Here is a 57,671-nt window from a genome sequence, read left to right as displayed (position 1 = left end):
GGCTCTCGGCGCCGAACCGGTTGAACGCCTCGGTCACGGCCGAGACCGTGACGCGGCCTCCGGCGGGGTCGGCGAACCGATCGGCGAGCGCCTGGACCAGCCGCCCGTCGGGCGAGGCGGCCCGTTCGGCGCTCAGCCGCCGCTGCTCGCGCGCCATCTCGTCGTGGACGCGGGCGCGCAGCGCCGGATCCTCCATCAGCGAGAGCAGCGACAGGGCTGTCTGGTTGAGCCGCGGCTCGACGCCGGGGGCGCGGCGGCTCGGGTCGGGACGCACCGCGCCTCGCTGCGTCAACCGCCAGGCGAGCAGCGCGTTGCGCAGGTCGAGCGCCTCGGCCTGCAGCTCCGGCGGCGACTGGATCGGAATGTCGGCGCGCAGCGGCCGCTGTCCCGTCTCCTCGGTCAGGAAGCGGCTCTCCAGCGCCCGGTCCGCGAAGCTGTGGCGCATGCCCACCAGCTTGGGCCCGTAGACGCGGAAGGCGCGTGGATTGAGCTCCTTGTGCCGGTTGCTCATGGTGCGCAGCACCGGCAGGCCGGCGGCGTTGCCGTTGTTGAGGATCTTGCTGAGCGGCGCGGTGGCGTCCGAGAAGCGGAAGTCGGCCTCGTCGAGCACCAGGGTGCCGCCGAAGGCGTCGAGCACATGGAAGATCGGCGACACCGTCGAGGCGCCCGAGGCGAAGAACGGCTTGTAGCAGAGCGCGCCGATGACGGTCAGCGCGCGCGTCTTGCCGGTGCCGTAGTCGCCGCGCAGCCGCAGGTACGGCAGTTCGTTGAAGGCGTCGTAGACCCAGCTCAGCAGCACATAGTGGGCGGCGATCGCCTCGAACACCGGCGACAGATCGACGTAGCGGTGCAGGAAGGCCTGCACCTGGGCGACGAGGGCCGCCTGGGTGGTGAACGTCCCGACGGCGGAGGGCAGCAGCACGCAGCCGGTGGCGATCAGATTGTTGTCGGCGGCGTAAGGCACGAGCCGCTCGCCATCGGCGAGCTCGAGCGCGTCGTGGACGGCGATCGTCCCGTCCGCATCCGCGATCGCCAGGGCCGTGGCGCGCCGGTCCGGATCGTAGAGCAGCTCGACCAGCCGCCCGTCGGGCAGAACGCGCGAGACGGTCGGCGTCGGTCCGGAGTGGTCGCTCATGACCTTCAGCCTACGCCCCGCGGGGCGTGCGGAAAGACGGTCGGCGGGCGCGAGGAGAGTCTTTCGAGACAGGCCCCTTTCAGTATAGCGCGGCGCGCCTGGCCGCTTCCGGCCAGCTGGGGATGGCGGGCCTTCCCTTGGCGGCCGCGCGGCCGCGTCGTTCGCAAGGGCTAAGGGACTCCGTCCCTCGCGCGGGCCAGGGTGCGCGGCTGCGCCGCCGGACCGCGGGGTGTCCCCGGTCTTCCTCCGCTGCGCTCCGTGCAGACCGGGTGATCCCCCTCCCCGCGGTCCGCCCTGGCCCTTGCTACCCCTGGTCTCGCCGACGGGCAGGGGAGCAGGCGGAACCCCGCCTGCTCCCCAACCCTAGGAGAAGAGCCATGACTGCCGCTTTCGAGACCATCCCCGCCACCGAAGCCGGAGCCCCCGAGCATGGGGCCGTCGTCTTCATCCCGCTCAACCGGCTCAAGAAGTCGCCGCGCAATGCGCGCAAGACGCCGCACAGCGCCGCCGACATCGAGGCGCTGGCGGCCAGCACCCGCGAGAAAGGCATTCTGCAGCCGCCCGTGGTCGAGCCGGAGCTCGGGCCGGACGGCCAGCCGACCGGCTATTACCTCGTCACCATCGGCGAGGGCCGCCGCCTGTCACAGCTGCTGCGCGCCAAGCGCAAGCAGATCAAAAGGACCCAGCCGATCCGCTGCGTCATCGACACCGCCCACGACGCCTTCGAGATCAGCCTCGACGAGAACGTCACCCGCTTCGCCATGCACCCCGCCGACCAGTTCGAGGCCTTCCGCGATCTCGCCGAGAGCAAGGGCTGGAGCGCCGAGGAGATCGGGGCGCGCTTCGGCGTCTCCCCCGCTCTGGTGCGGCGGCGCATGCGGCTCGGGGCGGTCAGCCCGGCCTTGATGGCGGCCTACCGGACCGAAGACCTGACCCTCGACCAGCTTATGGCCTTCGCGGTCAGCGAGGACCACGCCCGGCAGGAACAGGTGTTCGCCGACCTGTCCTGGAACCGCTCGCCGGTGTTCATCCGCCGCATGATGACCGAGCATGAGGTCGAGGCCGCCGACCGCCGCGCCCGTTACCTCGGGGTCGAGGCCTATGAGGCGGCGGGCGGGCGCGTCCGCCGCGACCTGTTCAGCGAGGACGGACAGGGCTGGTTCGAGGACGCCGCCCTGCTCGACCGGCTCGCCCTCGACAGGCTGGCCAACGAGGCCGAGGCGGTGCGCGCCGCCGAGGGCTGGCTTTGGGCGGAGGGGCGGCTCGACTTCCCCCACGACCACGGCTGCCGGCGGGTCTATCCGCGCGTGGTCGAGCCCGACGTGGAGACGCAGGCCCGGCTCGACGTCCTCGCCGAGGAATACGACGCCATCGTCGCCAGCTGTGGAGAGGATGAGGTTCTCAGCGAGGCACAGGACGCGCGCCTGACGGTCATCGACGCGGAACTGGCGGCGGCCCGGCCCGAGCGCTACGACCCCGACGCCGTGGCGCGCGGCGGCCTGTTCGTCGTTCTCGGTCAGGACGGGCCGCGCATCGAGCGCGGCTTCATCCGGCCGGAGGACGAGGCGCAAGCGGACCCGGAGACGGAGCCGAACGTCGGAGACCATCCGGACGGCGACGTCGGGAATGAAGGCGACGCGCACGGCGATGACACCGTCGATCGGACCGAAACCCGCAAGACCCTGTCCGAACGGCTGGTCGCCGACCTCACCGCCCACCGCACGGCGGCGCTGCGCGACGCCTTGGCCGAGCAGCCGCGCATGGCCTTCCTCGCCGCCCTGCACGCCTGACCCTGCAGACCTTCTATCGCGGCGGCGAAACCTGCCTCGACCTGCGGGTTTCCAGCCTCGCTCTGGAGGGTCATGCAGAAGGTCTGGCGGAGACGGCGGCGGGGCGCTCGCTGGAGGCGCGGCACGCCCTGTGGGCGGGTCAGCTTCCCGATGATCCCGAGGCCCTGCTGGCGACCTTGCAGGCCCTGCCCGACGAGGGACGGCTGGCGCTGTTCGCCCACGTCGTCTCGCTGGGCGTCAACGCGGTGCAGCGCGTCGGAACCTCGCGGCGCGCCCTGGCCCACGCCGGGGTCTTGGCCGATCTCGTCGACCTCGACATGCGCCGCTACTGGACCGCCACCGCGTCCAGCTACCTCGCCCGCGTCACCAAGGCCCTGATCGCCCAGGCCGTGGCCGAGGGCGTCTCGCCCGAGGCGGCGGGACAGCTGACCAGCCTCGACAAGGGGAGCATGGCCGCCAAGGCGGAAGAGCTCCTCTCCGGCACGGGCTGGCTGCCGCCGGTGCTGCGTCGGTCCGGGGCCGCTCCGGCGTAACCGGGGTGGGAGGGCCGTCGCCGAAGGCGGCCCTCCCCTGCTCCGGGCGGCCCCGCACAAGGCGAACGCCCGCCGTGCGCATCGGGCGCGCCCGGGCTCCAATGTCCTTGCCGGTCTGGCGTCCTCTCCCCAGCCGCGACTCGCGCCCAGAGACCCGGCGCCCTAGACTGGCAATTCGTCCTGCGACCGTCCGACGACCCACCCCGCTTGGGGATGTCAGGGAGGTCAGGGACGTCCCCCTCCCCTATGAAATATTTTCTCTACTGCCGGAAATCCTCGGAGGCCGAGGATCGTCAGGCCCTGTCCATCGACTCCCAGCGCGGCGAGCTGGAGCGGATGCTGCGCGCCCAGCCGGACATCGAGGTGGTGGAGATCATCGAGGAGTCGAGGAGCGCCATGACGCCGGGGCGGCCGCGCTTCGACGCCATGGTCGCGCGCATCGAACGGGGCGAGGCGCAGGGCGTCGCCACCTGGGCTCCGGACCGTCTGGCGCGCAATTCCATCGACGGCGGCCGGCTGATCTATCTGCTCGACCGGGGCGTGCTGAAGGACCTGAAATTCTCGACCTACACCTTCGAGAACAACTCGCAGGGCAAGTTCATGCTGCAGATCATGTTCGGCCAGTCGAAATACTATTCCGACGCCCTGTCCGAAAACGTCCGACGCGGCAATCGCACCAAGCGCGAGAACGGCTGGCAACCGGGCAAGCCCCCCATCGGCTACCTCAACGATCCGGTGACGCGCACCATCGTCGCCGACCCCGATCGTTTCCCGCTGGTGAAACGCCTGTTCGAGCTGGCGATGGCCGGCGTCCCGCCCAAGCGCATCGCCGTCATGGCCCGGGACGACTGGGGACTGACCAGCGTGCGCGGCGGCCGGGCCGGACGCCCTCTGGCGCTCGCGACGATCTACAAGGTCCTGCGCAACCGCTTCTATCTCGGCGAACTCGGTTTTGATGGGCAGCGGCTGCCGGGCCGCCACCGCCCCATGGTCACTCCAGCCGAGTTTGAGCGGGTTCAGGCCCGTCTCGGACGTCCGGATCGGCCGCGACCCAGCCGTCACGTCTTCGCCTACACCGGCCTGATCCGCTGCGGGAGCTGCGGCGGGATGATCACAGCGGAGGGCAAGACCAACCCCTACGGCTCCCGCTACGTCTACTACCGCTGCGTCAAACGCCCGTTCGGCCCGCGCTGTCGGGAGCGGTCCGTGGAGGTCCGGGCCCTTGAGGCCCAGATCGTCACCCTCCTCAGGAGCCTTGCGGTTCCGGACGGCCTCGCGGATTGGGCTCGCGACCGGTTGCGTCGGTCGGCCGACGATCAGGCCGCGGCGCGGCGCGAGCGCGAACGGCTATCGGACAAGGCTCTAAAGGACATCAAGGATGAAACCCGGGAACTGACCAGCCTCCGGCTGCGGCGGCTGATCGATGACGCCGAGTTCAGCGTCGAGCGGGAAAGGCTCGAGATCCGGCGGATCAAACTGGTTCAGGACCACCAGGACGGCGCAGACCCGGAACAGGTGATCCGACTTTTGGACAGCGTCGTTTCGTTCAGCAAACAGGCCGTCGATCGGTTTTCGAGCGGCGACATGGCGACCCGGCGGAGAATCCTCGAATTGGTCGGATCCGACTTTTCTCTGCGGGGCAAAAAACTCAGCATTCAGGCCGCGAAACTGTTCCGCTGGACCGGCGAAAATGCCGAAATTCTCCTAGGGTGCACGCGGGTCGACGATGTTCGAACTTTTCGGCCTACAAGAGAGGCCGAAACATGGTTCCTGGAAATACGATCTGCAGCTGAGAGCAACGCATGTCAAACGGCGCCCAGCGAGCTCTACGAGCTCATGTCAACGGAACTGGAGAAGGCTGCGTAGCCCGGATCGAAGTCCCCAAAGTTCCCGATTTCCCGTCCCTCGCTGTTTTGAATAGAGGGTGCACCAGTGCCGAATGGCGCTATACTAACTATGTACAGTTCATTTGACTACGAATCGGGAGACTCAAAATGGGTGTTGCAGACTGGCTTCAGAAGAAACGAGACGAGTCGCCACCAGACTCCTTCTATCACTTTGAAAATGACGACCAGATCGGGTACCGCGCGGTAAATACCGGACCTGACGTTACTCCTGAGAATGCGCGCCTCGAGGCGATCAACCCTACGGCTCAACGTGAATTCGAATCCATTCTCTGGAGAATGCGGCAACGATGAGACCCAGCCCGCTTGCACAAGTTGCGAGCGGGCCTTTTCATGCGGTATCTCAAAGATGCCAGCCCACGGCGAAGAGAGCTATACTATACGAGGACAGTATGGTTTCGCTGTAACCTTGGAGAATTGCCATGTTAGTTCGTCCACGTGACCTGCCGACCGCAGCAGAAATGCAGGCTGACAAGACCCTGAACCGGATCGTCTTTATGAAGGATACTCAACTCGAAGATCGAGTTCGGACCGAGAATCCCGAAAAAGCCAAGGAGCGCGACCGCGAAAATATTTGCACGATCATACGGACCGCGAAGAAAATGTCTCCCGGCTGACGCACTCCTCTCAGGTCGCCCCGCTTCGTGCCGGGCGGCCTTTCTCTTTGGCTACAAGCGCGCCATTCGGAACGGCAATGTGCCGTCGTGCGCCCTCCCCTCGTCTGCGCCAAGATGGTCTTGGGCGCCCGTTATTAGTTCTCGAACCCACTAGCGTATGAATGACTTCATCGCCGGCGGGGAACCTCTCGAGGATGCATTTCAGGACTATATTCTGGATGCCATCTTCCACGGATTGGACCTTATGAGCGCGCTTGGGGAACTCGTGACACTTGTGTCCGAGTACCAGATCAAGCTTGGCCGGATTCTCGGCGCTCCTGAGGCCACTCCTTGGTGGGACGAGTAGGTCCTCGCGATTGCAGGAGTTCGATTCCCTGACCTGAACACCTTATTTGGTTGTGCGGGCTGGTCGACGATGTTCGAACTTTTCGACCTTCGGACGAGGCCGACGAATGGCTCATAGAAATGCTAGCGCACGCGGAGAGCGGCAAGCGGGACGAGACGCTCGAAGCGATAGGAGACCTGATGTCCGTCGTCGATCTGGAGGGGCCCGCATAGGGACATTTCGATGTCCCTGTAGTCCCCGACATCCCCGTTCTGGCCCGGGCGCGCCCTTCTGTTCAAATCTGGACTACGCCACCGGGTTTCCGGCTAGACGCGCGACGTGTTCAAGGTCAACGGACCGCCCTCGAGCGGCCCGTCCTGTCTCCGGGCGTCCCGGCGCGCCCACCTGAGTTCCGCGCGCTGAGCGCCGGCTTCTAGGTTGGCCCGGCTTGGGTATTCTGGTGGTGATGATGGCGGTGGTGGTGGCGCGCGCCGTCATGCGGCGCGGCATAGGGATGGCCGCCCAGCACGGCCATGTTCAGGCAAGCGACGGTATCCGGGTCCGGGCGCGAATGGCTGCGGAAAATCCAGAAAAGTCCGTACTCGCCAAACTGGGGGTGTGCGTAGATGATGCAGTCTTCATCGTACCGATAGCTGTCGATGGATCCGTTGTCCTGGGGACCGCCGCCCACCGACATCAAGGTCACCGCGTCCCCCTTAAGAGCGGCAAAGTCTGTAAGCGCCGGGGGGATAGAACCGCTGCCGAGGAATCCTGTGACGGAGGCGATGCAGCATGGGTCAGCGCCGTAGTAGGCTGGTCCCCACCAAGTGCTGACCGAGTTGGGGTTTTGGCTGCCTGCGTCGTCCCAGACCGATGCCCAACCTGTAACCTCTGTGACGAGGTCTGAGCCGTTGACGTTCCGGATATAGGGCACCGGTGCGTTCATGCCGGGGGATGAACTGGCGTAGAAGAGGTCGCCCAGCGGCTTGTAGTCGGAGGAAGCGTTTTCCGGCGCCTGGGGGCTGACCTTGTAGAACCATCCATCCGTTCTGTTTCTTGCGCTCGCTGCGCCGTTCCAGAACGGCGTGACAAAGGTGGTGTTCAGTTCGAAAAACCGCACAACCTGTGTCGGCCGTTTCACCTGGGGCAGGAGATCACCACTCCATCGCTCGACCAGTCCAACCAGCTTCAAGATATCCTCGCGATAGTGCGATCCAATCATGGGCGCCACGGATTGAGGGGGCGTTGGCATTTCGCCCTCCGCCCCGAACGTCGTGTAGATTTTGAAGTGGCAGTAATCCATGACGCTCACGCTGGCCTCGATCATCGACGCTTCCAGATCGATCAGAGTGTTGAGCGTGTCGAAGGCGGCCTCGCCGATCAGCAAGCCCGCTGAGATCTTGTCGTCTTCGTCGGCCTTCTCCCATTTGATTTTCAACGCCGCGATGTGAAGGCTCATGGCCGCAACATACATCTGGATGCCGAGGGCATTGGATAGCTTGAACTGCGCTGCGCATTCCAAGGTCTTTTCCTGGATGTCCGCCAGCATGACCGGGTCCTTTTCCCCAGCCTGGATGTATTCATTCATGTCCGACATCACAGCTTCAAAGGTCGCCGACCACGTTTTGAAATTCGCTTCGCTAAGCGCCTCCGCCATCGCGTCTTCCAGCTGTTTCATCTGGGCGTCGGAGAACATCGGTTCCGCACCCGGAAAGAACAGTTTCCAGATGCCCGAGGCCCATCCCACCCCCGCCGCGTCGAGACCGGCGTCGATCAACGTGCCGGCGGGCGTATCGGGCACTCCCAATTTGGTCATTATCATCCCCCAACGGAGTCCGGGCGCGGAAGAATACCTGCCGCACCGACTCCCGACACTCAGAGAACGACGATAGTTGGTCTTCGTCAATGAACCGGGGGTCGCGCGGTCCAAGAGCGCCAGCGTACGACATCGCAGCCTTCCGCGATTCCATCCCAAGGACCGTCCCTTCCATGTCGCCGACCGAATCGCCGGGCGCAGACCGGTCGGGCCCCAAGGGCGATCACAATGAAACCGCTTCTACGCCGCGACCAGCGTTCGGACCTGATGGGCGCTGGTGACCGCCAAATCCCAGGCGACCGACGCGCGGTTCCGCGAGCCGTGCCCGGCGGTCTGTCGGCGCCAATCGAGTCCCAGTCTGCTGGCGGACTGGGACGGGGATCGAAACACGTCACATTGCGCACTGGTGCGGGCCATCGAGGAGATGCCCCGCCGTGACGAGTTCGTCAGCCTGCTACGGGAGGTGTGTGTGCACTTCGAGGACGACGCAATAGCATGATCAACGTCCCCGAAGTCCCTGATGTCCCCGCCGTCTAGCATCCGCGGCGTGGCAGCTTCGCGCCAGCAGCGGACATTGGCTTGGCTCCAGGTACGTGACATTCCTGTTGCTCGACACATCGGGCGGGGATGGACCCAAGCTGAGCCGCGCGAAGCTGCGGTTGGTTGCTCATGGATGACTTCGCGAGACGAAATGGAGACGACATGCGGCTGCCCCAGCATAGCTACGAGGAAGTGCGGGACGCGGTTGTCTCAGTCTTGCTACGGCCCGATGGCCACGACTATCCAAGCCAGTTCCTTAGCCTAGTCGCCGCCGTAGGCATGTGGTTTCATGCCCAGGCACCCCGGCCTCAGAGCGGCGGGATTACGATCTACACACCTGGCGATGACTTGCATCCGGCCGATGCTGAAAGCGTACGAGAGGTATTCTGGGACTTGTTCCGGCAAGGTCACATCACCTTGGGCCTCAACAACAGCAACCCGGCTTATCCATTCTTTAGATTAAGCCGTTTTGGGCGCGAGAGCTTGGGAACGTCGGCTCAGAACCGCTTCCATGACACTGCAAGTTACATCCACCTAGTGCAATCCCGCGCACCGGATCTATCGCCTGAAGCAGCGACCTATCTCGAAGAAGCGGTCGCGGCCTTCTATGCCGGTTGTTATCTCTCGGCCTGCGTGATGATCGGCGTGGCGGCTGAGAGCGAGTTTCTGCGCCTAACGGCAGAAGCAGCAGGATCGACTCGATACCCCGGCACCTTCGCGGCACCCGCCAAGGAGACCTTCCTGAAGACAAAGATCGACAAGTTCCAGCGCGCCTTGGAGCCTATTCGCTCGAACTTGGAGCCGCGGAAGAAGTTCGAGAACCTCGACGCCAATCTCGCCGCAATCCAGGCGATCCTACGCGTAGCGCGCAACGACGCTGGTCATCCGACTGGCGCGGCGGCCCCGGACCGCGACCAAGTCTATGTCTTCCTCCATCTCTTCCCAGCCTTCGCTGAGCAGGTCCACAATCTGCGTTTGGCACTAGCTTGACTGCGATGTCGCCAAACCCGGCTTGGGCGGACACCTTCGCACCAACAGCGGAACTCGGGGCCAGCAACGCAAGCAGACCCTAGTTTGCCGTTCAAAGGCTCGTCAGGCCTAACGTGCCGGAGGGGTGGTTAAGCTTGATGCAGCTTTCGCACATCACCTCGACCAAGCATCTTGGAGAAGCGTCGGTAATCCCCGTGCTCACGTTGCCAACGGCCGGCCACGATCGCGGGATGGACTTGGGCTTGCCGGGCGATCTGGATGACGTCCTCGCTCGACAGATCCGGCGATACATGCTCCTGCCATACATCTGGCGGGATCAAATTGTCCTGAGCGAAACGGTCAGCCTCCTCTTCGATGTCGTCCGAAGTGCTGACTTCAAGGTCATCAAGAATGAACGGTGTGTCCGCGTCGAGATGACGCGCGATGTGGCAGAACTCATGGAGCAGCGTGAACCAAAAATTGTCCACGCGATCATGCCGTAGAGTTAGCGCGATCACCGGCGCACCGTCAGATCGGCGACGGAGAGCTGCGCCGTCCAGATATGTGCCAGGCAGATGCTCTAGCGCGACATAGACGATGCCGTGCTTGGCGAGCGTCGGGGCGACCCGGGCCGGGCCGTCCGGTTTCGTGCTCAGGACAGCAAGTTCCCTGGCTAGTGTTTCCCGGACAGATTTCCGCGGTGTGATGCTCACCGCTTCTGCCCGCAGCATAACGGCCGCACACCACGCGTCTAGCGCGGCCAAATCCGTCTTGACATTCGTGCGGTCCGTGCGGGTCTTCCGTAACAATGCGGGGCTGCAGTTCGGCCCCATCGCCCGGGCTATGAAATTGTCAAAAGCCTCTCGCGGTCGCATCAAACCGAAAGACCGAAGCTTATCCAAAGCTAGCTTTGATGGCTGGGTTCGGCGCGTCTGTCTGTGGGGCGGCGCCGAGGCTATCAGGGACTCTGCGGGGATTCCTAAATGGCTGTGCAAGGCGCGGATCATGTCGATCGAGAGCGGCCTGGTGCCAGAGAGTATTTCGGAGACGCGCGCACGCGAGCCGATGTAGGGCTCCAGGTCACGCGGCTTCAGATCTTGGGCCAACATTCTGAATCTGATCGCTTCGACCGGCGACGGCGGCGTCAGATCAATTTGCTTCCGCTCCCACTGGGCGATGACGGCCTGCAGTACCTCGAGCTCATCGCGAGACCCTTGGTCCGATCGAAGCATTAGGACCGCCGCCCTCGCGAGATGCGATTGGTAGGTGTCCTGCGAACGGATGGGCGTGACCTTCAACGCCGCGCTCCGCGCGCTGAGGGCGTTGTGACTCGCTTCACGCGATCTCCAGCGTATTCGATCAAGGCGATTCCCAATTGATAGTTGAAAACGACTACGGCGCAATGACGCTCATCGAGCGGGATTATGAGCTTCGCGCCGTCCCAGTCAGCCGCTGGGTACGTGGTCGCTACCTCGGCCGCTGAGGCCCAGTGGCCCGATTCGAGCTCAAGGCGCAGCGCGGCACACGCCCCACGCGGCGCACCCGCACCGAATAATCTGATCAGACCGATCACGTTCATAAGCCTCGCATTTAAGCCCAAGGTTGATTCTGACATACTTGGTCCCAAAATGGGAGCTTATTCACTTGCGCGCCATCGAGCTGGCGCTCATATTGGTGATTGCTCCCATTTTGGGACCAAATTTCGAGGAAGCAATGGCGGACGAGATTGACATCAAGGGCGCGGGCGACCGCAAGGGCGGGCGCGAGAAGGTCCAAGTGCACGTTCGGCACTTGGGCGAACGCGAGAAAGCAAACTTCAAGGCGGATCTGAACGACACCCTTCAGGCGGTGTGGGACGAATCCTATGTCGAACTGGGTATCAGCAAGACCGAACGGGATGTCTGGCAGGCCGCCAACAAGCAGGGCGAACCGACCAGCCTGATGGATCACCTTGGCCTGACCCTCGACGATGCCCGTAGCCGTGGGCTCTGCGACAAGGACTTCGAGATCGCCGCCGGGACCGGCGGCGCCTGAGATGGCGTCGCACTCGGTTCGTCCGACCTTGGACCTCGCGGCGGGGCGCGAGGTCCTTGAGCAGGATTTACAGGCGGCGGCCGACTTTTTTGGCGGCGATCCGATTCAGGCACACGGCTGGCGGCGCCTCGGCACCCGCGGTCTGCTTATTCCTCTGACCGGCCGGCTTCAGGACCAGGAGGAAGACGCCTACCTCCTGAAGCTGGAATTCATGACCGGCCGCGAGTGGCCCCCGAGCGCTCAGTTCGTCAATCCGGAAACGAACGCATTCGTCGGGCTTGCGGACCAGCACCACCTGCCGCGGATCGAATCCCCGGAGGTTCGGGTGCATGCGCAGTACGGATCGCCCCATCACACCCAGCCGATCCAACTAATCTGCTGTTCCGCCACGCTCGAATACTACGACGTGCTGCACGGCGGTAACGACGCCTACCTGTGGCGCCCGACCGACACCTTCCTCATCACACTCGATGCGATTCGCCGCGCCCTAACCGCGCATTACGGTGGAAGGTGGCCCCGCCATGATGCATGACGAAGGCCGTCGCGCCTCCCCGCCCCGTCCCTACCAGCCGACTGGCGACAGGCTCATCGTGCCGCTCGATGCCGTGGAAGCAACACTGACGTCCCTGCGCCGGTTCGGCGATCGAGAATCCGGCCTGTTCTGGTACGGCCGGCGCGACGGTTCGCTCAGCATTGTCACCAGCGTGCGCACGCCATGGCAACGGATGACACCCTTCAACTACCATGTCTCGGCTGAGGCGATGACGCAAATGGGCGCGTCGCTGGATGAGGAACTGCGCCCCCTCGCCCAAGTGCACAGCCATCCGGGCTGGGACACGGAACACTCCAGTTACGACGACGAGATGGCCAGCAGCCGTCGGGCGCTGTCCCTTGTCTTTCCGCACTACGGCCGACTTCGTTCAGCTTGGCCAGAAGGTGTTGGCGTGCACGAATGGCAGATCGATTACTGGCAGCGGCTGTCTACGGCTGAGACCCAGAAGCGCATCACTCTCGCTGAACGCGCGAGTGTCGAAAGGTTGGATTTTCGATGATCGACAGCGCCACGCTCTCCGATCGCCACGCGCGGGCCGTCGCGGGCCTTGGGGCCGCGCCCCGCGCGCTGACGATCCGCCTCATCGCCGATCGCGACGCGCCTCCTGCAGTTCGCTCTAGCCTCGTCTGCGCGGGCAACCTGATTTGCCGCCTTGGCGGAGCGGTAGCCACTATTGAGGTCGATACCGACGTCGAGCTGATCGCCCACGTGAGTGGACAGGCCCTGCGAGGACCGGCGGTTGAGGTTCTGGCTGGCCTAAGCCTTTGGGCGACGGGCGGCCAGATTCCGGTTCATGGGCCTCGTTCTGAAGCGCCCGACCTGACAGTCTGTCTTGGCCCTCGTCCAGCGAACTACGATGGACCCATCGACATCTTTGCCGTCGGCGGGGGCTGGAAGGCCTGGATCGGCATCGAGGAGCACTATCCACTAGACGAGGCCGCCGCCGAAACGACGCCGCTAGGCCCTTGGCTTGCCGCAGCCTTAGTCGCCGGCGAAGTGTTCAAACACGCACGGCGTCTTGTCCGCGGACAGTTCGCCGCGGACTTTGCCTACTCCCTATGGTCCGGCCAAGTCGGCACCTGGGCGGCGCTGCAAGACGGACCGCCTGTGGCCGGTGCGCGGATTCCTCCGCTCTATCTGGTCGGCGCTGGGGCAGTCGGCCAAGGCTTGATCGCCGTCATCGCTGAGTGCGAACTTTCTGACGTTTTCATAGTGACCCTGGATGACGATAAACACGACGGCACCAATCTCAATCGTTGTCCGCTCGCCGGTACGGCTGATGTCTCGCGCCCGAAGGTTGAGGTGATCAAGCGGCGACGTCGTGAAGCGGGGTTGGGCGGTTTGGAATTCGATGGAACTCTTACCGACTATTTACGCCGGGGGGACCGGTCAGGCCTGCCGGATGTTCTGAGCCGCGCCGAGGCTGAAGACCGCTACGAGATCGTTGTCTCAGCGGTCGATAAGAATACCTCGCGCCAGGACATTCAGGGCTTGGCCCCGGACCTCGTGGTCGGTGCCAGCACTGTTGGACTAAGCGCCAAGTCGAACCTGTATCGAATGGCACCTGGGAAGGCCTGCCTCGGCTGTCACAATCCGGCGGAGAAGGACGGCGACAGGCTGCGAAAGGTTGAGCAAGAAGTCCGATCCATGACCGAAGTCGAACTCCGGGCCCATCTCGATGGCCGCGTCGAGAATGTGGATGCCATCGTCGCGTATCTGCAGGGTGGTGAGAAATGCGGTGAACTCGGCGAGGCGCAGTTTCGCAACTTCGCCACCGCGACGGAAGCCGACTTCTCTGTTTCCTTCGTCTCGATGGCCGCGGCCCTTCTTTTGGCGGCGCGCCTCCTGTCCGCGACTGTCTTCGACGCTGATGCGCCCGACCGGGCTTCGATGGCGACTCTCAACTTCCGAAATCTCGAAGCAGGCGACGATCGCATCTCACAGGATCAATCATGCTCACACTGTCGAACGGCAGGGAGACTCTCCGCCGCGTAGCGATCATCCCAATCGTCGAACAGCCAGAAACGGACCCTCCACGAGCCCCAGGTGAGTTAAGGTCGGCCCTTCAGAGACATCTCGGATGCGCCAGAAGCGGACTCGCTGCCCCGACCGGAAATGCGACCCTCACTTAGCCCCACCGCGCTGCGAGGATTCGTTCGAGACGCCTTCCCGAACTGTGTGCCGGCAGCGCTTGCAGCGTCGCATGAGAGTCGAGCCGCCCACCGAGAGAGCACGTCCACCCCATCTTCGGAGGAACATGCCGAACAGGCTCGAAAGGGCGCGCGTTCAACATGGCATCGATCCCGTTGAATCTCGGGCAGGTTGTTAGTCCCGACTGGCGAGCGCCGCCAACTCCGTCCGCAGAGCGTCCCGCCACATGACGTCCTTGTGGCGAAAAGCCCAACCGCCCTGGATCGTATCCTCGATAATCCTGGAGATCAGCGCTGCCAAGGACGCCAGTCCAGATACCTCGACGGACCATCCCATGGGTTCAAAGTGAACGAACTGGTTTCGGATGTCGGCATGAAAGCGGCGCAGCCAGACGAGTTCAGCGTCGGACACGCGGATCAGAGCATCTCGACCATCCCCAGCGGATCGAGGTTTACGGGCCAGCTTGATCAGTTCTGGCAGGTCGAGCAGTCGGGTCTCGGGCGGTCGACATTCTCTGTCCGTCCGGGATTTCTCGAAGTAGTCAGCCCATTCTTGGGCATTGCGGTCGGTCACGACACCTAATGGACTTGCTGTCGTCACCAGATGACAGACGAGTGCGCCCTGAAGCGCGGCGTGCAGCGCCAACGCCATCCATTTCCAGGCTTGGGGATCTTCGCCAGCCAAGACTCGGCACCTCATTACATGCCGCACCGAGGCAGCGACGTCCTCGGCCTCGTCAGTGCGGATCCAGATCGCGTCCTCAGTCATCTCTCGCCGCATGATCACAATTTATCGTCGTGCTCCCTGGACTTGCCAAGGATGCACGACGCCTGCGCCTTGGCGGCAGCGAGCTCCGCTTCCAGCCGCGCGGCCTTTTCAGGCGTATCTATATAGGCCGACAGCTTCGGTCTCGGTCCGAAGACATGCCGCCATATGATGTCGGCTCCGCAGGGCTTCTCAGCGACCTTGATCGACACCGTGGGGCACCTCGTCGAATGCAGTGCGATGACCGCATCGCTCGTGCGGTCACTCGCGAAGGCGAGGCCATAAGCGAACTGGGAGAGAGTATTGTTGATCCTGGCCACGGCCCCTCTGTCGGTCACCCGGCAGTGGCGTACGATCTGGTTGACCGGCCGAAGACGGTGGCTGCCGCGTAAAAGCGTCTTGCTGTCGAGAGGACAAATCAGTTCGATCTGCCCGTCGTAGTCATAGGGGCGTCGCTGACCCGGAGACGGTCGCGGATCGTAAATGCAGACCGGATTGTCCGAGGTGATGAAGGGCAGGTCAGTCTCGTTGTGCAGCACCTCGCAACCGATCTGGAAGCACAGGTCTCCGAAGCTCCGCAGGTCGGCCATCATCGTCGGAATGGACTGTTGAGGGTTGATGCCGACCGGAATGGTGTCGAGCTCACCGGCGTAGCGTTGGTACTCCTCGGGAAGAATGCCGAAGCGCTCCATCGTTTGCGCTTCAGATCGCATCTTGGCAGCGAGAAGCAGCTCGTGACGATGGCGCGCGGCCGGGACCCGGACGCCCATGATCCCGACCATTCCCAGGACGTTGAAGGACGTGGCCAGTGAAACACGGCCCGCTCTGATCGCCTTGATCGTTTCAGGCCAGACGGTCTCGAAGGCTCCCCACAGATCTTCGAAGGAATTGTCGTCTCGCGTCCCGTCCGCCCGAACCTGCGAGTAGTAGTAGTTCGAAAAGCCGATGGACTCGGGCCTACTTGGTTGAGGTTTTGCTGGATTGTCGAGGTGGTACGCCCAAACTTTCCCGTCAGTCCCGCAAAAGCCCTGAAGGTAGGTGGCGGCGACATAGTGATGGCGTTTCTTTTTCGGCGCACCCTCCCCTGCCTTTCCCAAAAGGCGCGACGCCGCCCGGACGTCCGGGTCGTCCGGCACATTCCCCCACTCCCAAGCTTCTTTTGGCACGGCTGATCCTAGTCGATTGGTCGGGTGTCGCAGCGTGCGACGTGCGCCTTGGTCTCTTGCGCGAAGGGCTCGTATCGCCGAGCATTGGCAATGAAAGGGACCCTCCGCAAATTGTCGCCAGTTAAGGAGCGTGAACTGGAGCATTACGTCCAGATCATCAAGGAAGAGGCCCGCATCGCCGAGCTCGGCGCTGAAGTGCCGGACGCATGATCCCGCCGCGTTTCGAACGGGCGGGCGGACTGACGGAGTCCGAACGCATCCTCGCCGACATCGCGGACCGGTCGTTCCTGAGCCTGTGGACCTATCCAAACCCGTACAAGGAGCGGAACCGTGAGCTGACCGACCTGATCGTCGTCTTCGGCGACGACGTTCTTCTGTTCTCAGACAAAGCGGGCGCCTATCCGGACAGTGGCGATCCGGTCCTCGACTGGTCGCGCTACTATCGCTCGGCGATTGCGGCGTCGGCCCAGCAACTGCGCACGGCGGAGAACTGGATCCGCCGCTTCCCCGACCGGGTCTATCTAGACGTTCTGTGTGAGCTACCTCTCCCCGTCGCCCTCCCGCCCGCAAACCGTTTGCGGATTCACCGCATCTGTGTGGCGCCGGCGGCCACCGAAGCCGCGCGCGCCCGTGGCGGCCAGACTGGCCTCGCCATCGTCCCCGGCATCGCCGGCGACGAACGGCCCTATGCCGTCGGTCAGGTCGCGGGATGCCAGGGCTGGGTGCATGTCTTCGACGAGGATACAATGGGCGTCGTCCTGCCCGCCCTGTCCACCGCTGCAGACTTCATCGCCTATCTGCGCGCCAAGGAGGATTTGATCGCCGCCGACGGTCTGGAGTCCGCGCCTTCGGAGAAGGATCTGCTCGCCGTCTATCTGCGAAACGAGCGCGGCTTCCCCGCCGTCGGACGGCCGCTCGTCGTCCCGGAGGGATCCTGGGATGCGCTTGCAACCCACCCGCAATTCCGGGCAGCTCAGGCGCTTAACCGGCGGGGCGATCTGTGGGATCGGCTGATCGAGCGCGTCACCGCCGCCGTCGTCCAGCGCGAGGCCGTCGTGGGCGACGACATCGAGATGGACCAGTTCGAGCGTATCATCCGGCATATGGCGGCCGAGGACCGCTTCGACCGCCGCGTCCTATCCGGGGCCATCCTCGACCGCGCGCGACGAGCCGTCGGTGGGTCGATAGGCTCCATCCTGCCGTCCCAAGCTGATCCGGCCTTGTCCTATGTCCTGCTGATCAAGGATCACGACATCCGCGAACCGTATGCGACCTATCGCGAGGCCCGTCGCGCCGAGGCGCTCCTGCGGGTCCAGGCGGCGGCGGTCGCCCTGCCGGGCAAGGCCGTCCTGATCGGCTTGGCGCTGGACGCGGCGAACGATCGAGGCGGCTCGGAGGACTTCATCTATCTCGAGGCCGGGGCGGCGACGGCGGACGAACGCGCGGCTTGGGCCCGGATGCGCGAGGACCTCGGCTATTTCATCGAGGGCCGGGTCGAACAGAACCGCGTCGTCGAGGACGAATACCCTGAACTTGGATGACCACGCCGGACCCCCGGCCGACCTGATGACGGCGATGAAACATCTCGACGACCTGCCCCAGCGGCATCGGAACCACGACCTAGAGGCGGCGGCGGTCCAAGCCTTCGATGCGCTTCTGGTACAGTCCGAGGACCTGATCCCTCAGGGCCGCGACGTCTCCGACTATGGGACAGACGTTCAAGTCGAGGTGATCGATCGGGCGCGCACCACCAATGTGCGCATCCATGTGCAGCTTAAGGGAACCGACGCTGCCCTAAACGCCGACGGATCGGTCAGCGTTACGGTCAGCCGCGCCACTCTGAACTATTTGCTGGCCCAACCCTATTCGGTCTTCGTCTGCTATCACCGGCCGACCGACAGCCTGCGGATCCGGTCGGCGGACGCCGTCGTCCGGAAATACGAGCACGGCGGCCGGAGGTGGACTCACCAGGCGTCGCTGACGGTCAGCTTCACCGAGACCCTAACGGTGGATCGCCTGCGCAGCCTAGCCGGGCTGGCGCGTTCGGGCGCGGCGGCCGCCCGGGACGCCCGATTCGCCCAGACTGCGGCGGAGCCTGAGGCGGTCGCCACCCTGATCCGGGCCGCGCCGCCGCATCTGCATGTGCCCGATGAGCCGCGGGCGGCCATCACCCTTCTACAGCGGCTGTTCGAAAGCGGTCGGTCGGATGCGGCGATCAGCGCCGCCTTCGATCGCTTCCGCACCGTCCTCGGGCCGGAACACGACGCCTTGGCCTACGCCTATATGGCGGAGATCAACCTCGGCATGGACGGGTTAGGCGCGCACACGGACCGCATCGTCGCCGCCGTCGACTTCCTCGTCGCTCGGATCGACGGCGGCCATTTCGGGCCGACCGGCCTGCGCTATTGCATCGGCAACGCCTATTCGGCCCTTAACCGAAATCAAGAATCCGCCGCAGCCTTCGACGCGGCACTGGCCGGCTGGTCGCCCGACGAAGGCGACGACCTTCGCGCCCAGATACTCAAGAACCTCGGCGACGCCCATGCTGGCTTGGGCGACTCAGCCCGGGCCGTCACCCTCTATCGCGACGCCCTGCGGCTGGCGCCCTATCTCGCTGAAGCCCATCATGCCCTCGGGCGTCATGCGATGCGGGAGGGTGACTATGCGGCCGCCCTCGCCCATTTCGACCAAGTGGTCTTTCCGGACGGCCCTCAGCGCCGGCGGTCGTCCGTGCCGAGCTGGCGGGTCAACGTCCTGTTCAACCTCGCCGACGGCAAGGCCGCGTTTCGCGAAATCTTCGGCCTCCTCGGCGACGCAGCCGACGCAGGCTGGGTCTGGAACTGGAGCGCCCAGCAGGTGTCCCTGTTCGGCCGGGCAAACGATGAGAACGCCCGGCTGAGCCTGCCCTTCTGGGACCGCTATTTGAAGGCCAATCCGGGGTGCCCCGGCGGGACGCGCGAGCGTCTGCTGAACATCCTCTATCTGCGACAGGGCGAGGCTTACGACGGGCCGGACTACGCCGCCTTCAAGACGCAGTTCGAGGAGGGCGTCCTCCTTCTGCAAGACGAAACGGCGGCCTATCTCTGGGATCGGCTCGGTCATTGGGCCGAGGACGAGGACGATCACGGCGAGGCCGAACACTGCTTCCGGCGAGCTCATGACCTCGCAGGTGGCGACTACGGCTACTGTTTGGGTTCGACACTGCTTCAGCTGGACCGGCCGGCGGAGGCCCTCCCCCTTCTGCTGGAGCAGGCGGAACGTCTCCAGCCCGACGACAAGAGCTGGTGTCAGGTGGCCACCGCCTATACCGACCTCGGCCGCGACGCGGAGGCGGCGGCCGCCTATGAAAAGGCGATTGCCCTGAACCCCGACGGCGCCGGAGCTTGGTTCGACCTCGGCGGGCTGCACTGGAACGCGCAGCGGGCGGCGGAGGCGGTGGCGATCTGGACTGAGGCGATGGACCGGTTTCCACATCACGCCTTGGCGGACCGTCTACGGACCGACCTGCCCGCCATTTTTGGCGAACCGGCCGATCCGGCGACGTTAGGAGGCCGCCCGCCGCGTAAGCAGCCGTGTCGTTGACGCAACCCAAACCTCGGGCAGCCGTCATGTTCGCTTGCTGTGAACGGGATCCACGCGACGCATCTCCGACTTCCAGATTTCTCTTTTGCCGCCCCGGTTCACATCACCGCCCGCAGATCGGATGTGGCGACGCTGTCGGTGGCGCTATGTTCGCCCACGAAGGGATCTTTCCGTCAGAGGTTGCTCACCATCCGAATGTGTGAGCCCCGGCCGAATCGTTCCACTTTTTGTCCCATGACACTAGGCTTCGACCCTGGCGCAGCTGACCACGTCACACCCGGCATGAGGCCGTCCGAATACATGCGGATGGCGCGACCGGAGCTGTTCTCGGACTCGGGGGGACGCTCAGCCTATCGCCTCGATCGCGCGGTCTTCGACCATCATCTCGAAACCCTTACCTCACGCAATCAGCATCACGCTTTCGAACTCTTCTGCCGCGACCTCTGCGGCCGTTTGATCTGCCCTAACCTGAAGCCGGCGACCGGCCCAGAAGGCGGCGGGGACAGCAAGGCGGATACCGAAACGATTTCGGTCGCCGAGGAGATCAAGGTTCTACACTACATCGGCCATCCGGCGGCCGGTCAGGAGCGCTGGGCCTTCGCCTTCAGCGCCAAGGAAGATTGGGCGAGCAAGGTCCGCAGCGATGTAGCAGGCCTCGCCGAGACGGGCCGTCCTTACACGAAGGTGATCTTCGTCACGTCGCGCTTCGCGCCGGCCAAAACGCGGTCCAAGATCGAGGACGAGTTGACTAGGGCGAATGCCTTTACGGTCGAGATTCACGACCGGACCTGGATCCTTAAAGCCGTTCTAGACGACGGGAACATCGACCTAGCGATCGACCGACTGGGCATCGGAGAACGCATCGGGGACGCGACGCTCGGGCCCGAAGACTACCGCCGGTCACAGCAGCTGGAGGCGCTCGAACGCGCGCTTCAGGATCCGACGGCCTACGATCAAGGCGAGCTGGAGCGCGTCAACGACGCCCTCGCCGCCGCCATCACCTCGCGCGATCTCGAGCGGTCGCGCTTCGAGACCGATGGCAGGTTTGATCGCGCCATTCGCTTGGCAGATCGCTTCGGATCGCGGCGTCAGCGCGTCGAGACCCGTTATGAGCAGCTTTGGGCCGCGTTCTACTGGTTCGACGACATTGATCGGCTGAATGAGGGCTTCAACGCGGTCGCGGCAATCGCCTACGAGTCCGATGACGCTGAGACGATCGAGCTCATCAGCAATCTCGTCCAAAACCTTGCGAACGCCGCAAGTCTCGGTCACGCATCGGCGGAGAGCCTCAAGCTCGAGGAACGTCGCGACGCCTTGGTGGCGGTGCTAGAGGCCCTCGCCGCAGATCCCGAACGCCCGAACAATGCGCTCGAAGCCCGCACGTGCCTGCTCTTCACGGCGGCCACCCGGGCGATGATGGCGCGCGACAACGACGCCCTGAAGGCCCTTTGGCCCCAGTTCTCGGAGGTGATCACGAAGGCCGAGGGTCTCTCGGAGTATCGCGCAGAGCGTCTCGAGCCGGTGGTCGAACTGTTCGGGCGCGCGGCTGGCAGTGACGAGACGTACAACCGCTTGGTGGAGGACATGGCTGCCTTTATCTCGAAGCGGACGGGGGATGCTCGAGGCGGCTTGGTTCTGCTCAAACGTGCCAATCAACTCGACATCGAAGAAGACCGACTCGACGTCATCAGACTGCTTGGCCGCGCCACCAAACAACTGGCTCAACGGGAGCATGTCGAAAGCTTCATTGAGGCAGCTTATTCGCTCGCGGTGGCCTATCGCGGGGCAGGCATGCTCTGGGCGGCGCGGGCCGCTGCCATGTTCTCCGTCGCGACCGTTTTCGCTGAGACCGAGCGTGAATCGGACGCATCGGTCTCGCTTGTCCCAACCCTGATGCTCCTAGGTTGGATCGACGCCGAACTCAGACTGCTGCCTGAGTTTCTCGACGTGGTCAGGCTGATCAGGGGCTGCCGCGCCATGATCCCCCTGGATGAGTCCTCCCAAGCGAGGGTCGAAGATCATCTGACGGAGTTCGACGCTCTTCTGGCAGCCTCGCTCTTGCGCACCAGCCTGGAGGAGCGACGCGCGCTCGAGGGACTGCCGGATGTCCTCGGCGCGTTAGACCTGCATGCGAGTCAGGCTGCATTGCTCTATGGGCTCGGCCACCAAGATGTCCTCGACGGCGACAGCGCCGACGGCGAAGCAGTCGCTTGGGCCGATGTTTTCAGCAAGTGGGCCGCCGAGCTTCCCGAAGACATTGCCGAGCGCCCCCTGCTCCTGAATGGCGAGGACCCGCAAATCCAGGTCACGAGAGTGGCGGGAATGGAAGTGCGCGTCACGACGTCAGGCTCATCGACGGCTATCGTCGCGGGTCAGGCGCTGCTGACGGTTATCGATGCGGTCTTCTCGACCATGTTGGAGGCCGGCGTGGCCGCTCACGTCGAGCGGTTCGACGTCCAAGTCATCGAGGATGCGGCGCTCGCCAAGCCGGCCTTCGATTTCGACGAGATGTCGATGACCGCGCGGTTGAACTGGCCGGCCGGAGATACGCCCACCTCATCGAAGCTCGACGGCGCCGTCCAAGACGCATTCACGGATCTGACAGTCCACATCGTGCTCGCCGCCTGCGTTGTCAGAGACCCGATGGGCTTGTTTCAGACGCTCTACGAGAAGGAGGCGCTCGGTGAGCGGATTCATGCGGCGATCGGCAGCGTCAACAGCCGCAGCAGGGCGTTCAACAGCCCCTTGTCACGGATCGGGTCGTGGTTCGAACTGGGCGGTGCGGAATACCCCCTCCGGCCCGATGCTCCGATCGTCGATAGCGTCCCCTCGTCAGGTCCCAAGGCGGTCAACGAAGATGAGCTCGGTCGCGAGAGCTGGAAGCGGGACCATCGAAAGGTCGCTGCAAAATCGATCATCAATTATCGGCTCTGGGAACGGGCCGATTGGCTCGGCTTGATGCTCGCCGTCTATCCCGACGGCGTGCCGCCGCTGATCGGACTGCATTTCGCCGATGCGGAGTTGGGCCGAAAGATTTTCTCGGACTGGCGCGAGCGGTTCGGTGAAAGGGATGACCAAGGCGCGATCCACCTCGCCATCATCAGAAATTTGCCTGGCCATCCACCGTCACATTATGGGGCCCTGCTACAGCCCGGACTGGATGTGAACGACGAGTCCATGACGATGATGGTGTCCAGCCGCTTGAAGATTCTCGAACCGGAGACGGACATCAACCTACGGAGATTCCTGGAGGCCTACGATCGGGAGAAAGCCTACTGGCTCGCCCCGGCGGTCGTTGGGCCTGACGGTTCCCCCCGAATTCTACGCGAACTCGCCATTTTGAAGCATGGGCTTCCGGTTAAGTGCTTCAATGACATCGGGGATGACGATATCGAAGCGATCGTGCGGACCCTCCTGCAGCCCACGGAAGCCGCTTGAACCGCATCATCGCTCGTCAGGCAGCCGGTTAACTCGCATCGTCTCTACAGCGGACATCGCCAACGGCAGCTCTGAGTCAGGTGCCGTCCCGCGGAGACAGGATGAAGCGCCGCTGCTACAGGCAAAGCCGTTGCCGGCGCGTTCGGCTGGACACGAGGTAGCCTTGGCAGACGCGAATGAAGCCACCGTCGAAAATCGCTTTCTCCTGCCGTTGCTGGACCGCTTGGGTTACGCCGCGGAGGAGATCGATCCGAAGGTACCGATCGATGTTTCGATCGGGCGTTCAAAGAAAGGCCGAAAGCCTGAGGCCGACTATGTCGTCTACATTGGCTCGCCCCACGACAAGACCACCTCCCTCATCGTAGTAGAGGCAAAAGCAGGGTGGGAGACGGTGAACGAGGCATCGCGCCATCAGGCGGAATCCTATGCCAGAGTCCTACTCGCCCCCTTCTGCCTGCTGACAAATGGGAAGCGCCTCCAAGTCTGGCAGCTCCAGATCACCCAGGAGTCGATATGCTTGTTCGACCTAGAAGTAGGTGATCTTGACGCCCGATTCGGCGAGCTCTCGCTGGCGCTGAGCCGGGAGGCAGCGGTCGAGTACGCGCGAGCGCTCGACGGAAAAAGGTCACTCGTGGAAGACGCGTCGGACTGGGCGGTCTATCTAGGAGCCGAACAGCGTCGGATCGGGACTGCAGCAATCATTGATCGCGCACTCAAGGGTCCGCAAGATGAGACTGTATCAAGCGACCATCTGCTCCGTGCCGCACCGAGGGGGGCGGTGGTGCTCGCCTCGTCGGGGCTTGGAAAAAGTGTTCTGGCGCAATCCCTGTTCCGGCAGGCACTCGAGCATCGGACGAGCGACGGCACAGCCCGCTTGCCGGTGGATGCTCCCCTAACCGAACTGGTCGACGGCAAGACCTTGACCGCATTCGCCCTCGATCGCTTGGCGGCACACAAGCCTGGGCTGATGATAGCAGGCTTCCAATCGATCCTCCGTCGCCAGGGACTGACGCTGATCTGTGACGGGTTCGACGAGCTTCCCCGCTCGCGACAGGACGACGTGGAGGCGGAAGCCACAGCCCTGACACGGGACTATCCGGCCGTGCAGATCTTCATCCTTTCGCGCATGACCAGCGCGCCGGCCGTTCCCCTGCCGGCTTACGAACTGCTTCCTCTCGATGAGATGGAGCGGCACGCTCTGATCCATCTGCTGGATCCGTCGAGCGGCGTCGGCTGGTTCGAACCGCCCGCCATGATCTGGAAGCTATGCGCCAATCCTTTGCTGCTCCGACTCACTGCAGAGTACCGGCGCGCTCATGACGGCGCCTTTCCCAGATCGCTGGACGCCCTGTTTCGCGGATGGCTCGACCAAGCCCTTCGCGCCCGCCCAGGCCGCCGCCTAGCCGTCGCCCGATTGGAAAGCGCCCTGTCCGCCTTGGCGGAGGCATCCGTTCCGCATGGCCTGACCGTAGTCGAGGCCGAAAGAGCGCTCACCGATCAAGGCCTGTCGGCGGATTTCTTGGAAGAACTACACAAGCGCGAGCTAATCGACGTCTCCGCCGACCGCATGACTTTCGGACATCAGGCTCTGGCGGACTACCTCAACGCGCGCCGCATCGCCGGCTTGAGCCCTGAGAACGCTATCGCCGCGTTCTCCACCTTGGCACTCGACCGCGACTCACTCCTTCCGGTTTTGCTGATGGGAGCCCTGTCGTCCTTCGAGCTTCAGGAAGCGCTGTGGGATCGGGTCGCGGGACTCTCACTGCCTTCGTATCTGGCGGTATTGAAATTTCGGGCGGACCTCTCGGATCAGCTTTCGGGCACCGACCAGGAAACCCCGAGCATCACGGTCCTGAGGGGTCTCCAAAAGGGTATCGAGCAACCCCTCCGCAGTTTCTTCCCGCAGATACAGCACAGTGTTCGAGAGGCCTTGGTCGGTAGGGCTGTTGACGAGCTCAGAATAATCGGAAGAGCCAACGCGCACTCTGGTCAGCTGTTGTATGCCTTGGGCGAACATGAAGAGGACCAACCGCTGGTCCAAGTCGGCAGCCCTCCGGAGGAGTGGGGGTTCCATCTCTTGAACCTCGGGTCCTTCGGTCGAACGATCGACAGCGGACGCTTGATCGGTGCCCAAGAGTTGAGACGTGGGATCCTGACGGCAGTCTCCCGTCGCGATCTTCCTGGGAAGACCGGTTGGTTGATGGAGCGCGCAGTGGGTAGGCTCCGCCTGCTGACCGTTGACCATCGCTTCGACTTCAAGGGTCTGTCGCTCGCGGAAATCGCGCAGGCCCTTGAGCCGCACCGGAATTTTTGGGCGGGCTGCCAAGGATTCGGCGAGTTCGACATCTTCCAGATTTCGGAGGTCCAACAAGACCTGCATGTGCTCGTCGAAGCGGGCTTATCCTCCTTGGACTCATGGTCTCCTGTCGAGCGTCGCAGGCAGGTTCCGTCGCGCGATCTACCGGTCCTGCTGGACGAGCATTTTCGCCGGACCCAGAGACTCTACGCCGAACTGGTGGAGTGCGGCTTCTACCGCATCCGCGAGGAGTTGAGTTTTTACTCGACCTTGCCCGTTCGTCGGCGTGTAACACTGACCCCATCGCTCGCCTTCCAGGGCGATAAAACTTGGCACATGTATTCCTACTGGCACCCCGTGAGCAGCTGGGCCGACGCCGGCGCGGACATCGTGTTCGAGGAGGCCAAATGGCGCCCGCCATTCCGAGAGGATGGGGAGCGCACCCTCGAAGCGCTGCGCTCTTTGGGACGCTACAAACCGGGCCTTCAGGTTTCCGTGACCCAAGGCGATCTTCCCGATTTTACAGGCCAGCGACCTTTCACTGGGCGCTACGATGGAGAAACGTCCGCGCTTCGGGCTGCCTGCGATCTCCTCGCTGGGGATATCAAGCGGCTGTTCCGGGAAGTGCCTGACAAATGATGCGGCGCGCCCAGACGGTGCAAGTCTGACCTCCGCCGCGTGGCCAGATGCGCTGCGGTTCTCGGCGGGGCAGGCGAGGACGTTCCTCAGTCGCGGCTCGCGCCACACCTCCCTTGCCCCTCCGACCCTTCCTCTTGGGCGCGAGGGACAGAGCGCCTAGTCAGCTGTTGTCCCCCGCCCTGCCGGCGCCATTGCGGGCTTCGTGGTAGAGTCCGGAGCGTATGACACCACACCCGAAACTGGTCCGCATATGGGCCGATATGGCAGCGGTTCCTGAGGTTAGAGCGGCATTTGCCCTAGAGGGCGTGGAGAAGCCTGAGGAGTACCTCTGGGCGAATGCAGATGGGGTTATTCTGCAGTTTCTGAATGCAGGCGAGGAGGGCCCGGGGACGCTGTTCATGCTTCGAGGACGCGGGGGCCCCGAGCCTGTGTCGCTGCTTCTGGTGCGGACGCACGAGCGGTTTGTTGTGCTGCCGGAGGATCAGGACATCGTGGGATGCCGGCTGCCGATCTGCGACGGGGAGAGCCTGATGTTCGCGGATGACGACACGGCGGCGTGCGGGAACCAGAGCTGTCCGAACTGGGATCGGTGGCTCTAAGGTTTCGTGATCTGATCTGGCCAGATCACTCGCATCCCACGCCGTCGCCATCGCGATCCAAGCGGCGGGCGTAGCCAGGATCGCCGCGATGGACAGGGGCGGCACCAGCCGCGCGGGCGGCCGAGCAGTTCTGATAGTACGCTGAGGCCGCGCGCTGCGGGCGGTCCCGATACGACGCCCCGTCACCTCCGCTCGAGAAGGATTGGATCGGCGCCGGGTCGCTAACGCGATCGTCGCTCAGGAGATCGTTTCGCACCCAGCAGTCAGGCGAGCGGTTGATTAGGGACCAGCCGTCTTCGACTTTGAGAACGCCTACGAAGTCGTTGCGGTCCAGCCGGGCGAGGCTTGCCGCGCTGGTCGACGCCGCGGCTCTACAGTTCGCGGAAGCGGTGCGGATGTACTTCCAGTTTTGGACGGATAGTCGCTCTTCCGGCTCGTCCCCGACACCGGTCGTTGCAGGCGTATCGCCTATACACCGCCCGACCAAGGACACGAGCAGAACGCCCCCAATCACCCAGCCTAGGCAGCCGAGCCCCGCCTTGTTCGCCAATAGACCCTCCCCCGAGGTGTGCGGACAGCTAGCTCCCAATCGCTGGTTGAGTCAAAGCGAGCACCGTCCCTGAGGGCCCGGCTCCACGCTCACCATGTGACTCTTCAAGACCACCACCCATCCAGTTGGTGCTTCAGATCGTCGGCATAGATGATGGTCGAAACGACGCCCGACGTGTGAGCGTCGAAGATCTCGCGCCCTATTCTGCCGGCCGCTCCGATGACGACGATCTCCTTGCCGTACTCCTGATTGAGGTGCGCAAGCGCCGGCACAAAGTCGCCGTCCCCCGAGAACAGAACGATGCGGTCGTAGGCGTCCTTCATCGCGAACAGGTCGGTGACGATCTCGATGTCCAGGTCGCACTTCATGGCGTAGCCCTCCGGCTCGCGGATATATTTCACCCGCTTGGCGATCGCCTCAAACCCTGAAGCGGTGGCGGCGGTGATCAGCTCTTTCGAGTGGTCCCGCAGATCCATCGATCGCCAGTCGGGTCCGAAGTCCGCGGCGCAATAGAAGCGGCGGAGAGAGGCGTGGCCTGCGAACAGACTGGCCATGTGGCCGAGATCGGTAACGCTAACCTCCCAACCCAGCGCGTCCTGCCATCGGCGGACGTTCGAGTGATCTATGGCGACCAAGGTGCGGCCGCGATGGGAGCGCCACCGGTCGAAAAGGGCACGGATCTCTTGCGGGGTCCGCGCGATCATACATCCGACAAAAGCGCGCCCGACGCCCACTCATCTGGCGCTTTGCCTTCACTAGATTCATGTGCTGGCGGAAGCATTCAGGCATGTTGCGCTGGATCGGAGAGGCGCGCACGACGGCCTTCGGTCCGCATAAGTGTCGACCTGTTACCGACCTCCGTGCGGTCGCCGCTAGCCGGCTAGACGCCAGCCGGAGTCCCATTTCTGAAACTGAAACTCGCGCGTGATGACCTGGGTTTCGCCCGGCCCCCACGACGCGCCTGGGCCCCGCCCTCCTTTGGTGAAACACCAGCCCGTATACGGAAACGCCTTCTTGGTGCGGACCGTAAAGTTGACCGTGGCGATCGCATGGGCGCCCTGCTCCATCTTGTCGCCAAACCGAGCGGAGATGATTTCGAAGAACTCCGAGCACGCTATCGGTGGTCCAGGAGATATCGGGATCACTTCGCTGGCCGCAATCCTCACGGCGTGATCCACCAGCTCGTCACGTGGGAAGTCGTCTTGGGGTGCCGGACTGGCGGCCCCTGACCTCGGGTCGTTCTCGACCAGTTGTTCGGGCTTGCACCCGGTCGTCAGGAGCGCCGCTAGGACGCCACCGAGCGCGATCTTCGACAGTCCGGCCCAATGTTCTCTCCGGTTCATCGATCAGCGCCCCGTGAGCGGATTCTGGTTGAGCTGGCTTCCGCATCGCGGCGGGTTCGACATCAGGCCCAGGCCCATGACGTTGCCGTCATGAAAGCATCGGATGGCTTCGCCCGAAGGAAGGACGACATCGTAGTAGCTGCCGCTGCCGGTCGCTTGGCGGTTCCGAATAGCGATCTCATCAGGACGGAGACCAAACTGGGGGGCGGTGATCTCCGCTAGCCGATCTTCCCCGTAGAGCGCGCCCGTGGCGGTCGCACAGCCTTCGACGCTAACGGTAATCGTAGCCAAGCCTAGAAGCGTGATGAATGTCCGCATATGCCCCTCCCTACATCGGATAATCCGATATCGGGATACGATATATCGGAAAGAAGAATATAGCGGAAGCGCTGGTTTGCGAGGGATCGCCCAGCGGTGTCGAAATCAATGTACACCGACGCGTATGCGTCGCTGATCCAGGCGCTCGTGCAACACCGCAAGGCGGCGGGCGTGACGCAGACGGAACTTGGCCGGCGGATTGGAAAGCCCCAGCCCTTCATCTCCGAGATCGAAACTCGCGAACGAAGGCTCGACGTGCTGGAGTTCTATGCGATCGCTCATGCGCTCGGCGCAGAACCTGGCCCCCTCCTCACAGAGTTGACCTCAGGGCTTCCGGCAAAGGTTGAGATCTAAGGCTTGGCGGCCACAACTGGCTCTCGTCAAACGCCATCGGCTGGATCGCAACGTCGCCTTCAGTCTGCCAAGGACGCGTAGGACGCGATGATCCCTGTGCCACTGATCTCAAACAGAATGTTGCTGCAGCCGCCGGGACTTTCATCGGCGTCCGGGCCGATCTTGGCCGTCGCGACCTCGCAGGCATCGTCGTCTACGTCAGTCCTGAACACCCGTCCCCGTGACGCCAGTTCATCGATCACTTCGCGGTCGGGCAACACGACGCCCCTGTAGGCCTGGGGTCCTGACGACACCGCGTAGAAATCGGCACCGACCGCGTCGAGAAAGGCGTCACGCGACGACGTCAGACTGCCGTGGTGGCCCACCACGAGAACATCAGCGGCAAGGTCCGATCGGCAACAAACGAGCAGCCTCCCCTCAATGGAGTTCGGCCTAGGCGGCGTCGATGTCGGTTCGCGATCCCCGCCCTCTGCGTCGCCCGTCAGCAGCACCCGTCGCCCGCCCAGATCCAGACGAACCACGACGCTGTTGCCGTTGGGATCGGAATAGGGGTGAGCGTCCCGATAGAGAACCGACATTCGGGCGCCGGCTCCCAGCGAAACCGGAGCACCGGTCATTTGGGCGGCCTGCGCCACGTTGACGTCGCCGTTGCAGCTGCTGCCGGTGAAGGTCACCGTCCGAACAGCATTGGACGCGAGGGCGTCGTGATAGAGAACGCCTGGTTCCGCGGCGACCTTCCTGAGAAAGCGACAATAGCCGACGGTCCTATTCACCCGGCCGGACTCCCAGACGTTGCGCACCTCAAACGCGTCGAACACGTCGGGCATCAGTTCGAGATGATCCTTGTGGGGGTGGCTGAGGATCACATGATCCAAGACCCTCACGTTCGGCCGCACCCCGCGAATATACGCCACCACCCGGTTCTCCGGTCCGTCGGCCAGATCATCCTGGGAGCCGGCGTCGTAGAGGAGCGTAAAGCCCGGACCTTCGGCGAAGACCGCGAGGCCGGTCCCCACGTCGATGACATGAACTCGAAATGCGCCGCCAGCGGCGGCGTCCGGTCCCTCGATCAGGACCGTCCATGCCTTGCTGACGAAGCCCTCGCGGCCGTCCGGGAGGCGAATCCGGTACCAACCCGGCTCCTCTCCTCCCAGTTGGACCTGATCACCTGGCACCAGTCGATCAAGGGCGGCTGAATCAGTTGTCGGCTCGGCCCGGACCACAACATTGCGCCGAACCCGATCACTCGGCGTGACGGCATCCTGGGCCGAAGCGGTGCCAATCGCACAAAACGAGAGAAGGATCGCCGCCCAGAATGACAAAAGGCGAACGACCAACGCGCGGCAATGATCTAAACGCCCCATCTTCGCACTCCCAACGATCGGTCTTTGGACGTCCTGGAAGCTTGCCCGCCATCACTGCCGCTCCACCCGTTGTGGACCCTAGCTCTTGTGGCAAGCCGGGCAACAGTAGGCGCAGCCATCTGACGATGGATAAATCGTCTTCGCCTTGGCGACGGCCCCGCTACAGGACGAGTAGTCGCCGAGATAGGTCTTGCTGGTGATAAGCGGGACCCAAGAGCACGTCGACACACACCTCGTGGTCGCCGGACGAAGCCTGCGCATTGTCGTTGACGTAGTAGGCAGCCATCGGACCCTCCCCCGCGGAATGAAGCACCACCTTAAGGCGTATGTCCGCCGCGCGCTATCAAAAATATCATCGTTCTATAAACGGCCGCTCGCGCCACGCCCAGCGCTTTGCCAGCGTGCTCGCGGTGCGGCGCGAGGACCGAACGCTACTCACTCGCCTGGCTCTCCCCTTCCCCGCTTCCGGATTGAGCACGCCACGGCGGACTAGGCGCACGCGGAAGCTCCTCGGGGTCTGTCGAGCGGTTGAGGACGATGCGGTACAGCTCCTCCAAACGGTCGGCGAGGTCGAGCGCCTCTCCGTCGGAGAGCCGGATGTTGAACGCGTGCTCGTAGCGCGTCTTGAAGTCCTCGAGCTCCTCCGGGGTTAGCGTCATGCAGGCATCTTCGCCGATGGGAGGCGGTCGAGCACGGCGGTTGTTTGGCGGGGCTGTGGTCGACCTAGCCTGAGCCACTTTGCCGCCGTGCGCGGCCTCCCCTGCCCCCTCAGACTGATCGCCAGAAGCAAAGCCCGGCTCCGGGGCGTCCGGGAGCGCCGGAATGGTCCGACGCTCCCACGCGCCAAGGAGCGAGCTATGCGAACCTCTGTACCTTCAACTGAGCGGTTCGACCTGTATCGGACCGTTACGGACAAGATCGTCGCCGCCATTGAGGCGGGAGCCGGCGACTTCGTTATGCCGTGGCATGTGAGTGCCGCCACCGGCCGACCGACCAATGCGCTCACGGGCCACGGCTATCGCGGTGTGAACGTCGTGGCGCTGTGGGCGGAGGCTGTCCGGGCCGGCTATGCGACGAGCTGGTGGGCGAGCTATCGGCAGTGGGAGCGGCTCGGGGCCCAGGTTCGCCGCGGCGAGCATGGAACCGTTGTCGTCTTCTACAATCGCCTCAACACCGCCCCCACTGACGACCTCGACGAGTCCGACCAGTACCGGCTCGTTGCCCGCGCTTTCCGGGTCTTCAATATAGACCAGGTGGATGGGTGGGAGCCGCCGGGACCGACGAAGGTTTCGCTGGTCGAGACGTTGGCGGAGGTGGAGGCGTTCGTTGCCGCCACCAAGGCAGTGGTTGTGAATGGCGGCGTCCACGCCTGCTATCGCCGAGCGGAGGACCGCATAGATCTGCCAATCCGCGATCGCTTTCGGAACACCCGGACCAGCACCGCGAGCGAAGCCTACTACGGCACCCTGCTCCACGAGCTGACCCATTGGAGCGGCGCGCCGCATCGCTTGAACCGGACGTTCGGCACTCGCTTCGGCGACAACGACTACGCCGTGGAGGAGCTGGTTGCCGAGCTCGGCGCCGCATTCCTCTGCGCGGATCTCGGCATCGCCAACGAACCGCGACCAGACCACGCCGCCTACGTTGCGTCCTGGCTCCAGGTTCTAAACGACGACCGCCGGGCCATCTTCACCGCAGCGGCCAAGGCCAACGAAGCCGCAGCCTTTCTCCAGGCATTCAGCGAACCCACTCCCGCCTGACCTCGGACCCCGACGTGCTCGGGGTCCTTCTTTGAGCTGGGCCGGCCTCTGGCAGTGCCCAGCGACCGCCTTGTCTCGACAGGCTGCTCGCGCACAATGGGCGGATGATTGACCCGCGAGATCGGCCCTCATTCTTCGCTGTGTCGAACTTCCACGGCTCGAAGAAACGGATCGGTATCGCCCAGGCCGATCGCCTCTCGCACATGTACATCATCGGCAAGACCGGCGTCGGAAAGTCGACCCTGCTCGAGATCCTCCTGCGCCAGGACATCGTCGCAGGCCGCGGCTTCGCCTTGATCGATCCGCATGGCGATCTGGCGGAGCGCGTCTGGGCGTGGACCCCACACGCCCTTCGAGACCGCATCACCTACCTGAACGCCCCCGACTCGACGCAGCCCTTTGGATACAATCCGCTCCGCCGGGTTCGACCAGAACGGATTCCGCTGGCGGCGGCTGGCCTTCTTGAGACCTTCCGGAAGCAGTGGCCGAACGCTTGGGGCGTGCGCATGGAGCACGTACTTCGCAATGCGCTGTACGCCCTCCTCGAGCGAGACGACGCCACTCTGCCCGACATCCTCCGCCTGTTCTCGGACAAGAAGTTTCGAAAATCCGTGGCGCGGAAGATTGAGAACCCGGTGGTGAAGGAGTTCTGGACCACGGAGTTCGAGAACTACCCCGCTCGCCTCCGTGCCGAAGCTGTGGCTCCGATCCAAAACAAGCTGGGCGCTCTTCTGGTCGATCCGACGCTATTTCGAATCCTGGTGGCACCAGCCTCAGAAATCCGCCTGCGTGCGCTCATGGACGAAGGCCGCGGATTGATCGTGAACCTGTCGAAGGGGGAGCTTGGCGAGGACGCCTGCATGATCTTGGGCGGTCTTATGGTCACGACGCTCGGCTTGGCCGCGTTCAGCCGGGCGAACGTTCGGCCGGACCAGCGCCGTCCTTTCTTCATCTATGCAGATGAGTTTCAGAGCTTCACGACCCTATCCCTCGTGAACATGATGTCGGAACTTCGCAAGTACGGCGCAGCCTTGGTGTTGGCCCATCAGCATCTCAACCAGCTCGATCCAGCGCTTCGTAGTGGCATCTTTGGCAATGTTGGGAGTCTCGTCGCCTTTCGGATCGGAGCCGAAGATGCCCCTTGTCTGGCAAACGAACTCATCTCCACCTACCCCAGTCGCGATTTGGTAATCCTGCCAAACCAAAGAGTTTATCTGAAACTACTGATCGGAGGAGCACCGAGCCAAGCTTTTAGCTCAACGATTTCCGCGCTTGAAAGCTCGTCCTGAACCGGAAAGTGAAGCGCGACTAATTCCCTGGGGCAGGTTGCCCGGGTTACGTGCACCGGACCGCTGATCCCCACCGCGAAGCAGCCGGCAATTGCGACTACGTCGAGGTAGAGTCGCGTCCCAGAGAGTCTCGTTAGGTGAAATTTGCGAACTGGTCGCTTACAATCTAATCCCTGATAATATGAGGGTTATGACAGACCAGATAGCAATGATGCTCTCGACCGACCGTCGAAGGCGGATTTGCTTGGTATCCTGCTCAAAGAGCAAGAGGGATAGTCCAGCCCAGGCGCGCGACCTTTACACCTCGCCGATCTTCAAAAAATCGATTGCGGCCGCAAGCTGCCTGGCCGATCGGGTATTCATTGTGTCCGCGAAACACGGACTACTCGCCCCAACGAAAATCGTAGCCCCCTATGACCAGACATTCGTTCGCATGGACCGAGATGCGATAGATGCTTGGATAGAAGGCGTCCGGGAGCAACTCACACTTATAGAGCCCTTCGACGAAGTGATTGTTCTAGCCGGCCAAACTTACGTCAATGCAATAAGGGCTGCGCTTCCCTCAGCCGTTAGGGTCGTCACGCCGCTTGAGGGGCTCGGGTTGGGATTCCGCCTGAGAAAACTCGGCGAGATGGCACGGCCGTCCGAACGCGCGAAAATTGCGACCGCGCTATACCAAGCATTCTTTCCCGAAGACGGCAGCACCCGCACTCTGTCTGCAGCGAACTTTCCGACCGCCTCTCTACCGAGCCGAGGATTGTACCTCTTCTTTGATCCTAGTGAACCCAGCCACTTGGTGCCACGCGCACCGCGCCTTGTTCGCGTGGGAACGCACGGCGTCTCCGCCGGCTCTCGCTCTACCCTCGGGTCCCGCCTCAGGACGCATGTCGGACCGTTACACGGCGCAGGAACTCATAGATCTTCCGTCTTCAGGCTCCACGTCGGGGCTGCATATCTCAGTCGTGACAAGGCGGCGGACGATCTGCCTGCGTGGGGAAAAGGGAGTGTCGCAGATCGCGTGACAAGACAGACAGAGGCTGATCTGGAGAAGAAAGTATCGGAGTATATCCGCTCTCTCCGGATCGGAATAATTCCCTTGGATGATGAGAGCGGACCACAGAGTCGCCGCGCTATGACAGAGAAAGCGCTAATTGGTCTTTTCACTGAATCAGGGATACTCTTGGAGTTACCAAGCGATAGCTGGCTCGGACACTACTCCCCTAAGGAGGAAATCCGGCGCTCTGGTCTTTGGAATATCCAGCACATCCAGTGTCAGTCCGATCTCCACATTGCGAGGCAGGCGATAGAGATCGCTAACGGCAGACCTGAGCTTCCTCTGTAGGAGAACACGATTGGAAAACATCGCTGCACGATACACCAAGGCTGACACCGACGCTCTAATGGAGCTTGTGAGGCGCGAACCGCTCTTCGTCAGACACCTGGGCCATATGCGTCAGAGGCACGATGATCGGGGTCTAGGCTTCGTCTTGGGAGCTGGCGTGTCGGAGCAGGCAGGCGTTCCGCTCTGGAGAGAGCTCATTTCCCGCCTTTCCTGTCACTATGGTGATGACGGTCCCCCCAGTGAATATACCCAAAAGGGCTATTCGGCGACGCTGCTTGCGCAGTTCATTTACAACCGCTTTCGAAATGCAGAGCGCTTACGCGTATCGCCAGAGAAGGGACCCCGGCTAGTCTCCATCGCTGTCAAAAATAGCTGGTACCGCCATATACATGAATCCATTTATCGCTCTGTGGGAAAATTAGATGCAATAAAGAAGAACCATCCGTATCTTCAGGAACTCGCTAATATTATATATTTCTCACCATTCTGCCTAACTTTGAACTTTGATGATATAGTTGACCGTTTAGCTCAGTCAATACAAGTAGACCAAACTCTAAGGCAGCGGCCAAATGTTATATGGAAACCTCCCACTATCGATCGACCAAATAGTTGCGTTATATATCACATCAACGGCTTCTTGCCTCAAGACAAAGGAGCAAGGAGGAGCGACTCTATAATACTTACGGAGGACTCATTTGCCGATATGTTGGCATCGCCAACGCCGACGCAGATGGAATATATTATGAGCAGGGTAGTTTCAAACTCTCTTCTTATTATCGGCGCCTCTTTTGAAGACCCATCACTACGTAATCTTTTTTATGCGGCATCGAAAAGGAACAGCGCTGGATTTCACTACGCTCTTCATCATGACGAAGAAATATGCGGAGACAATGTAGATTCTGTAGAAAGGGCCGACCGGCGCGCTCTTAACAGAGAAATGTATAACGTAATAACCTATTTCACAACCAAAGACGAGATATCTGCGATTGTTAGAGCGCTCAACCTGCCTAGAGATCGCTTTGTCGAACTGATCAATGAACTGGCTGCTGAGGTAGGGGAAAGCACGACGACTAGGTATTACGTCGTTGGTTCGGTCAGTAGCGGGAAATCTTCTTTGGTAGAAAGGCTTCGTGCTTTTCGAACATACGAAGAATGGGCGGAACCGCCACCGGAGTTGATGTTTCGTGACTACCGGAGTCTGAGCGAAGCTGAGAAAAACGAGGTGGATGATTGGGTATTGTCTCAGCTGGCCAGAAAAAACAACCTGATGCGGTCACCGCAGTATGGCATCCATGTTATGGACCGGGCCCCGCTTGATATGTTCGCCTTCTCGGAGAGCGATCAAGAAAACGCCCAAAAGGCCGAGCGTCTAAGGAAGAAGCTAAATAATCACTCGGTCCAGGCAGGCCAAATAGTACTGCTTCGGGCAGCAAAGGAAGCGCTTTTCGAGCGTCAGTTGAGACGAGGGCGTGGTCCAGAATGGCTTGAGGCGTCAGCCTATCAAGAAGATGCGCTGGAACACCAGAGCGAGATACTGGCAGAAATTTACGGAAGCCATATACCACCGATTGACACCACGTCCATGACTCCGGAGGAAGTGGCAAGAGACGTTGCCGAAATAATTCTCTTTGGCGACTTTCGAGAGCACGATCTCGAAGGAACGCGTAAGGCAGTCGAAGGCGGTCTTAAACTCTATGAATAGGCTCCGGATTTACTTGGCCGCGCCGTTGTTTAGCGATGCTGAGCGAGCGTACAACGCCGCCCTTGCGGAGGCATTGGAACGCCGGGTTGAAGTTTTTCTACCCCAGAGGGATGGGGATCTCGTCCCGGATCTGATCGCAGCGGGCTTGGACATCCAATCTGCTTTCAGAAAAATTTTCGAAAAGGACCTCGAAGCCATCCGTACGTGCGACCTCCTAGTCGCAGTGCTCGACGGACGAGTCGTCGATGAAGGGGTAGCCGTTGAGCTCGGCTACGCACACGCGATCAGTAAGCCTTGCTGGGCTCTGAAGACCGACCCACGGTCCCTCTCACGGTTTGGGGACAATCCGATGATCGAAATGATCATTGGCAGGAAGTTTGACACCCTTGCCGCTCTACTAGAGGCGGTACTCGTGGTGGAGTTTGATACTTAGCGGCCGACGGTCTCGGCAACAGCCAGCGCCATGGATGTGAGTGGCCGCTCTTGGTGCCATTAGATCCAATGCGAGAACCTGCTTGAGGAACTCTATGGCTGCGCGCCAAGCAAGTGCTGGCGAGCGGACGCGACAAGGCTGCTTTGAGCCCCTGGTTATGAGGCCATCCGGCTGGTATCTGGAGCGCGATGCGATATGATATCCGTCGCGTTGCTGCCACCATCCTCTTGGGGATTACGGGGAGGCAAGGTTCACGGACTGACTAGGCTGCCGTAGACTCCTCAGGGCGAGGAGGTAGCGATGCGATCCAAGTCGGAGACCGTCAAACGTGTCGGCATATGGATACGGGTGTCCACGGAAGACCAAGTAAGAGGTGAGAGCCCCGAGCATCACGAGAAACGCGCTCGCTCCTATGCAGAGGCCCGTGGGTGGGACGTCGTTGAGATTTTCCGCCTCGATGCGGTGAGCGGGAGGGCCGTTCTAGCCCACCCCGAAACCCAGCGGATGCTAGCGGCCGTGCGAGACGGGACCATCTCTGGCCTAGTCTTCTCCAAGCTGGCCCGCCTGGCCCGCAACACCCGCGAGCTTCTCGAGTTCGCCGATCTGTTCCGCACCGCGGGAGCCGATCTGATTTCGCTCCAAGAGGCAATCGACACCAGTTCGCCGGCAGGCCGTCTCTTCTTCACGATGATAGCGGCCATGGCCCAGTGGGAGCGTGAGGAGATCGCTGACCGCGTCTCCGCTTCAGTTCCCATCCGCGCCAAGATGGGCAAACCGCTCGGAGGGCGTGGCCCTTTTGGATACCAGTGGAAGGACGGCAAGCTCGTCATCGACCCGCAAGAGGCGCCGATCCGCCTGCTGGTTCACCAGCTCTTCCTCGAACACCAACGGATGAAGACCGTCGCCACCATCCTGAACGAGCGCGGCTATCGAACCGGAACCGGCAAACTCTTCTCCAACACCACCATCAACCGCTTGCTCCACGATGCCACTGCCAAAGGCCTCTACTGCGGCAACTATTCCCAGTGGGACGGGTCAACAAAGACCCGGTCGATCAAGCCTGAGAGCGACTGGGTCCAGACGCCAGTAGAGCCGATCGTCTCCGAGGAACTCTGGGATCAGTGCGTCAAGATCGTCGCCAATCAGCGCGTCGGCCGAAAGCGGCCCTCGAAGATCACCCAGCATCTCTTCACGGGCTTTCTCCACTGCACCTGCGGCGCACGCATGTACGTGTGGGCGAGGTATCCGAAATACCTCTGCCGGACCTGCGGCAATCGCATCCCCGCAGCCGACATCGAGGCCGTCTATCGTGAGCAGCTTCACGGCCTACTGCTTTCTGAAGATCAGCTCCGGCAGCACCTCGAAGCCGGTCACGAGCAACTTCGTGAAAAGGAAAAGCTGGTGGCATTCGCCAGCCAGGAGCTTGCGCGCCTCCAGGCTGAGGACGATCGACTGTACCAGCTCTATCAAACCGGTCAGTTCACCGCGGAAGATTACGGTCGGCGCTTCCGCCCGCTGGCTGAACGCAGGACGCAGCTCGAGGAAGAGGTCCCTACCCTCACCGCTCAGTGCGACGTCCTTCGCATCACGCTTGCCTCAGAGCTGGAGGCGTTCAGCGAAGCCAAAGACCTGTATGGTCACTGGGAGGAACTAGCGACCAGTGAGAAACGCACACTGGTCGAAGCCATCACCGACAAGATCGTTGTTGGCAAAGAGGAAATCGAGATCCAACTCATCAGCCTCCCTATGGCCGAAAAGGCGTTGGATAGTGCACGCAACTCACGCGATGGCTGAAGGGCTATATGCAGACCTGGGGGGTGCACACCCGCCGGCCCTGGCGCCTCGGCGGGCGAGGCGCCTTCGCCCTCGTGATGACGGTCGGCGCCTGTCTCGCCTCCGCCACGCTGAACGGACCCTCGCTGGCCTGGGCGGCCGCGACCGTCCTGGTCGCCGCCATGGCCGGCCTGCCGCCCGAGGCGCCGATGCTGGCGTTGAGCGTGCTTGTGCTGGGCACCGCGGCGGCCTGGCTGTCCTGCGCCATCGGCGCGCGACGCGCGGGCGTTCCCTACGGCGCCGCGGACATGATCGTCGCCCCGGCCTATTGGGCGCTGCAGAGCCTCGCGGCGCTGCACGCCGGCTGGCGGCTGGTGCGCGAGCCCTTCGCCTGGGACAAGACCCGCCACCGGCGCGATGCGCCCGCCGCCGGGGCCGCCTCCCCCGTCAACGCCCACGCCGCGCTGGACGAGACGGCGCCGAACCGCCTATCAGCGGCCCATGCCGCCGCGCCTCAACCCGTCGCCTGAAACCCTCGTCACCCGCGCCTGGGCCGACTACGCCCTGCTGGACAGCGGCGACGGCCGCAAGCTGGAGCGTTACGGGCCCTGGACCGTCGTGCGGCCCGAACCGCAGTGTTTCTGGTCGCCGCGCGACCCGGCCGCCTTCGATGCGGCCGACGCCGTCTTCGATCCGACCGATGAGGATGAATCCGGGCGCTGGCGCTTCGCCGGCAATCCGGTCGACACCTGTCCGCTGGCGTGGCGCGAGGTGCGCTTCACCAGCCGGTTCACGCCGTTCCGGCACCTCGCCTTCTTCCCGGAGCAGGCCGCGAACTGGGACTGGCTGGACGGGCGTATCCGCCGGCTGCGCAAGCCGCGGATCCTCAACCTGTTCGGCTACACCGGCGTGGCCAGCCTGGCCTGCGCGGCGGCCGGGGCCGAGGTCACCCATGTCGACGCGTCGAAGAAGTCGGTGGCCTGGGCGCGCGAGAATGCGGAACTGTCCGGCATGGCCGACCGACCGATCCGATGGATCGTCGAGGACGCCCGCAAATATGCGGCGCGCGAGGTGCGGCGCGGTTCGAAATACGACGGCATCATCCTCGATCCGCCCAAATACGGGCGCGGACCGACGGGCGAGGTGTGGCGGCTGTTCGAGGATCTGCCGGGACTGCTGAAGGACTGCGCGGCCCTGCTGTCGGACGACGCGTCCTTCCTGCTGCTCAACGCCTATGCGGCGCGGATCTCGGGCCTGTCGCTGGCGCATCTGATGGCCGAGGCGACGCACGACCGGGGCGGCGTCATCGACTGGGGTGAGCTGGCGCTGGCCGAGGACGGGACGGACGGACGCGCCATCGGACTCAGCTTCTTCGCGCGATGGTCGGCGTGAACGCCCCGTTCCAGGATCGCCTGATCACCTCGCTGACCAATGAGACGGTCAAGGCCGTGCGCGCCCTGCACATGCGCAAGGAGCGTGAGACGACGGGCCGTTTCCTCGCTGAGGGGCTGAAGTTCATCGGCGAGGCGCTGGACCAGGGGCGCGCGCCGCGCCTGCTGATGGTCGGCGAGGACGCGCGGCCGCATCCGCTGCTGGACCGGGCCCGTGAAGCGACCCGGAGCGCGGGCGGCGAGGTGGTGGTGGTCACCCACGCCATCCTCGAGAAGATCAGCCGGCGCGACAATCCGCAGACGGTGCTGGGCGTGTTCGACCAGGTCTACACGCCGCTGTCGGCCATCGTCCCGGTGACGGCGCCGTGCTGGGTGGCGCTGGAGCAGGTGCGCGATCCGGGCAATCTGGGAACCATCATCCGGACGGCGGACGCGGCGGGCTGCGGCGGGGTGGTGCTGATCGGCGACTGCGTCGACCCCTATTCGGTCGAGGCGGTGCGGGCGACCATGGGCTCGGTGTTCGCGGTGGCCATCGCACGGGCCACGGCGGCGGAGTTCCTGGCGTGGCGGCAGAGCTGGCCGGGCAGCGTCATCGGCACCCGGCTGGACGCCACGGTCGGCTACCGCGAGGCCGCCCTCCAGCGCCCGGCCCTGATCCTGATGGGCAACGAGCAGGCCGGCCTGACCGACGCCCTCGCCGCCGCCTGCGACGTCAACGTCAAGATCCCGATGCGCGGCCGGGCCGACAGCCTCAACCTGGCCATCGCCACGGGGATCATGGTCTATGCGGTGACGGACCCCGCCTAGAAACTCCGCCCGTCGACGCGCTGGGCGGTCCAGCTCCACGGCTCAATGTCGGTCAGGGTGCGGACGTTGATCGCCACCATGGGCGAGCCGTCGGGGGTCTGGCCGCGGGCGAAGGACTGGACCCCGCACCTCTCGCAGAACAGGTGTTCGATCCTGTGGGTGTTGAAGGTGTGGCGGCTGAGGCTCCCCTCCCCCGAGGTCAGTCGAAAGGCGGCGGGGCTGACAAAGGCCAGCGCCAGGCCCTTGCGATAGCAGTGCGAGCAGTTGCACTCGATCACGCCGTCCAGATCGAGATCGGCCTCGTAGGCCACGGCGCCGCATTGGCAGGAACCGGAATGGGTCCGGGGCATGGCGGGTCTCCGGTCAGGGGGTGGGCAGGCTGTATTCGAGATCGTAGCGGTGCTCGCCGCCCTCGATGGTCAGGTGGAAGGTCCCGCTGATCCCGGCCAGTTCCCCGGTGCCCGAGCCCGGCACGATGGAGATGGAAAGCTCCTGGGCGCCCTCGTTCATCACGCCGCGGTGCGCCAGGGCGAAGCTGCCCGCCCGGTCGCCAACCATGCCGTGGACCCGTTCGAGAGCGACATAGGCCCCGGACTGGCCGACCAGCGTGGCCAGCATCTCCCCTTCCGCCGTTCCCTCGATATCGCCGTGAAAAATCTTGGACAGCGTCATGCGGCCGGGAGCGCCCGCAGGTGCGTCGGCGACCGGAGGGACCGGGGTGATGGTGACGTCGAACGTTCCGCGAGCGTGGCTCATGGCGGGCTCCTGGGCCTGGGTCGGGAGGGGTATGGCGGTCAGAAGACCGGCCACAAGCACGGCGACAAGGTTCCTCACGCATCCTCCAGCAACACCACCCCGGGGGCGGATTTCAAGGCGCCGCGCAGGGCGCCGTCGAGCCGGTAGCGGCCCGGCAGCTTCAGCTCGACCTCGCGGCGGCCGTCGAGGGAGGCGACGAGCGACACCTCCCCGCCCTTGCCCTCGGCCCGCGCCCGTTCCAGCCGCGCCTTGAGCGCCCCGGGATCGGCGGCCTTCGCCGAGACATGGATGCGCAGGCCCATGGCGCCGTCGTCGATCAGGGTGTCGAGCTTACTGGCGTCGTCGCCGAAGAAGCGCACCTCGCCGTCGGCGGACTTGGCCCGGACGCGGACCATGATTGAGGCCCCGACCTCGAGCACCTCGCGGCATTTGCGCAACTGCTCGGGCGGGAACAGGCATTCGAACTCGCCGGTCGGATCGGAGAAGGTGACGAAGGCGAATTTCTCGCCGGTGCGGGCGCTGGCCCGTTCCTGGCGACGGCGTACGACGCCGGCCATCAGGAAGGCCTCGTGGCCGCTTTCGGCCAGGGCCGTGGCCTCGGCGACGAAGGTGACGCGCTTGCGCTTGAGGGCCGGGGCCATGTCCTCGAGCGGATGGCCGGACAGGTAGAAGCCGACCGCGGCCAGTTCCTGGTCCAGCTTCTCGGGGCCGACCCATGGCTCTGCCGGCCGGAGGCGCGGGCGCCCGGCCCCGACCTGGTCGCCGCCGAACAGGCTGACCTGCGAGGAGGCGCGTTCGGCGGCCACGCTCTGGCAATAGGCCATCAGGGTGTCGGCCTGTTCGACCAGCTGACGTCGGTTGGTGTGGAAGCTGTCGAAGGCGCCGGCGCGGGCGAGGTTCTCGAGCGCGCGCTTGTTGACGTATTTCGGGTCGACCCGTTCGAGGAAGTCGAAGATGTCGGTGAAGCGGCCGCCGGTTTCACGCACCTCGACCAGGTGCTTCATCGCCTCGAGCCCGACGTTGCGGATGGCGCCCAGCGCATAGAGCACCGCCCCCACGCCGTCGTCGTACGCCACGTCGAAGTCGGCCGAGGAGCGGTTCACGTCCGGGGCCTTCACCGGCACTTCGAAGCGGCGGCAATCCTGATAGAAAACCGCGAGTTTGTCGGTATTGCTGAGATCGAGACTCATGGACGCTGCCATGAATTCGACGGGATGGTTGGCCTTCAACCAACCGGTCTGGAAGGAGATCAGGGCGTAGGCGGCGGCGTGCGACTTGTTGAAGCCGTAGCCGGCGAACTTGGCCACCAGATCGAAGATGCCGCCGGACTGCTCTTCCGGCACACCCTTTTCGGAGGCGCCCTTGATGAAGCGCGCCCGCTGGAAGTCCATCTCCTCCTTCTTCTTCTTGCCCATGGCCCGGCGGAGAAGGTCGGCCTCGCCGAGGCTGTAGCCCGCCAGGATCTGGGCGATCTTCATCACCTGCTCCTGGTAGATGATGACGCCGTAGGTCTCGGTCAGCACCTCCTTGAGCGAGGGGTGCAGATAGTCGACTTCCTGCCGGCCGAACTTGCGGTCGATATAGGTGTCGATCATCTCCATCGGCCCGGGCCGGTAGAGGGAGATCAGGGCCGTGATCTCCTCGATCGAGCCGCAGCGCATCTTGCGCAGGGTGTCGCGCATGCCCTGCGATTCCAGCTGGAACACGCCGACGGTCTGGCCCGAGGCCATCAGCTCATAGGTACGGGGATCGTCGAGCGGCAGGCCGTTCCAGTCGGGGGCCGCGCCGCGCCGCTCCAGATACTGGCGGGCGCGGTCGAGCACGGTCAGGGTCTTGAGGCCGAGGAAGTCGAACTTCACCAGGCCGGCGGCCTCGACCCACTTCATGTTGAACTGGCTGGCCGGGATGGTCGAGCGCGGGTCCTGGTACAGCGGCGCCAGCTCGATCAGCGGGCGGTCGCCGATGACGATGCCGGCGGCATGGGTCGAGGCGTTGCGGTACAGCCCCTCGAGCTCCAGCGCCGTCTCCAGCAGGGTGCGGACATTGGCGTCGGAGTCGCGCGCCTCCTTGAGCCGCGGCTCCAGCTCGATGGCCTGGGCCAGGGTCACGGGATTGGCGGGGTTGGCCGGCACCATTTTGGCGAGACGGTCGACCTGGCCGAGCGGCATCTGCAGCACCCGGCCCACGTCGCGCAGCACGGCCCGCGCCTGCAGGGTGCCGAAGGTGATGATCTGGGCCACCCGGTCCTTGCCGTAGCGGTCCTGGACGTAGTCGATCACCTCTTCCCGCCGCTCCTGGCAGAAGTCGATGTCGAAGTCGGGCATGGAGACCCGCTCGGGATTGAGGAAGCGCTCGAACAGCAGGCCGAAGCGCAGTGGATCGAGGTCGGTGATGGTCAGGGCCCAGGCGACCAGAGAGCCCGCGCCCGAACCGCGGCCGGGGCCCACGGGGATGCCGTGGTTCTTGGCCCATTTGATGAAGTCCGACACGATCAGGAAATAGCCGGGGAAGCCCATCTGCTGGATGATGCCGACCTCCCATTCGAGGCGGGTCCAGTACTCCGCCTCGGGCGCGGCGGGGGTGACCTGCCGGAGCCGCTCCTTCAGCCCCTCGCGCGCCTGGTGCATCAGTTCGTCGGGCTCGGACCGGCCGGCCCCGGCGTCGAAGCGCGGCAGGATGGGCGCGCGGGTCGGGGCCATGAAGGCGCATCGGCGGGCGATGTCGAGGGTGGCGTCGCAGGCCTCGGGCAGGTCGGCGAACAGCTCGCGCATGGCGGCGGCGGTCTTGAACCAGTGCTCGCCGGTTATGCGGCGGCGGTCCTCCTGGCCGGTGAAGGCGCCGTCGGCGATGCACAGCAGGGCGTCGTGGGACCTGGCCTGGGCCGCCTTTGCGTAATGCACGTCGTTGGTTGCGACCAAGGGCGCGTCATGGTTCCAGGCCCAGTCGACGAGACCGCGCTCGGCCTGCTGTTCGGAGGCGAGGCCGTGGCGCTGGAGCTCGACGTAGAAGCGGTCGCCGAAGGCGTCCCGCATGGCGGAGAGGGCGGCGCGGGCCTCGGCGGGCTTGCCCTGGACGAACAGCGGGTCGACGGGGCCGTCGGGGCCGCCGGAGAGCAGGATCAGACCCTCGGAGCGTTCAGCCACCATGGTCCAGGGCACGCTGGGCTCGTCCATGGCTCCGGCGTCGAGGAAGGCCGAGGACGACAGGGCCGACAGGTTGAGCCAGCCCGCCTCGTTCTGGACCAGCAGGACGACGGTCGGGACCCTGGCCCAGCGCTCGGCGATCTTGCCGCCGATGCCGGTGACCGGCAGGGCGCAGGCGATCAGCGGCTGGACCCCCGCCCCCTTCGCCGCCTCGCTGAATTCGAGCGCCCCGAACAGGTTGGCCCGGTCCGCCACGCCGACGGCCGGCATGCCGGCGTCCGCCGCCAGCGTCGCGACCTTGCCCGCCTTGATCGCGCCTTCCAGCAGCGAATAGGCCGAGCGGACCCGGAGGTGGATAAAACCCTGGCTGTTCAGCGTGTCGGTCAACTGGTCTCCGGTCCCTTGCCGAGCCGCCTATCCTGCCCCGAGTCTCACATCGCGTCCGGCCGGAACACCGGAAAGCGCCGGCGATGGCCGTTCGACCGGGACCGGCTGTGGATAGGGTCGCCCCGAGCCCGCCCCGGCGTCGGAGACCGCCGGGATTTCGGACTCCGCCAAACCAGTCTGAATAGTCCGAACAGTCTCAATTCCGGTGTTCAAGACCCGGAAAAGGCGGGACTTCCGGATTCCGGCCCGGAATCAGACCGTCTGACGCCGCGTTCAGGCCGCCGTGGTGAGCAGCGCCGCCTGCCACATGACCCAGACGAAGCCGCCGCACGAAGCCAGCGACAGCATATCCCGAACCCAACGCGCCATGATGGTCCTCCCGGTGAAGCGTGTTCCGGTAATGTTCTATGTTCCCGTTTGGTTCCTGTCAAGACGCCCGGACGGAGGGACGGCCCGGGCGGAAGAAACGGTCGCGCATTCGCCCCGATGCCGATGCTATACTGCCGGCAGGACGCCCCCTTTCATCCGCCCCTCCGGCGGTCGGCGTCGCAGGAGAGCGATCATGGCCAAGGGTCAGGTGCGCAAGAACAAGGAAACGCGGAAACCGAAAGCCGAGAAGGCCAAGCCGGCGGTGTCGGTCGGGACGTCCCCCTTCACCCAGGTTCCCGGGAAGAAATAGGCGTTTCCGTCCGCCGCCTGATCCCCCGGGCGAAGAAGCGGCGGTTAAGGAGACGCCGGGCCCCGCGGGCTTCCAGTTCCGGGATTGTTCTCAAGTTGCCGTTTCGTTCACGCTTACTGGCGCTACCCGGTCATACCGGGCGGGCTGGAGCGCGCGGACGGGCGGCCCGGCGCTAGTGCGGCCAGACTTCCTTGAGGACCTCGGCGCGGCCGTCCCTGACCCGCACCTCGAGCGCCGGAACAGCCGGCTGGCCGTCGGCGAACAGTTCATAGATGACCGCGCCGTCAGCGGCCTGGACGCTCTCGATGACGCGCACCGGGACAAAGCCGGCGCGGGCGCCGGCGGCGGCGGCGTGGACCGCGGCGGGGACGGCGCTCCAGGCGAGATCGCGCTGGATCTCGACCACCTGCCAGCCCGAGGGCGTTTCCAGCAGGTCGAGCTCGACCTCGGCGCCGTCGACCGTGCCCTCGACGTCGTAGTAGCGGCGCCCTTCCCGCTCCTTCAGTTCCGCCTCAACGATGGTCATGCCCGGGCGGGCGGCGAGCACGACCGTGCGGACGGCCTCGGGGATGTCGGCGGCGGCGGTCGGGGTGATGGCGGTGGCGGGGGCTGGAGCCGGGGCGTCGGCGGGCTCGGCGGGTTGGGGCTGATTGCAGGCCGCGAGGGCGATGACACCGGTAGCAAGGACGAGCGGCGCAAGATGGCGGGACATGGCGGAGCTCCTGTTCGGGAAGGGGGCAGCCTAACGCCGACAATGGAGAGGCGCCAATCCCTCCCCTCTCGTCATCCTCGGGCTTGACCCGAGGATAAGGCGTTGGCCTGGGCTGTGCGGCTGGGGCCGCCCCGCGATAGCGCCCGCGTACGTTCCACCGAGCACCGGATGGTATGATCCTCGGGTCAAGCCCGAGGATGACGGTGGAGGGAGAGGACCAGCCCCTAGTACTCGTGGCTCTCGGCCGGGCGTTCTTCCAGATGGCCGTCCTTCAACGCGAAGACGCGGTCCATGTGGCCGGCGAGCTCCATGTTGTGGGTGGCGATCAGGGCGGCGACGCCGGTCTGTTTGACCAGGTCGTGCAGGGCCTCGAACACCGTCTGGCTGGTGGCGGGGTCGAGGTTGCCGGTCGGTTCGTCGGCCAGCAGCAGGCGGGGGCGGTTGGCGAGGGCGCGGGCCACGGCGACGCGCTGCTGCTCCCCGCCCGACATCTGGGCCGGCTGGTGGGTGAGGCGCTCGCCGAGGCCGAGGGCGCTCAGGACCTCGTCGGCGCGGGCGCGGGCCTCGGCCTGTTTCACACCTGCGATGCGCAACGGCAGGGCGACGTTATCGCGGGCGTCGAACTCGGCCAGCAGGTGATGGAACTGGTAGACGAACCCGATGCTGGCGAGGCGGATGTGGGTGCGGGCGCGCTCGTCCAGATCGCCGGCGTCGCGGCCGTCGATGCGGACCTCGCCCGAGGTGGGGCGCTCCAGCAGGCCGGCGGCGTGCAGCAGGGACGACTTGCCGGAACCCGAGGGGCCGATGAGACCGACCACCTCGCCGGGAAAGACGTCGAGGTCGACGCCCTTGAGCACGGTCAGGGGCCCGGCGGCGGACTCATAGGTGCGAGTGACGCCGCGGACGGAGAGAACGGGGGTGCGGGGAGCCTTACTCATATCGCAGGGCCTCCACCGGATCCATTTTGGCGGCGCGCCACGAGGGCAGCAGGCTGGCCACGCAGGACATGAACACCGACCACAGGGTGACCCAGACGACGTCCATCGGATCGACCTCGGCCGGGATGGCGTCGAGCATGTAGACGTCGGCGTCGAACAGGCGGGTCTGGAACAGCCATTCGAGGAAATGCTGGATAGCGCCGATGTTCAGGCAGAACAGCAGGCCGAGAACCAGGCCGGTGATGGTTCCCGCCACGCCGATGGCCGCGCCGGCGATGAAGAAGACGCGCAGCATCGACGACTGGCTGGCGCCGACGGTGCGCAGGATGGCGATGTCGCGGGTCTTGTTCTTCACCAGCATGACGATGCCGGAGATGATGTTCAGCGCGGCGATGGCGACGACGAGGCCGAGGATGATGCTCATGGCCACCCGCTCGACCTTGAGCGCGCCCCAGAAGGCGGCCAGCCGGTCGCGCCAGTCGTTGACGATGGCGCCCCGCCCCGCCGCCTGCCGCACGGGTTCCAGCAGATCCCCGACGCGGTCGGGCTCGGCCACCTTCAGCTCGACGACGTCCCAGACGCCCTCCTTGGCGAAGAACAGCTGGGCCTGCTCGAGCGGCATGAAGATGTACGCCCGGTCGAAATCGGCGGTGCCGGAGCTGAAGGTGCCGCCGACGCGATAGGTCTTCTCCAGACCGCCGAGGTTGCCGAGGGCGCTGTCCGCGCCGGTGGGCGAATAGAGGGTGATCGGGTCGCCGACCCGAAGTCCCATGCCCTCGGCCAGGGCCTTGCCGATCAGGATGTTGTCGCCGCCGTAAGGGCCCTGACCGAAAGAGCGCCGGGCTTCCTCGCCAAGGCTGTTGTTGACGTAGGCCATGGAGCCGAGGTCGCCGGGGCGGATGCCGCGGACCATGGCGCCCGTGGTCACGCCGGCGGCGCGGACGATGCTCTGGCTCTCGACCAGGGGCGTGACGCTGACCACGCCGGGGACGCGACGAATGCGCTCGAGGGCGGCGTCGCGGGCCGGATCGTTCAGGACCTGGCCCTGGACGTACATGTGCCCGTTGAAGGACAGCATCCGGTCGAGCAGCTCGTTGCGGAACCCGGCCATGATGCTCATGACCACGATCAGCGCCATCACCGCCAGGGCGATGGCGACGTAGGAAATGATGGCGATCAGGGCGATGCCGCCCTCGCGCCGCCGCGCCCGCAGGTAGCGCAGGGCGAGGCCGAACTCCCAAGCCGAGAAGGGCCCGGCCGGTTTGACCGGCTTGATCGCCGCGGCGGCGTCGGTCATCCCGCCACCCTCGCCAGCGCCTCGTCCAGCGGGACCGAGACCTTCTCGCCGGTGGCGCGGCGCTTCAGTTCGACCACGCCGTCGGCCAGGCCCTTGGGCCCGATGGTCAGTTGCCACGGCACGCCGATCAGGTCGGCGGTGGCGAACTTGGCGCCCGGGCGCTCGTCGGTGTCGTCGTAGAGCACGTCCTTGCCGGCGGCCTCGAGCTTCGCGACGGCGTCCTCGCAGGCGGCGGAGACGGCCTGGTCGGCGGCGCGCAGGTTGATGACGACCACGTCGAACGGCGCCACGGCGTCGGGCCAGACGATGCCGCCGTCGTCGTGACTGGCCTCGATGATGGCGCCCAGCAGGCGGGAGACGCCGACGCCATAACTGCCCATGTGGACGTCCGTGTCCTTGCCGTCCGGCCCCGCCACCTTCGCCTTCATCGGGGCGGAGTATTTGGTGCCGAAATAGAAGATGTGGCCGACCTCGATGCCGCGGGCGGACAGGCGGTCGGCCTCGGCCGTCTCGCTCTCGAAGCGGGCGGCGTCGTGCATCTCCTCGGTGGCGGCGTACAACGACGTTCGCTGATCAACGATTGACTGGAGGTCGTCCCAGTTCACGTCGGCGCCGGGGGCGGGCATCTCGACCAGCTTGCGATCGCAGAAGACGGCGCTCTCGCCGGTGTCGGCCAGGACGATGAACTCGTGGGAGAGGTCGCCGCCGATGGGGCCGGTGTCGGCGCGCATCGGCACGGCCTTCAGGCCCATGCGGGCGAAGGTGTTCAGATAGGCCACAAACATCCGGTTGTAGGCGCGGCGGGCCGAGGCCTCGTCGATGTCGAACGAGTAGGCGTCCTTCATCAGGAACTCGCGGCCGCGCATCACGCCGAAGCGCGGACGGCGCTCGTCGCGGAATTTCCACTGGATGTGGAAGAGGTTGAGCGGCAGCGCCTTGTAGCTCTTCACGAAGCCGCGGAAGATGTCGGTGATCATCTCCTCGTTGGTCGGCCCGTACAGAAGCTCGCGCTCGTGCCGGTCGGTGATGCGCAGCATCTCGGGGCCGTAGGCGTCGTAGCGGCCCGACTCGCGCCACAGGTCGGCGAGCTGGAGCGTGGGCATCAGCAGTTCGACGGCCCCTGCCCGCTCCTGCTCCTCGCGCACGATCTGCTCGATCTTCTTCAGCACCCGCAGGCCCAGCGGCAGCCAGGCGTAGATGCCGGCGGCCTCCTGCTTGATCAGGCCGGCGCGCAGCATCAGCTGGTGCGAGACGATCTGGGCGTCGGAAGGCGCCTCTTTCAGGGTGGGGAGGAAGTAGCGCGACAGGCGCATGGGCGGAATCCGGCAAGGGAGGCGTGGGACCTGTGCTTTAGCCGGGACGACGGGGCGAAAGCTAGGCGGTCGGCGTCAAACGCGCGGATTGGCTCAGGGATGCGGCAGGCCGATGCCGTAGCGGGCGGCCAGATAGGGAATGATCGCCGCGTCCTGCAGGAAGCGGCGGCCGGTCGCCTCGCTGGTCGGCGCGTCGGGCCAGTCGAACTCGCCGTCGAGCACCAGGATCGGGCAGGACTGATGGTCCTCGCCAACGAGGTCGATGACCGGCCGGCGCGGGCGCGGGAAGTCGAGGCGGGTGATGTCCAGCTGCGTACGCAGCGCCGGGTAGAAGGCCAGCAGGCCTTCGATCACCGCGCCGGACGGGCAGTACCACGGGCCGCCGAGGTCGTCGGTCCAGTGCGGATTGATCAGGAACAGGCGGTCGGTCATGGCGCGATCCTAGACCGGCGGCGCCAGGTCCGGCAGGGGCATCCAGCCGATGAAGACCAGCCCCATGATGACCGCCCACAGGATCACGGCGACCCAGCTGGTGGTGATGAATTTGCGCTTCAGGTTCGGCGTGGCGGGCGCGCCCCACTGCGCCCCGTCGGTCGGCCGCTCCTGGGCGCCCTGCGACATGCCCAGCGGCAGGACGGCGAACAGCACCACCCACCAGCAGATGATGTAGATGAAGATCATGGTGATCGGGCCGATGGGCATGTCCATCAATGCGCTCCGTCGGTGTGAGAGGCGGGCGGCGTTTCCATCAGTTCGACCAGCACGCCGCCCATGTCCTTCGGATGGACGAAGATGATCGGCGTGCCATGGGCGCCGATGCGGGGCTCGCCGGTGCCGAGGATGGTCGCGCCCTTCGCGCGCAGGGCGTCGCGGGCGGCGAGGATGTCCTCGACCTCGAAGCAGACATGATGCTGGCCGCCCCGGGGGTTCTTCGCCAGGAAGCCGTGGATCGGCGAATCGTCGCCGAGCGGCTCGATCAGCTCGATCTGGGCGTTGGGCAGGTCGACGAAACAGACGCGGACGCCCTGGGTCGGCAGGTCGAACGGCGTCTGGGCCCGGGTGGCGCCGAGCAGGTCGCGATAGAGGGCGACGCTGGCCTCAATGGACGGGGTGGCGACGCCGACGTGGTTCAGTCTTCCGATCATGGGGAGGACTTAGCCCGTCCGCCTGCGCCGGAGAAGGCCGGCTTTTCGCCGCGCCCTGATCGGGGGCCGGCTCAACCGGTACGGTCCGGCGCGCCTTGCACAGATCGCACCATTCGCCGCCCGGCCGGCGCCGGTCCGGGCGCCAGCGGTGCCGACGGCACCGCAACTGTCGAACAAGCGCACTGACAGCCTTGATCATTCTTCGTGTTCCCCCCGCGTTTCCGATAGGTGCGAGGCTCTAAGAAACCTTGAGTCGGAATGGTTGACGCGTCCGTCGTCCATCCCCCCGTACGAAAAAGGCCGGCGACCCGATCAAGGTCGCCGGCCTTTCATCGTCCCCGAAGGGTCGAAGCGCTGTCGTCAGGCGCCGGCGGTCATCTGCGCGACCTCGGTCGCGAAGTCCGGACCCTCGACCTTCTCGACGCCCTCGCCGAGGGCGAGGCGGACGAAACCGGCCAGGTGCAGGCCGGGCGCGCCCAGTTCCTTGCCGGTGTCGGCGACCAGCTGCTCGATGGTCACGTCCGGGTTCATCACGAACGGCTGCTTGGTCAGCACCACGTCCTTCTGGAACTTGGCGATCTGGCCCGAGACGATCTTGTCGATCATCGCTTCCGGACGGCCTTCTTCCCTGGCCTTCTCGGTCAGGACCTGACGTTCCTTCTCGACGGCCGTGGGGTCGAGGTCATCGGTGTTCAGCGACAGCGGCGCGGTCGCCGCCACGTGCATGGCGATCTTGCGGCCCAGTTCGCGCAGGGCGGCCTTGTCGCCGCCGCCGTGCAGGGCGACCAGCACGCCGATGCGGCCGAGGCCCGGCGACACGGCGTTGTGGACGTAGGAGGCGACCACGCCCTCGTCGACCGACAGGCGGGCGGCGCGGCGCAGCTGCATGTTCTCGCCGACCGTGGCGATCAGCTGGGTGACCTCGTCCTGGACGGTCTTGCCGGTTTCCAGTTCGGCGCCGTGCAGGCCCTCGAGCGTGGCGTGCTCGAGGCCCAGCTGGGCGAACGACTTGGCGGCGTTCTGGAACAGGTCGTTGCGGGCGACGAAGTCGGTCTCGGCGTTGAACTCGATGGCGGCGCCGACTTCACCGGCTCCGACTTCCTTCGAGGCCACGGCGACCAGGCCTTCGGCGGCGACGCGGTCGGCCTTCTTGGCGGCCTTGCTGAGGCCCTTGGCGCGCAGCCAGTCGATGGCGGCGTTGATGTCGCCGTCCGTTTCCTGAAGCGCCTTCTTGCAGTCCATCATGCCGACGCCGGACTTGGCGCGCAGTTCCATCACGAGGGCGGCGGTGATCTCGGCCATGGGTAGTCTCCTTGGGTATGCGTATGCGGGAACGGCCGGACCCTGTTCCGGGTCCGGCCGCATATTCAGTTCGCCGTCGAGGAAGGCGGAGGTCGCTTAGACCTGGGCCGGCTCGGTTTCGACGGCGTCGTTGGCTTCCGAGGTCGCCTCCTGGGCGGCTTCGTCGGCGACCGGGGGCTCCTCCGCGGCGGCTTCGGCGGCGGGCGCCTCGGCAGCGGCGATCATTTCCTCCGCGACGGCTTCCGTGCCGGCCGGAGCGGCGTCTTCAGCCTTGGCCTTGGGGGCCTTGGCTTCGCGCAGCATCGGCTCGTCCGGATTGACGGCGGCGCCCAGATCCACGCCCGACGAAGCGGCGCCCGCGGCGAGGCCGTCCAGAACGGCGTCGGCGATCAGGTCGCAGTAGGTCTGGATGGCGCGGGCGGCGTCGTCGTTGCCCGGGATCGGATAGGTGATGCCGTCCGGATCCGAGTTGGTGTCGAGGATGGCGATGATCGGGATGTTCAGCTTGCGGGCCTCAAGGATGGCGATGGCCTCCTTGTTGGTGTCGATCACGAACATGATGTCGGGGATGCCGCCCATGTCCTTGATGCCGCCCAGCGACAGCTCGAGCTTGTCCTTCTCACGCTGCAGGTTCAGCAGCTCCTTCTTGACCCGGCCCTCGCCGCCGGTTTCCAGCAGGCCTTCCAGTTCGCGCAGGCGGGCGATCGAGCCCGACACGGTGCGCCAGTTGGTCAGGGTGCCGCCGAGCCAGCGGTTGTTCATATAGTACTGGGCGCAGCGCTGGGCGGCCTCGGCGACCGGATCGGCGGCCTGGCGCTTGGTGCCGACGAACAGGACGCGGCCGCCCTTGGCGGCGACGTCGCGCACGGCGACCAGCGCCTGGTGCAGCAGCGGGATCGACTGCGACAGGTCGATGATGTGGATGTTCGAGCGCGATCCGAAGATGTAGCGCTCCATCTTCGGGTTCCACCGGTGCGTCTGGTGGCCGAAGTGCGCGCCGGCCTCGAGCAGCGAACGCATGGAGAATTCAGGCAGAGCCATGATCGGGAGTGTCCTTTTTCCGATAGACGTTGCGCGGGCGATTAAAGGACCGGCTGGTCCCTCGGAACGGAGCGATCGGGGATGTCTCCCCCAAACGCGCCTCGTCCGCGTGCGAAGTGCGGGCGGCTTCTAGGCGGGATGGCCGGAAAAGGCAAGCGCGGCGGGATCAGGCCCGGTCAATGACCGTTCAGCAGCAGGAAACCGGCCAGGGCCGCGGCGGCGAGGATGAGCGGCGCCGCATAACGGCCGCGGCTGACGTAAGCCGCGACCAGGGCCGTCAGCGCGATGGCGAGAAGCACCGCCGTTCGCCAGGGGGAGCCGGCGAGCCCCACCGCGAGGCTGAGCACGGTGGCGGCGATGACGCCGATCACGGCGGCGGCGACGCCGTCCAGCGCGGCGCGCACCGCCGGGGCCTCGACCACCGCCTCGAGCCGCTCGTAGAGGATCATGGAGAAGGCGAACGCCGGCAGGAAGACGCCGGCGGTGATGGCGACCGCCCCGGCGAAGCCTCCGGCCGCGTAGCCGGCGAAGGTGGCGAAGATCACCAGCGGCGCCGGCAGGACGTTGGCGAGGGTGACGCCGTCGAGAAAGGTCCCGTCATCGATCCAGCCGCGGCCGACCAGGTCCTGACGCACGAAGGGAATGGCGGTGTAGGCGCCGCCGAAGGTGAGCAGGCCTCCCTTGAGGCCGGTCAGGAACAGCCCCGCCCATGAAACGCCCCCGAGGGCGACGAGAGCCACGGGCGCGAGGCTCAGCGCCGCCCGGTCCGACCAGAGGATCCAGAGCAGGCAGGCCAGCGCCGTGGCGACGATGGTCGCGAGCGCGCCTCCCCGCCTTCCGAGCCGCACGAGGACATGGATCGCCGCCCCGGCCGGCAGCACCATCCAGAACGGCGCCCCGGCGACGGTGGCCAGCGCCGCCAGACCGCCGGTCAGGATCAGCGTCCGGTCGGTCAGCACATGGACGCCGATGCGGTGGGCGGCGCGGGCGATCAGCGCGACCACCGCCGCCTGGGCTCCGAGCAAGGCCGGGGCGAAGACGCCGGCGTCGACGTCGAAGCGGAAATAGGCCCATGCGGCCAGCACCATCAGGACGAAGCCCGGCAGCATGAACCCGAGGCCGGCCAGCAGGCCGCCGATCCGGCCCTTCGCGCGCATGCCGAGATGGACGCACAGTTCGTGCGCCTCCGGGCCGGGCAAAGCCTGCATGACGGCGAGCAAACGGTTGAACCGGGGACCGGATATCCAGCGCTCCTGCTCGACCAGTTCGTGACGGATCATGGCGATCTGGGCCACGGGTCCGCCGAACGCCATGACGCCGAACCGCAGGAACCGCAGGAACAGCGCGGGGAGAGACAGGTCGGGCGGGCGCTGTTCCTCTTCGGCCATGGCCCGATCATGCAGGGTTTCAGCCGGTCCGTCACCGGCACGCTCCCTCTCGCAAGACTGACGTAACGGCGCTATGGTGAAGCGTCTTGGGAGGGCATCACATGAGCATTCGCGCATGGGCGTTTTCAGGCGGCGTCGTCTTTACGGCCGCCGTCGCGGGCGCGGCCACATCGCAGCCGCCGCCGCCGTCGCCGGTCGCCGCCACCCAGGTGAACCTGCCGCGATCGCGCGTGGACAACGCGGCCCTGGCGCAGGCGCGGCAGGACCCGGTGGCGGCGCGGCTGCGCAGCGTCCTGACCCGGGACAAGGATCTGGCGCCCGTGCTCCAGCTGGCCGAGGCTTCCTCCGTGCCGGTGCTGGCGCCGTCCGATCCGGCCCTGCTGAGGACCGCGCGCCTCTACACCGGCGACCGCCACTATATGATGGTGGTCCAGCGCGGCGAGCAGATCATCGAGATCTACGGGACGACCAAGGCCTTCCAGTCGCCGCTGGCCCAGCCGGCCGCCCCGCCGACAGGCCAGACGACAGGCCAACCGTCCCCGCCAACCACCCGGCCGGCGACAGGGATCGCCGCCCAGCCCGGCGTGGCCGCCACCCGGGCCGCTCCCCTGCAGGGGCCGCGCATCACCGCGGCCCGGGTCCCGGCGGCGGCGGCGCGCTCGGCGGCGCAGGCCGGGGCGAGCGGGCTGACGGATCTGAGGACGGAGCGCACCGAATATGGCGTCGACGTCACCTTCAGCCGTTTCGGAGCCGCCTATAATGTCAGCTTCCTGTGCGAAGGCGCGCCGGACTGCGCCGAGGCGGACGCCATCGCCTTCGCCACGGGGCTGCGGCTGATCGGCGGAGGCGCGTCGTGAGGCGGCTGGCGCTCGCAGGCGTGTTGCTGCTGCTGACCGCCTGTTCCCCCGGCGGCTGCGGCCAGGAGCCGGGTTCGCCCCAGACCGCCGATCCCGATCCGGGCGCCGAGCCCTTGCCCGGCGATCCCGATCCGGCGCCGGCCGCCGAACCGGAGACCCCGCCAGCCCCGGAACCCGTCACCTGGCCGCACGAGCCGGGCGGCGGCCTCTATCCCGGCTCGGGCACAGGCGCGACCGACGCGACCCTGTGGGCGGCCGGGATGCGCTTCCCGATGGAAGCGAGCCCCGCCTACGCCAACTCGCAGGTCTACGGCTACGGCGGCTTCGCGGCGCCCGGCCCCGGGGGCCAGTGCGACGCGCGCAACTATTCCTATCCGTGGCGCGACAATTTCTGCGAGACCCGCTCGTGGACCAACGGCATGTGCCCGGCGGGCAAGGGACATCAGGGCCAGGATATCCGCCCGGCGACCTGCGAGAAGAAGGTCCACTGGGCCGTGGCCGCCGAAAACGGGCGGATCACCTCGATCGGCAGCTACACCGTCACCCTGCTGGGCGACTCCGGACGCATCTACCGCTATCTGCACCTCGACATGGCCGGGGTGAACGCCCTGTTCCCCAACGCCGCGTCGCGCACCGTCACGCGCGGCCAGCATCTGGGCAAGGTGTCGGCGGACTTCGGCGGCAACGCCACCACCATCCACCTGCATTTCGAGATCAAGGCGCCGGTGGCCAGCGGCGGCGGGGCGACGGTGATGTTCGTGCCGACCTACTCCAGCCTGGTCGACAGCTACGGGCGGCTGCTGAACGGCGCGGCCTGAACGACTTCGCTCAATCGGCCGGACGGTTCACATAGACCTCGGCTTCCAGGCCTGAGGCCAGGATCGCGGTCACGCGGACATAGTCCGCGGTCTCATAGGCGTCCGCGGCCGCGATCTCGGCGGCGCTGACCCTGAAGGCGACGCCCTCGACCCGGTCGTCCGGCCTGCCCGTCCAACGGACCAGCGGATGCCGGTCCGAACCGCTGATCGCAATCACCTGGGGGTCGGTGATCTCGATCATCGAGAGCGCATAGCCCTCGAGCACGTCTTCCCGGCCGTCGAGCAGGCGACCGAAATTGGCCAGCTGGACGGAGGGCTGGCGCAGGGTGCCGTACGAGAACAGCCAACGGTCCGCCGCGGCCGCCGGGTCGTCGCTCAGGGTTTCCATCATCCGGCTCCATTCTTGATCATCAGCCCCGGCGTCACGTCCCCCGCGGTTTTGCCCGCGAGGTGGGCTCGGCCTTCGTCGGGTCCTCGGGCCACGGGTGGCGGGGATAGCGGCCGCGCATGTCGGCGCGCACGGCGGCCCAGCTGCCAGTCCAGAAGCCCGGCAGATCCTTTGTCACCTGCACCGGGCGACGGGCCGGGGACAACAGGCTGAGCGTGAGCGGGACGCG

At 65.0% G+C, this 57,671-nt stretch carries 53 protein-coding genes (2 of these 53 cut by a window edge); 27 read left to right on the top strand and 26 right to left on the bottom strand.

Going from position 1 to position 57,671, the window contains the following annotated elements:
• Positions 1-1,135, bottom strand: the 5' portion of a protein-coding gene (locus VEB62_RS16655) for a hypothetical protein (RefSeq protein WP_324802340.1). Its footprint begins 164 nt before the window's first position; 1,135 of the gene's 1,299 nt are visible here — the first part of the coding sequence; it begins with the start codon at positions 1,133-1,135; its stop codon lies beyond the left edge, outside the window.
• Positions 1,136-1,512: 377 nt separating this feature from the next.
• On the opposite strand from VEB62_RS16655, the gene VEB62_RS16650 reads away from it, so the two are divergent.
• The 5 genes from VEB62_RS16650 (at position 1,513) to VEB62_RS16630 (ending at position 6,325) form a co-directional block, all read left to right on the top strand.
• Positions 1,513-2,925, top strand: a complete 1,413-nt coding sequence (locus VEB62_RS16650; RefSeq protein ID WP_324802337.1) for a ParB/RepB/Spo0J family partition protein — start codon at positions 1,513-1,515, stop codon at positions 2,923-2,925.
• A 176-nt stretch (positions 2,926-3,101) separates the two neighbouring features.
• Complete coding sequence (locus VEB62_RS16645; protein WP_324802334.1) at positions 3,102-3,458, top strand: hypothetical protein; 357 nt, start codon at positions 3,102-3,104, stop codon at positions 3,456-3,458.
• A 246-nt stretch (positions 3,459-3,704) separates the two neighbouring features.
• Positions 3,705-5,324, top strand: coding sequence for a recombinase family protein (locus VEB62_RS16640; RefSeq protein WP_324802331.1), 1,620 nt, complete (start codon positions 3,705-3,707; stop codon positions 5,322-5,324).
• A gap of 460 nt (positions 5,325-5,784) precedes the next feature.
• On the top strand, positions 5,785-5,979 hold the full coding sequence (locus VEB62_RS16635) for a hypothetical protein (RefSeq protein ID WP_324802328.1): 195 nt from the start codon (positions 5,785-5,787) through the stop codon (positions 5,977-5,979).
• Between the two features lie 157 nt (positions 5,980-6,136).
• Positions 6,137-6,325 (top strand): hypothetical protein, encoded by a 189-nt coding sequence (locus tag VEB62_RS16630; RefSeq protein ID WP_324802325.1) that lies wholly within the window; start codon positions 6,137-6,139, stop codon positions 6,323-6,325.
• A gap of 412 nt (positions 6,326-6,737) precedes the next feature.
• On the opposite strand, the gene VEB62_RS16625 is transcribed toward VEB62_RS16630, so the two are convergent.
• Entirely contained in the window at positions 6,738-8,120 is a 1,383-nt protein-coding gene (locus tag VEB62_RS16625; protein WP_324802323.1) for a hypothetical protein, read from the bottom strand.
• A 702-nt stretch (positions 8,121-8,822) separates the two neighbouring features.
• Between VEB62_RS16625 and VEB62_RS16620 the strand changes: the two genes are divergently transcribed.
• Positions 8,823-9,650, top strand: a complete 828-nt coding sequence (locus VEB62_RS16620; protein WP_324802321.1) for a hypothetical protein — start codon at positions 8,823-8,825, stop codon at positions 9,648-9,650.
• Between the two features lie 128 nt (positions 9,651-9,778).
• Here VEB62_RS16620 and VEB62_RS16615 read toward each other — a convergent pair whose 3' ends face one another.
• Complete coding sequence (locus VEB62_RS16615; RefSeq protein ID WP_324802318.1) at positions 9,779-10,927, bottom strand: ImmA/IrrE family metallo-endopeptidase; 1,149 nt, start codon at positions 10,925-10,927, stop codon at positions 9,779-9,781.
• Between the two features lie 346 nt (positions 10,928-11,273).
• Between VEB62_RS16615 and VEB62_RS16610 the strand changes: the two genes are divergently transcribed.
• Genes VEB62_RS16610 through VEB62_RS16595 form a run of 4 tightly spaced genes read left to right on the top strand, consistent with a single transcriptional unit; the run spans position 11,274 to position 14,211 of the window.
• Positions 11,274-11,663, top strand: a complete 390-nt coding sequence (locus VEB62_RS16610; protein ID WP_324802315.1) for a hypothetical protein — start codon at positions 11,274-11,276, stop codon at positions 11,661-11,663.
• Between the two features lie 28 nt (positions 11,664-11,691).
• Positions 11,692-12,195, top strand: coding sequence for a hypothetical protein (locus tag VEB62_RS16605; RefSeq protein ID WP_324802312.1), 504 nt, complete (start codon positions 11,692-11,694; stop codon positions 12,193-12,195).
• Entirely contained in the window at positions 12,185-12,715 is a 531-nt protein-coding gene (locus tag VEB62_RS16600) for a hypothetical protein (protein ID WP_324802310.1), read from the top strand. The genes VEB62_RS16605 and VEB62_RS16600 overlap by 11 nt, the downstream gene beginning before the upstream one ends.
• Complete coding sequence (locus VEB62_RS16595) at positions 12,712-14,211, top strand: ThiF family adenylyltransferase (RefSeq protein WP_324802307.1); 1,500 nt, start codon at positions 12,712-12,714, stop codon at positions 14,209-14,211. Before VEB62_RS16600 ends, VEB62_RS16595 begins: the two co-directional genes overlap by 4 nt.
• Before the next feature lie 330 nt (positions 14,212-14,541).
• Here VEB62_RS16595 and VEB62_RS16590 read toward each other — a convergent pair whose 3' ends face one another.
• Together VEB62_RS16590 and VEB62_RS16585 are read right to left on the bottom strand one after the other, a co-directional pair.
• Complete coding sequence (locus VEB62_RS16590; RefSeq protein ID WP_324802305.1) at positions 14,542-15,147, bottom strand: hypothetical protein; 606 nt, start codon at positions 15,145-15,147, stop codon at positions 14,542-14,544.
• A gap of 2 nt (positions 15,148-15,149) precedes the next feature.
• Entirely contained in the window at positions 15,150-16,298 is a 1,149-nt protein-coding gene (locus VEB62_RS16585) for a DUF4238 domain-containing protein (protein WP_324802303.1), read from the bottom strand.
• A 206-nt stretch (positions 16,299-16,504) separates the two neighbouring features.
• Here VEB62_RS16585 and VEB62_RS16580 point away from each other — a divergent pair, with 206 nt between their 5' ends.
• The 5 genes from VEB62_RS16580 (at position 16,505) to VEB62_RS16560 (ending at position 26,852) form a co-directional block, all read left to right on the top strand.
• Positions 16,505-17,839: a hypothetical protein gene (locus tag VEB62_RS16580; RefSeq protein WP_324802301.1), complete on the top strand. Its 1,335-nt coding sequence runs from the start codon at positions 16,505-16,507 to the stop codon at positions 17,837-17,839.
• A complete protein-coding gene (locus tag VEB62_RS16575; protein WP_324802299.1) occupies positions 17,832-19,880 on the top strand; it encodes a tetratricopeptide repeat protein in 2,049 nt (682 codons plus the stop codon). Before VEB62_RS16580 ends, VEB62_RS16575 begins: the two co-directional genes overlap by 8 nt.
• Positions 19,881-20,186: 306 nt before the next feature.
• Positions 20,187-23,318 (top strand): ATP-binding protein, encoded by a 3,132-nt coding sequence (locus VEB62_RS16570; protein WP_324802296.1) that lies wholly within the window; start codon positions 20,187-20,189, stop codon positions 23,316-23,318.
• 163 nt (positions 23,319-23,481) lie between these two features.
• A complete protein-coding gene (locus VEB62_RS16565) occupies positions 23,482-26,253 on the top strand; it encodes a type I restriction enzyme HsdR N-terminal domain-containing protein (protein ID WP_324802294.1) in 2,772 nt (923 codons plus the stop codon).
• Between the two features lie 221 nt (positions 26,254-26,474).
• Entirely contained in the window at positions 26,475-26,852 is a 378-nt protein-coding gene (locus tag VEB62_RS16560; RefSeq protein ID WP_324802292.1) for a hypothetical protein, read from the top strand.
• Between the two features lie 25 nt (positions 26,853-26,877).
• On the opposite strand, the gene VEB62_RS16680 is transcribed toward VEB62_RS16560, so the two are convergent.
• The 4 genes from VEB62_RS16680 to VEB62_RS16545 all read right to left on the bottom strand — a co-directional run bounded on the left by VEB62_RS16680 (position 26,878) and on the right by VEB62_RS16545 (position 29,063).
• Complete coding sequence (locus VEB62_RS16680) at positions 26,878-27,108, bottom strand: excalibur calcium-binding domain-containing protein (RefSeq protein WP_349255682.1); 231 nt, start codon at positions 27,106-27,108, stop codon at positions 26,878-26,880.
• A gap of 398 nt (positions 27,109-27,506) precedes the next feature.
• Positions 27,507-28,106, bottom strand: coding sequence for an NYN domain-containing protein (locus tag VEB62_RS16555; RefSeq protein ID WP_324802290.1), 600 nt, complete (start codon positions 28,104-28,106; stop codon positions 27,507-27,509).
• Between the two features lie 168 nt (positions 28,107-28,274).
• On the bottom strand, positions 28,275-28,745 hold the full coding sequence (locus VEB62_RS16550; protein ID WP_324802287.1) for a hypothetical protein: 471 nt from the start codon (positions 28,743-28,745) through the stop codon (positions 28,275-28,277).
• Positions 28,746-28,748: 3 nt separating this feature from the next.
• The gene (locus tag VEB62_RS16545) at positions 28,749-29,063 is read right to left on the bottom strand and encodes a hypothetical protein (protein WP_324802284.1); all 315 of its coding nucleotides are present in this window, start codon (positions 29,061-29,063) and stop codon (positions 28,749-28,751) included.
• A 108-nt stretch (positions 29,064-29,171) separates the two neighbouring features.
• Between VEB62_RS16545 and relB the strand changes: the two genes are divergently transcribed.
• Positions 29,172-29,417 (top strand): type II toxin-antitoxin system RelB family anti-toxin, encoded by a 246-nt coding sequence (relB, locus tag VEB62_RS16540; protein ID WP_324802281.1) that lies wholly within the window; start codon positions 29,172-29,174, stop codon positions 29,415-29,417.
• 59 nt (positions 29,418-29,476) lie between these two features.
• Here relB and VEB62_RS16535 read toward each other — a convergent pair whose 3' ends face one another.
• Both VEB62_RS16535 and VEB62_RS16530 read right to left on the bottom strand, forming a co-directional pair.
• Positions 29,477-30,781 carry an MBL fold metallo-hydrolase gene (locus VEB62_RS16535; RefSeq protein ID WP_324802279.1) on the bottom strand — a complete coding sequence of 435 codons (1,305 nt, stop codon included), beginning with the start codon at positions 30,779-30,781 and terminating at the stop codon, positions 29,477-29,479.
• Positions 30,782-31,212: 431 nt separating this feature from the next.
• Positions 31,213-31,440 carry a hypothetical protein gene (locus VEB62_RS16530; protein ID WP_324802276.1) on the bottom strand — a complete coding sequence of 76 codons (228 nt, stop codon included), beginning with the start codon at positions 31,438-31,440 and terminating at the stop codon, positions 31,213-31,215.
• Between the two features lie 198 nt (positions 31,441-31,638).
• On the opposite strand from VEB62_RS16530, the gene VEB62_RS16525 reads away from it, so the two are divergent.
• From VEB62_RS16525 to VEB62_RS16490, 9 genes are all read left to right on the top strand, one after another.
• Positions 31,639-32,541 (top strand): ArdC family protein, encoded by a 903-nt coding sequence (locus VEB62_RS16525; protein WP_324802274.1) that lies wholly within the window; start codon positions 31,639-31,641, stop codon positions 32,539-32,541.
• A 140-nt stretch (positions 32,542-32,681) separates the two neighbouring features.
• Positions 32,682-33,830 (top strand): type IV secretory system conjugative DNA transfer family protein, encoded by a 1,149-nt coding sequence (locus VEB62_RS16520; protein WP_324802272.1) that lies wholly within the window; start codon positions 32,682-32,684, stop codon positions 33,828-33,830.
• 181 nt (positions 33,831-34,011) lie between these two features.
• Complete coding sequence (locus VEB62_RS16745) at positions 34,012-35,172, top strand: GIY-YIG domain-containing protein (protein ID WP_414642073.1); 1,161 nt, start codon at positions 34,012-34,014, stop codon at positions 35,170-35,172.
• A gap of 10 nt (positions 35,173-35,182) precedes the next feature.
• Complete coding sequence (locus VEB62_RS16515) at positions 35,183-36,874, top strand: SIR2 family protein (protein ID WP_324802270.1); 1,692 nt, start codon at positions 35,183-35,185, stop codon at positions 36,872-36,874.
• Positions 36,867-37,307: a nucleoside 2-deoxyribosyltransferase gene (locus tag VEB62_RS16510; RefSeq protein WP_324802267.1), complete on the top strand. Its 441-nt coding sequence runs from the start codon at positions 36,867-36,869 to the stop codon at positions 37,305-37,307. The genes VEB62_RS16515 and VEB62_RS16510 overlap by 8 nt, the downstream gene beginning before the upstream one ends.
• Before the next feature lie 300 nt (positions 37,308-37,607).
• Positions 37,608-39,101, top strand: coding sequence for a recombinase family protein (locus tag VEB62_RS16505; protein ID WP_324802263.1), 1,494 nt, complete (start codon positions 37,608-37,610; stop codon positions 39,099-39,101).
• A gap of 8 nt (positions 39,102-39,109) precedes the next feature.
• Positions 39,110-39,610, top strand: coding sequence for a hypothetical protein (locus tag VEB62_RS16500; protein WP_324802260.1), 501 nt, complete (start codon positions 39,110-39,112; stop codon positions 39,608-39,610).
• A complete protein-coding gene (locus VEB62_RS16495; RefSeq protein ID WP_324802257.1) occupies positions 39,582-40,472 on the top strand; it encodes a class I SAM-dependent methyltransferase in 891 nt (296 codons plus the stop codon). Before VEB62_RS16500 ends, VEB62_RS16495 begins: the two co-directional genes overlap by 29 nt.
• Positions 40,469-41,278, top strand: coding sequence for a TrmH family RNA methyltransferase (locus VEB62_RS16490; RefSeq protein WP_414642072.1), 810 nt, complete (start codon positions 40,469-40,471; stop codon positions 41,276-41,278). The genes VEB62_RS16495 and VEB62_RS16490 overlap by 4 nt, the downstream gene beginning before the upstream one ends.
• Here VEB62_RS16490 and VEB62_RS16485 read toward each other — a convergent pair.
• The 13 genes from VEB62_RS16485 to chrA form a co-directional block, all read right to left on the bottom strand.
• Positions 41,275-41,628, bottom strand: a complete 354-nt coding sequence (locus VEB62_RS16485; RefSeq protein WP_324802253.1) for a GFA family protein — start codon at positions 41,626-41,628, stop codon at positions 41,275-41,277. The two genes, VEB62_RS16490 and VEB62_RS16485, sit on opposite strands and share 4 nt — an antisense overlap.
• Positions 41,629-41,641: 13 nt before the next feature.
• Positions 41,642-42,034, bottom strand: coding sequence for a DUF3224 domain-containing protein (locus VEB62_RS16480; RefSeq protein WP_324802250.1), 393 nt, complete (start codon positions 42,032-42,034; stop codon positions 41,642-41,644).
• A gap of 74 nt (positions 42,035-42,108) precedes the next feature.
• Positions 42,109-45,564, bottom strand: a complete 3,456-nt coding sequence (gene dnaE / locus VEB62_RS16475; protein ID WP_324802247.1) for a DNA polymerase III subunit alpha — start codon at positions 45,562-45,564, stop codon at positions 42,109-42,111.
• 851 nt (positions 45,565-46,415) lie between these two features.
• Positions 46,416-46,955 carry a hypothetical protein gene (locus tag VEB62_RS16465; RefSeq protein ID WP_324802242.1) on the bottom strand — a complete coding sequence of 180 codons (540 nt, stop codon included), beginning with the start codon at positions 46,953-46,955 and terminating at the stop codon, positions 46,416-46,418.
• Between the two features lie 224 nt (positions 46,956-47,179).
• Positions 47,180-47,893: an ABC transporter ATP-binding protein gene (locus VEB62_RS16460; RefSeq protein ID WP_324802239.1), complete on the bottom strand. Its 714-nt coding sequence runs from the start codon at positions 47,891-47,893 to the stop codon at positions 47,180-47,182.
• Positions 47,886-49,190 carry a lipoprotein-releasing ABC transporter permease subunit gene (locus VEB62_RS16455; protein WP_324802236.1) on the bottom strand — a complete coding sequence of 435 codons (1,305 nt, stop codon included), beginning with the start codon at positions 49,188-49,190 and terminating at the stop codon, positions 47,886-47,888. Before VEB62_RS16455 ends, VEB62_RS16460 begins: the two co-directional genes overlap by 8 nt.
• Positions 49,187-50,503 (bottom strand): proline--tRNA ligase, encoded by a 1,317-nt coding sequence (gene proS / locus VEB62_RS16450; protein WP_324802233.1) that lies wholly within the window; start codon positions 50,501-50,503, stop codon positions 49,187-49,189. Before proS ends, VEB62_RS16455 begins: the two co-directional genes overlap by 4 nt.
• A gap of 93 nt (positions 50,504-50,596) precedes the next feature.
• A complete protein-coding gene (locus tag VEB62_RS16445; protein WP_324802231.1) occupies positions 50,597-50,935 on the bottom strand; it encodes a DUF3088 family protein in 339 nt (112 codons plus the stop codon).
• A gap of 9 nt (positions 50,936-50,944) precedes the next feature.
• A complete protein-coding gene (locus VEB62_RS16440; protein WP_414642071.1) occupies positions 50,945-51,211 on the bottom strand; it encodes a DUF1467 family protein in 267 nt (88 codons plus the stop codon).
• Entirely contained in the window at positions 51,211-51,648 is a 438-nt protein-coding gene (gene mce / locus VEB62_RS16435) for a methylmalonyl-CoA epimerase (protein ID WP_324802229.1), read from the bottom strand. Before mce ends, VEB62_RS16440 begins: the two co-directional genes overlap by 1 nt.
• A 360-nt stretch (positions 51,649-52,008) precedes the next feature.
• Positions 52,009-52,950 (bottom strand): translation elongation factor Ts, encoded by a 942-nt coding sequence (tsf, locus tag VEB62_RS16430; RefSeq protein WP_324802226.1) that lies wholly within the window; start codon positions 52,948-52,950, stop codon positions 52,009-52,011.
• Between the two features lie 96 nt (positions 52,951-53,046).
• Complete coding sequence (gene rpsB / locus VEB62_RS16425; RefSeq protein ID WP_324802224.1) at positions 53,047-53,991, bottom strand: 30S ribosomal protein S2; 945 nt, start codon at positions 53,989-53,991, stop codon at positions 53,047-53,049.
• A gap of 176 nt (positions 53,992-54,167) precedes the next feature.
• Positions 54,168-55,379: a chromate efflux transporter gene (chrA, locus tag VEB62_RS16420; RefSeq protein ID WP_324802220.1), complete on the bottom strand. Its 1,212-nt coding sequence runs from the start codon at positions 55,377-55,379 to the stop codon at positions 54,168-54,170.
• A gap of 101 nt (positions 55,380-55,480) precedes the next feature.
• Between chrA and VEB62_RS16415 the strand changes: the two genes are divergently transcribed.
• Positions 55,481-56,236 (top strand): hypothetical protein, encoded by a 756-nt coding sequence (locus tag VEB62_RS16415; protein WP_324802218.1) that lies wholly within the window; start codon positions 55,481-55,483, stop codon positions 56,234-56,236.
• Positions 56,233-57,054 (top strand): M23 family metallopeptidase, encoded by an 822-nt coding sequence (locus VEB62_RS16410; protein WP_324802216.1) that lies wholly within the window; start codon positions 56,233-56,235, stop codon positions 57,052-57,054. The genes VEB62_RS16415 and VEB62_RS16410 overlap by 4 nt, the downstream gene beginning before the upstream one ends.
• A 10-nt stretch (positions 57,055-57,064) precedes the next feature.
• Here the strand turns inward: VEB62_RS16410 and VEB62_RS16405 are convergent, their stop codons facing one another.
• Complete coding sequence (locus VEB62_RS16405) at positions 57,065-57,442, bottom strand: gamma-glutamylcyclotransferase family protein (RefSeq protein WP_324802213.1); 378 nt, start codon at positions 57,440-57,442, stop codon at positions 57,065-57,067.
• 34 nt (positions 57,443-57,476) lie between these two features.
• Positions 57,477-57,671 carry the 3' end of an ATP-dependent helicase HrpB gene (hrpB, locus tag VEB62_RS16400; RefSeq protein WP_324802211.1) on the bottom strand. Its footprint extends 2,229 nt past the window's final position, so only the last 195 of its 2,424 coding nucleotides appear in the window; the start codon falls outside the window, past its right edge; the stop codon is at positions 57,477-57,479.

This window comes from Brevundimonas sp. (assembly GCF_035626975.1).
Lineage (GTDB): Bacteria > Pseudomonadota > Alphaproteobacteria > Caulobacterales > Caulobacteraceae > Brevundimonas.
This window is presented reverse-complemented; position numbering and strand designations above follow the sequence as displayed.

Bases quoted from the DNA above. Each gene is read 5' to 3' on its own strand.
- VEB62_RS16650 (WP_324802337.1), top strand. From the start codon at position 1,513: ATGACTGCCGCTTTCGAGACCATCCCCGCCACCGAAGCCGGAGCCCCC.
- VEB62_RS16640 (WP_324802331.1), top strand. From the start codon at position 3,705: ATGAAATATTTTCTCTACTGCCGGAAATCCTCGGAGGCCGAGGATCGT.
- VEB62_RS16635 (WP_324802328.1), top strand. From the start codon at position 5,785: ATGTTAGTTCGTCCACGTGACCTGCCGACCGCAGCAGAAATGCAGGCT.
- VEB62_RS16630 (WP_324802325.1), top strand. From the start codon at position 6,137: ATGAATGACTTCATCGCCGGCGGGGAACCTCTCGAGGATGCATTTCAG.
- VEB62_RS16625 (WP_324802323.1), bottom strand. From the start codon at position 8,120: ATGACCAAATTGGGAGTGCCCGATACGCCCGCCGGCACGTTGATCGAC.
- VEB62_RS16620 (WP_324802321.1), top strand. From the start codon at position 8,823: ATGCGGCTGCCCCAGCATAGCTACGAGGAAGTGCGGGACGCGGTTGTC.
- VEB62_RS16600 (WP_324802310.1), top strand. From the start codon at position 12,185: ATGATGCATGACGAAGGCCGTCGCGCCTCCCCGCCCCGTCCCTACCAG.
- VEB62_RS16595 (WP_324802307.1), top strand. From the start codon at position 12,712: ATGATCGACAGCGCCACGCTCTCCGATCGCCACGCGCGGGCCGTCGCG.
- VEB62_RS16590 (WP_324802305.1), bottom strand. From the start codon at position 15,147: ATGCGGCGAGAGATGACTGAGGACGCGATCTGGATCCGCACTGACGAG.
- VEB62_RS16580 (WP_324802301.1), top strand. From the start codon at position 16,505: ATGATCCCGCCGCGTTTCGAACGGGCGGGCGGACTGACGGAGTCCGAA.
- VEB62_RS16570 (WP_324802296.1), top strand. From the start codon at position 20,187: ATGGCGCGACCGGAGCTGTTCTCGGACTCGGGGGGACGCTCAGCCTAT.
- VEB62_RS16560 (WP_324802292.1), top strand. From the start codon at position 26,475: ATGACACCACACCCGAAACTGGTCCGCATATGGGCCGATATGGCAGCG.
- VEB62_RS16555 (WP_324802290.1), bottom strand. From the start codon at position 28,106: ATGATCGCGCGGACCCCGCAAGAGATCCGTGCCCTTTTCGACCGGTGG.
- VEB62_RS16550 (WP_324802287.1), bottom strand. From the start codon at position 28,745: ATGAACCGGAGAGAACATTGGGCCGGACTGTCGAAGATCGCGCTCGGT.
- VEB62_RS16545 (WP_324802284.1), bottom strand. From the start codon at position 29,063: ATGCGGACATTCATCACGCTTCTAGGCTTGGCTACGATTACCGTTAGC.
- relB (WP_324802281.1), top strand. From the start codon at position 29,172: ATGTACACCGACGCGTATGCGTCGCTGATCCAGGCGCTCGTGCAACAC.
- VEB62_RS16535 (WP_324802279.1), bottom strand. From the start codon at position 30,781: ATGGGGCGTTTAGATCATTGCCGCGCGTTGGTCGTTCGCCTTTTGTCA.
- VEB62_RS16530 (WP_324802276.1), bottom strand. From the start codon at position 31,440: ATGACGCTAACCCCGGAGGAGCTCGAGGACTTCAAGACGCGCTACGAG.
- VEB62_RS16525 (WP_324802274.1), top strand. From the start codon at position 31,639: ATGCGAACCTCTGTACCTTCAACTGAGCGGTTCGACCTGTATCGGACC.
- VEB62_RS16745 (WP_414642073.1), top strand. From the start codon at position 34,012: ATGAGGGTTATGACAGACCAGATAGCAATGATGCTCTCGACCGACCGT.
- VEB62_RS16510 (WP_324802267.1), top strand. From the start codon at position 36,867: ATGAATAGGCTCCGGATTTACTTGGCCGCGCCGTTGTTTAGCGATGCT.
- VEB62_RS16505 (WP_324802263.1), top strand. From the start codon at position 37,608: ATGCGATCCAAGTCGGAGACCGTCAAACGTGTCGGCATATGGATACGG.
- VEB62_RS16500 (WP_324802260.1), top strand. From the start codon at position 39,110: ATGCAGACCTGGGGGGTGCACACCCGCCGGCCCTGGCGCCTCGGCGGG.
- VEB62_RS16495 (WP_324802257.1), top strand. From the start codon at position 39,582: ATGCCGCCGCGCCTCAACCCGTCGCCTGAAACCCTCGTCACCCGCGCC.
- VEB62_RS16485 (WP_324802253.1), bottom strand. From the start codon at position 41,628: ATGCCCCGGACCCATTCCGGTTCCTGCCAATGCGGCGCCGTGGCCTAC.
- VEB62_RS16480 (WP_324802250.1), bottom strand. From the start codon at position 42,034: ATGAGCCACGCTCGCGGAACGTTCGACGTCACCATCACCCCGGTCCCT.
- VEB62_RS16465 (WP_324802242.1), bottom strand. From the start codon at position 46,955: ATGTCCCGCCATCTTGCGCCGCTCGTCCTTGCTACCGGTGTCATCGCC.
- VEB62_RS16460 (WP_324802239.1), bottom strand. From the start codon at position 47,893: ATGAGTAAGGCTCCCCGCACCCCCGTTCTCTCCGTCCGCGGCGTCACT.
- VEB62_RS16455 (WP_324802236.1), bottom strand. From the start codon at position 49,190: ATGACCGACGCCGCCGCGGCGATCAAGCCGGTCAAACCGGCCGGGCCC.
- proS (WP_324802233.1), bottom strand. From the start codon at position 50,503: ATGCGCCTGTCGCGCTACTTCCTCCCCACCCTGAAAGAGGCGCCTTCC.
- VEB62_RS16445 (WP_324802231.1), bottom strand. From the start codon at position 50,935: ATGACCGACCGCCTGTTCCTGATCAATCCGCACTGGACCGACGACCTC.
- VEB62_RS16440 (WP_414642071.1), bottom strand. From the start codon at position 51,211: ATGGACATGCCCATCGGCCCGATCACCATGATCTTCATCTACATCATC.
- mce (WP_324802229.1), bottom strand. From the start codon at position 51,648: ATGATCGGAAGACTGAACCACGTCGGCGTCGCCACCCCGTCCATTGAG.
- tsf (WP_324802226.1), bottom strand. From the start codon at position 52,950: ATGGCCGAGATCACCGCCGCCCTCGTGATGGAACTGCGCGCCAAGTCC.
- rpsB (WP_324802224.1), bottom strand. From the start codon at position 53,991: ATGGCTCTGCCTGAATTCTCCATGCGTTCGCTGCTCGAGGCCGGCGCG.
- chrA (WP_324802220.1), bottom strand. From the start codon at position 55,379: ATGGCCGAAGAGGAACAGCGCCCGCCCGACCTGTCTCTCCCCGCGCTG.
- VEB62_RS16415 (WP_324802218.1), top strand. From the start codon at position 55,481: ATGAGCATTCGCGCATGGGCGTTTTCAGGCGGCGTCGTCTTTACGGCC.
- VEB62_RS16405 (WP_324802213.1), bottom strand. From the start codon at position 57,442: ATGGAAACCCTGAGCGACGACCCGGCGGCCGCGGCGGACCGTTGGCTG.